We start from the raw sequence: 57671 nt of genomic DNA on the forward strand, positions 1-57671 counted from the left end.
CGACCGACATTCCCAACACGAACAGCTGATATGCTAATTTTTTCATCTTGTTGACCCTTTCAGATATCTTAAGTACATACTGTACAATTATGATATTAGTTTGATTGACTTAGTTGCCACCACCGCCGCAGGCCATGACAGGAAGTACATAGGATACGACCGACATTCCCAACACGAACAGCTGATATGCTAATTTTTTCATCTTGTTGACCCTTTCAGATATCTTAAGTACATACTGTACAATTATGATATTAGTTTGATTGACTTAGTTGCCACCACCGCCACAGGCCATGACAGGAAGAACATAAGATACAACCGACATCCCCAAAACGAACAGTTGATATGCTAATTTTTTCATCTTATTAATCCTATTTCATAAATGTTAGTCTACAATATAATTTTTTATATATCCATATTAATTACCACCACCACCGCATGCCATTACTGGCATAATATGGGTTGCCATAAATATTCCGAATATGAATAGTTGAATTGCCAGTTTTTTCATTTGAACTTTTCCTTTCCTTATAAAAGTCATAGCATTATTTAAATTAACACAAACTAGTTTCCGTGCTTGATTAATCACTACTAAGAGCAAAGGCTGTACCAATGATGAAAATGAAGCCTTTTTAATGATTATATATTTAATATTATTGATAAATATAAGCTATTACCATCCAATATATGGAAAACACAAGGCAAACTCCATTCAAAAACTTGCACAGCATGGGGTGCTGAAAGCGGTCTTGAATAATTCTAGACGCTTATATAATAAGAGCGTCAATAGATTGCCTATATAAGAGGGCAGTGCACAGGATTGTGTGCATAACTGACAATGAGTGGGAAATTTTTTCTCGAAGCGGGACAGGACTGAAGGGAGCGATGGGGAAATCGAACGGTTAGGTTTCTCCCTGGGCACGTAGGTTCATAAGCTTCATCTTTTGCATGAGGGTATTTCGATGGATTTTCAGGAGTCGGGCGGTGTCGGTTTGATTCCATCGACATTTCTGGAGGGCACGCAAGATAAATTCTCGCTCAAAGCTCTGTCGAGCCTCCAGAAGGCCAGCCTCCTCGCAGGTGATGATCTCCTGAGCCGGCCCGGCCACGTTGACTTCTGGTGTCAAGAGGTCAAGCGTGATGTCTTCTTCCGCAAGTAAATCGCCTTCGGTCCCCATGACAACCAGGCGCTCCACAAGATTTTCCAGTTCCCGCACATTGCCGGGCCATGGGTACGATTCAAGAATTTGCAGGGCATCCCGATGGATTCCTTTGATTTTTTTATGGAAGTTTTGGATGTATTTTTTTAGAAAGTGCTTGACCAGGAGGGAGACATCTCCCTTGCGCTCCCGCAGGGGAGGAAGATTGACTGGGATGACATTCAGGCGAAAGTAAAGGTCACTTCTGAATTTCTCCGCTCTCACCATTTCCTCGAGCCGCGTGTTGGTTGCAGCGATGATCCGTACATCGACGCCAATCGTCTGATGACTGCCCACCCTGCAGAACTCCCGCTCCTGCAGAACACGCAGCAACTTGGCCTGCAGGTCCATTCGGAGGCTCGAAATCTCGTCCAAAAACAGGCTGCCTCCATGAGCGAATTCAAACTTCCCGATATTTCGGGTATATGCACCTGTGAACGCCCCCTTCTCGTGACCAAACAGCTCGCTTTCCATCAGATCCGCAGGGATCGCGGCACAGTTGATGGGGACGAAAGGCTTGGATGCCCTGGGACTCCTGGCATGAATGGCGCGCGCGATCAATTCTTTGCCCGTACCGCTCTCGCCGGTGATCAAGACGCTGCTTCCCGTGCGAGCGACCTTCTCTATCGTCTGAAAGACGGTGTGCATCTTCGGCGACTGACTGAGGATCTGCACACTCCCAAAGCTGAAAACTGTCTGGTCGCTCCGAGGACAAATGGACCTTTCCTTCGATCGCTTGGTGAGAACATCTTCAATGGCCCTGAGGATCTGCTCCGGTTCATAGGGCTTCGTCACGTAATCAGAAGCTCCGCTTTTGAGCGATTCCGTAGCCTCAGACGCATGGTCCAACCCGGAAACCATTATGACATCGATGGATTCATCCAGGCTCTTGATGCGCCGCAGCGTTGCAATGCCATCGAGCTTCGGCATGGTGATGTCCAGGAGCACCACGTCAAAAGGCTTCTCCCTGAGTTTGGAAAGAGCGCTGTGGCCGTCCTCGGCACACTCGATCTCATAGAGATCTTCCAGCAGAACTTCGAGAGAATCCCTGGCTCCCTGTTCATCATCCACTACCAAAATACGCGTGCGATCATCCACTCTTTCCAATTTTTCCAAATCGGGTCTCCAAGATCGTTTCAGCAGCCATTTTCGCATCATCCCCAGTCATCTGCCCGGTCGCAACAAAGGATGAAAATGCAAGTAAGGATTCATTCCCGGCAGAACGGCTTCGGGCGCGGACGGCACAAACTGCATTTTCATATAAACATACGGAAAATTTCCAGGTCAAGCAAACCCTGGTAAATTGGGTACTCTCGGGCAAAAGCGGCAGCCGCTTCCTGAGGGTTCGGCAGTCAGCCCGCCTCCCACCGACTCGAGTTTCTTGCGCAGTCTCGCGTGATACAGTATAATTTTTAAAAATGTTGGATGGAATGTAAAGGGAGTACTCTACTCATGCTGGAGTGCTCTTATTTTTCTCGTTACCCAATATAAGGCAATAATGCGCAGCAGGTCACTCCCAATTTTAGATTTCGTGAGAATTGCAGGAAAAGAAAATGTTCTCACCAGCCCCGAGGAACGCTGCTGCTACAGCTATGACGCCAGCAAGCTCAAAGCCCTTCCAGACTGTGTCGTCCTGCCCGGAACCGCTGAAGAAGTCGCTGCACTGGTCAAGCTGGCCAACCGGGACCACTTCTCCGTTTTTCCTCGGGGGGCCGGCAGCGGAATGGTCGGGGCCTCCATACCCGTTGGCGGTGGACTTGTCATTTCCTTGAACCGTTTGAACCGCATTCTGGAAGTGGACTCCGACAACATGACAGCCGTTGTGGAACCGGGAGTGGTCACGGGAGATTTCCAGAAAAGAGTTTTACAGCATGGTCTTTTCTATCCTCCGGACCCCGCAAGTCTCCCTTTCTCAACCCTGGGGGGGAACGTGGCCATGTGCGCCGGCGGACCGCGGGCGGTCAAGTATGGAGTCACACGGGACTACGTTCTGGGGCTGGAGGTTGTTCTGCCCACGGGGAATCTCATACGCACGGGAACGCGAACCATGAAAGGCGTCGTGGGGTATGATCTCACCCGTCTCCTGGTGGGCTCAGAAGGCACTCTGGGGATTTTTACAAAGATCATCCTGCGTCTGCTCCCAGCCCCTGAAGGGGTGCGCACACTCGTGGCTATTTTCCCCCGCATCGATGACGCAGCCCGCGCCGTCTGCACCATCATACGAAATCGCATCATTCCTTCCACCCTTGAGCTCCTCGACCAGGCCACCCTCCAAGCGGTGGAAAATTACCTCCACATGGGGTTGCCCATCAAGTGTGAAGCCCTCCTCCTCATCGAGGTGGATGGGCGTGATAAGCTTTTGGACGATGATGTCGGACGCATTGAAACCATTTGCCGGGAGGCGGAAGCATCCGAAACGGAGATCGCCGCCACGCCTTCGGACCGGGAGCGCCTCTGGCAGGCGCGGCGGGCTATTTCTCCCGCCCTGGGCCAGATTCGGCCCGGAAAGATCAACGAAGACGTAACGGTTCCCCGGACTCAAATCCCCGCTCTCATACGGGCCATTCGTTCTCTGGCGGAAAAATACCGGCTGGTGATCGTCTGTTTCGGCCATGCCGGAGACGGAAACATTCACACAAACATCATGCTGGATCGCAAAGACAGGGACGAGCTGTCCCGAGCCGAGCAGGCCGTCCATGAGCTCTTTCGAACCGTTTTGGATCTGGGGGGAACACTTTCCGGGGAGCACGGCATAGGAATCACCAAATCGCCTTTTTTGCAGTGGGAAGTGGGTGCTGAAGGGTTTGAGGCCATGTGGAAGATCAAACACGCGCTGGATCCTCTCAATATCCTGAATCCCGGCAAAATGTTCGTATCCAATCGCGCTTTCTTCAGGGGTTGAACGCCCCGGTTTTTTTTACAAGGAGTCCCATGGAAACACATTCCAAATTTCGCAGGACCAAGATTGTCTGTACAATCGGTCCCAACACTCAGACTCCCGAGCGCATGCGAAAGCTCATCGAAAGCGGGATGGATGTGGCGCGACTGAATTTTTCCCATGGCGACAGAGAGAGCCACAAGGAAACGATTCGATCGCTCCGACGGGTGTCCAGGGAACTGGGAAAAGAGATCGCCATCCTCCAGGACCTGGGGGGACCTAAAATCCGTCTGGGGAATCTACCGGAAGAAGAGCGGATCCTGGAGACGGGAGAACAGGTGATCATGTCTCCGGGAGAGTCTTCCCGAACGGAGATTATCCCCGTGGGATATCCTTATTTGCTGGAAGACATCGAGGTCGGGGACCAGATTCTCCTTGCCGACGGGACGGTCCAGCTCATTGTCAGGGGAAAAAAGCAGGACCAGGCAATCTGTGAGGTCCTCGTGGGAGGGCCCATACGCTCTCACAAAGGGGTCAACCTGCCCTCCAGCAACCTTCGCATCAGTGCCTTCACTGAGAAAGATCGGGGAGACCTCGCTGTCGGACTGGAGATGGGGGTGGACTTCGTGGCGCTGTCGTTTGTCCGGAGCGAAAAAGACCTGGATGACGTGCTCGAAATTCTGGGCTCACTGGAGAAACGCCCGATGCTCATCGCCAAAATCGAAAAGCCTCAGGCGGTCCAGGACCTTGCAAACATTCTCGCTCGCGTGGACGGCGTCATGGTCGCGCGAGGGGACCTCGGGGTGGAAATGCCCCTCGAAGAAGTGCCCATCATCCAAAAGCAGATCATCCGCACCGCACGCCTAGCCGGCAAGCCCGTCATCACCGCCACCCAGATGCTCACCTCCATGATGAACAATCCTCGCCCCACGCGGGCGGAAGCGACGGACGTGGCCAATGCCATCCTCGACGGGACGGACGCCTTGATGCTGTCGGATGAAACGGCTGTCGGAGCCTTTCCCATGGAAGCCGTATCCACCCTGGACCGCATCGCTCGAACGACAGAGCCCCACTTCGATGAGCGCCCCCTGCTCAACGAGACCATGTCTGAACTTCTTCCCAACACCTCGGCCGCCATCAGCCGGGCTGCCTGCTGGCTCGCTATCGATCTCAAGGCCGCCGCCATCGTTGCATCCTCCTCCTCAGGAAGCACCGCGCGGCTCGTCGCGCGTTATCGCCCCCCGTGCCTCATCATCACCCTGACGGATCGCGTCGAAACCCAGAGGCAACTCTGTCTCTCCTGGGGAGTGATTCCCACACTGGCGGAATCCTTTAACGATACGGACCAGATGTTCGCTGCGGCACGGAACTGGGCTTTGAAGGGGAGAATCGCCGAACCGGGCGATCGGTTGATCATCACAGCCGGTGTGCCGGTAGGCGTTTCAGGAACCACCAATTTGCTGAAGGTGATGGAACTGTCGAGGGAAGAGTCATAGGGGAAAAGTACAGGAAGGTTCAGCGGGTTGAAGCGTTCAAAGGGCGTCAACCCGCCTTTAAGTTTCGTGCAGCCTCGAGAGGAAGAGGCTTATTTGGTCTCGGCAACCTTGCTGAGCACATCAAGGTTCTTTTGAATGGATTTTTGAAGCGCCTTGAGGTTGACCTTGTTGGAACGATGTTTTTTGGCACGAATGCTTTCAGTCTTCTGAGTCTTTGAAGCCATGCTGTTCTCTCCTCCTTATGCTGCAGTCCATAGTTCCTCTTGAGCACATGGCCTATATCAGTTTCATCCCGTCATGTCACGCAAAACTTTTTGAATGCAGGGATTTGCCGACACGGTTCCATCGGTGCCGTTGGATGGTGCCCACCCATTTTCGAAGCTTTGGAAAACGGTCTCCCTCACCCCCTCGCAGGCAATACTCCAGCTGTTCCCAGGCTCGCGGAATGTAGCGCAGGAACTGCCCTTTGCCCTTCACACATCCCAGAAAGGCATAGGCACCCAGGACCTGCAGGTTTCTGCACAGGCGCACGGCCCTGAAGGAATCCATGAAGTGCCCCGCGGACAGGGGAAGAAAGGTCCGGGCGGCTGTCCAATAAACCTCCACCAACTGTTCCTGCAACCGGTAAGGCAGCTCTACATAAGGGTCCAGGAGAAGGGACGCCAGGTCATAGGCCGGGGGGCCAAAACGCACGCCCTGGAAATCCAGAAGCCCCAATTTCCCACTGTTCATCATGATGTTGCGGCTCTGGAAGTCTCGATGCATGACAGAGTCCTGTGTGGAGACTCCCGCCGCTGCGGCAAGGGCCTCGAAATCGTCGCGCAGGGCCTCCGTATCGACATCCAGTCCGAGATACGTGTTCAGAAAGGCTTTCCGAAAATATTCCAGTTCCCTCTCGTAGACGAATGCAGGCGAATAAATGCTCCCGTCAAAACAGAAATCCGTCTGGAAGCCATGGGGGGCCCGTTGATGAAAGGTCACCAGGAGCTTCAACACGTGGCGATAAAGCTTCCAACGGTTCGTTCGTCTTCGGACGGCATGCCACTGCAGATGAAAATCCCCAAAATCTTCCAGCAGAAAAAAACCCTCCCGCCGATCGGCCCAATGAATCCGCGGAACGGGGATGCCCCGGTGCAGGAGGTGGCTACCAATGAGGTAGTACGAATCATTTTCGTCAAGTCCATGGAGTTTTTTCCGGGGGGAGACAAGCCCGATGTAGTGGGACCCTTCCTGGCGGATACGGAAGAAGCTGCGATCCGACCCGTCTCCCTGAAGCATGGTCACGTCCGCCCCCGCATCCAGGAGCTTTGTTTCCGCGGCAACACGCTGCATGAAGGTGGAAAGCGTTGATTCCAAGGGTTGAGAATTGTTCATGCGGAACCTCCGACGAGGGTTTCATGGGCATGGGACCCCCTCACTTTCACCCCATCCGCCACGATACAATGGTGAAGCGCGCTGTCGGCCTCCACTTCAACCCCATCCCACAGGATGACGTCCTCCATTTCCACGTCGGCACCGATTGTACAGCCGCGCCCCACAGCAACGCACCCCTCGAGACGAACATTCGGCGGGAGGTGACTGTCGGGATGGACCCACACGCTCTCTCCCGTGACGAAAGGGTGGAGGAAAGCGTGCGGCAACCGGGACAGTTCGCGATTCAAGTCAGTGTAACTTTGCAGCGTGCCCATTTCCCGCCAGAACAGGTCTGGGTGATAGTCTGCCAGAGGAGGCGTCCCCTCTGCGATGAGCTTCCGGTAAACCGTGAGGATCTCTTCGGGCACACCTTTGTGCAGGTGCTCCAGAATATCCGGCTGGATAAAGTGAATTCCTGTAAAGGCCCGGAGGGCTACCTCCGACCTCCCCCCTGCCAGGGCCAGGGCCTCTCTGCCGAAAGCCAGGACTTCGCCCTCCGCGCCCACCGCCACGTTGTTGAAGGCTGGATGGTCGTGCATGAGCAGCGTCGCGGGAGCTCCAGAGCGCACATGTCGATGAAAGAGCTCTCTCAGTGGGACTTTACAAACCGTATCCCCATTGATAACCGCAAAGGGCTCCCCTCGAAAAAAGTCGAGCACATTCCTGAGCCCGCCTCCCGTCCCCAGCAGGACAGGCTCCGAACGGATTTCCACAGGGATGGGCCAAGCTCTTTCCTCGGCGGTGGCCACAAGTTTTTCCTTCAAATGAAAGGCATTCACCACCGCCGATTCAAAGCCGGCTTCGTACAACTGCCATACCCAGTAATCGAGCATGGTCGTTCCCATTACAGGAACAAGAACCTTCGGGCGCACATACGTCAGGGGCCGCAAACGCGTTCCCAGGCCTGCCGAAAGAATGATCGCTCGCATGGAAACCTTCTCATTGGTATTCAGCATCCATTGAAGGATTGGAGAGATCAATGGACACGATTACAAGTCGATGAAAGCCTTCACTCTGTCGGGAATGGAGATTCCCCCTCGAGGAAGGACTTCAAAACCTGCCGGGCCAAGTGCGATCCTGTCGCGATGAACTTGAAACGCAGCAAACTCCGGGACAGAGGCCACGAGAGCACCCTTCTCAGGAAAGGTGTCTTCCCGCGAGACAGCTACCCCATTTGATTCTGTTTGTAAAGACCCGGTCCGCGTTCAGACAATGCGCAAAGCATAAGGGGTGGGGCCGTGCAGGGAATTGCCTGGGGACCGGCCACCTGTCTGAAATGAAAATACTCATCCCTTTGCCATGTGAAAGGCAAGAATTATTCACTTCCAGGAGGAAATCAATTTGGCGTTTTTGTAGCGCTCATGATAGATAATTAAAAATACCGAAAGGGAGCCTGGGGCCCTGCCAAACTGTTTCCTGAAAGAAATCAAACGGCTGTCATGCCCATGCGGCTCATGCAATGAGAAATCCTGGGAGGGAGATGCAGTGTCCGGCACAGTCATCGGCAAAAGGGGCATAGAGGAAAACCATTCCGTTTTACAGGGTGATCTCGCCAATCTCCGTGTAATCGTGGTGGATGACAACCCCACCAATCGCAACATTTTAAAACTGCAGCTCGAACAGTGGGGCGTCCGGAGTGATTGTGCGGAAAACGGAACGGATGCACTGCAGCTTTTACGCTCGGCATGCACGCGTGGAGAGCCATACGACCTGGCCATTTTGGATCGCATGATGCCCGGCATGGATGGGCTGCAGTTGGCATCGGCTATCAAGGCGGACCCGAGCATTGCCCGGACCCGCCTGGTGATGTTTTCGGGGTATTATGAACAGGACGAAAAGATCAAGTCTTCCGGAATAGCCGCATACCTCGTCAAACCTGTCCTGCAGGCGACCTTGAGACAGTGCATTGCACAAGTCATGGGTGTTGCGCCCTCGGGGAATCTGCCGCAATCCTGAATGCACTGCCAGAGGAGGAATTGAGCCCGCCATTTATCGCGCCATACCCTCCCGGGAAATGGCGCGATAAATGGCGGAAACATGGCGCGATTAAATGCATTATGGCGTGATTATGACTGAATAAAAGAGACAACTTCTGGGAATGCATAAAATAAAATCAACCATTACAGCATATTAGAAATAAAACACCAAATGGCATCGCTATTGCAATTATCAAATCATGAAATTTGACTAAAAACTCTTTCCTCCTCTTAAAGCCGATCGGTATGCCCCACCGATTGGCTTTTTTCTTGGCACAATAGCATCCCCGGAAACTTCCCTTTTCCCACACAATTGTTCATGCGGGGTGCCGTTGCGCACGCATGATCGACCGTGTGTCATCCCGCTTCGTTTTCCATCATTGTCGTTCTGTCCGTTCGACCGCACTCCGGGCAGGGCAGTAAGAAATGGACCGCAGTGTTCTCAAGGGTGCGCTACAGTTTTTTCAGGGCAGCTTCAAAAGGATTGTTGAAACCGCTTTGAGCCTTCCTGGGCGGTTTTTTTGCGGTCTTATCCGTCTTGCGGCCCTGCTCGGCAGGAGCCTTGCTCTTTTCCCCTCCCGACTCGGAACCCTGAGCTCCTGGCCGGCCCTTCATGGAAAGGGCGATACGCTTCCGTTCCAGGTCCACTTCCAGAACTGTCACCATCACCTGCTGATGGACCCGCACGACCCGACCCGGCTCCTTGACAAACTGGTCCGAAAGCTCGCTCACATGGACCATTCCATCCCGATGGACTCCAATGTCCACGAAGGCCCCGAAAGCCGTGACGTTGGTCACGATGCCCGGCAGTCGCATACCGGGAAGCAGGTCTTCGATCTTTTCTATGCCGGCGGCAAAAGAGAAGGGCTCGAAGGTCTGCCGGGGATCGCGCCCCGGCTTTCCCAGTTCCTGCAAAATGTCAGTCAGCGTAGGAAGGCCCACCGTTTCGGAAACATACCGTGAAAGCTCGATCCGGCTCCTGCGGCTCTCTTCCCGCATGAGGTCCGACACGGAGCACTGGAGGTCTCTCGCCATGGCTTCGACGATGGGATAGGATTCCGGGTGCACGGCACTGGCATCCAGGAGATTTTTCCCGTCACGAATCCGGAGGAACCCTGCGGCCTGCTGGAAGGCTTTGGGGCCGAGGCGTGAAACCTTCTTCAGCTCCTCGCGCGTGGAGAATGGACCGTTGTCGTTCCGGTACGCAAGAATATTCCTGGCGAGCTGAGGACCCAGCCCGGAAACGTAGGTCAAAAGCTGAGCGCTGGCGGTATTGACTTCGACCCCCACGGCGTTCACGCAGCTCATGACCACGTCATCCAGGCTTTTTTTGAGCTCCCCCTGGTCCACGTCGTGCTGATACTGGCCGACTCCGATGGATTTGGGATCCAGTTTGACCAGCTCGGCAAGGGGATCCATGAGCCGGCGACCGATGGAAATAGATCCGCGCACCGTCACATCCTGATCCGGAAATTCCTCACGCGCCAGAGTTGAAGCGGAATAGATGGATGCGCCGCTTTCGTCCACCATCACTACCTGAATGTCGGAGGACAGGCCCAGGCTGCGCACGAAGGCCTCCGTTTCTCTTCCTGCGGTACCGTTGCCGATGGCGATGGCTTCGGTTTTGAACTGCCGGGTCAGCGTCTGCAAACGATCCCCCGCCTTGGCCGATGCGGCATCTCCCGTATGTGGGTAGACTGTTTCGTGGTGCAGCAGCTTGCCCTGGGGGTCCAGGCAGACGACCTTGCAACCTGTCCGAAAGCCTGGATCAATGGCCATGACGTTCTTGGAGCCCAAGGGGGCCGACATGAGCAGGTGCCTGAGATTCTCGGCAAAAATGGCAATGGCTTCTTCATCGGCACGATGCTTGGATTCCTGTTTCATCTCGGTCTCCAGCGAAGGAGCCAGGAGCCTCCGGTACCCGTCCTGGAGCGCCAGGCGCACCTGCTGCGAAGCTTTGGAATCCCCTTTGATGCAATGGGACTCGAGGATCGCGAGGGCTTCCTCTTCCGGCGGGAGGATGTGAACCGTCAGAAAGCCCTCGCGCTCCCCGCGGCGCACTGCAAGGATCCGGTGTGAGGGAGCCTGAAGCAAGGGCTCTTCCCATTCATAGTAATCTCTGTACTGAATGCCCTCTGCCTCCTTTCCCGCCACGATCTTCGCCCGCAGCTGCCCCTTGCGGGCAAAGAGACTCCGGAGCATGGACCGCGTCTCTGCATTCTCGTTCACCCATTCAGCAATGATATCCCGTGCCCCCGCAAGAACCTCTTCCTCGCCGGGCAGTCCCTTGTCTGGATCGATATACGCCGCGGCTTCCATGGCGGGGTCCAATTCCGGCGCCTGCTCAAAAAGAGCGACAGCCAGAGGCTCCAGCCCTTTTTCCCTGGCTATGGCGGCGCGTGTCCGCCGCTTGGGGCGGTAGGGGAGGTAGAGATCCTCCAGAACAGCCAGGGAATCGGCGCCAAGTATCTTTTCTTTCAGTTCTTCCGTGATGTTGCCCGTTTCCGTGAGGGATTTGACGATGGCATCGCGGCGTTTGTCGAGGGCTTCGAGCAGAATAAGGCGATCGCGAATCGCGACAATCTGAGTTTCATCGAGGGATCCGGTGGCTTCCTTGCGATAACGCGCAATGAAAGGAACGGTGGCACCGTCCTCGAAAAGCCGAAGCGTCGCCTCCACCTGGGGGGACGCCAGTTGAAGCTCCCCGGCAATCAAAGCAATATGCTGCTCGCTCATGTCTTCCTTTCCCGTTGAGGCCAATGGATTTTCACCAGAGAATGATACGCTGCCCGTAGAGCACGCAAGCAGAACCAAAGCCTGCTCGCTGGCGCGGGCCAGGCCGAAAGAATCATGGTTCATTCAAACAGCACGGATCTACCATTCCCCTGCAATTTTGTAAATGTCCGTCGACATCCCTTGACTTCTGAAGCGAGAGACGAAAAAGTCTCGACCCGTCCTCGGGTTTGTCGTACATAGATTTTTTTGATCCGCAGATTGCGCAGATTTTCGCCGATGGAGACCCTCCCGCCGACAGGTACAGAGCGATGTTTTGTCGATCTCCGGAGCTCTCATCCATCTGCAGACAATGAGATCGCTGAAGAACTTTGGGGCCGTGGGGGCATAGCCGGAAGGCCCCACTTTGAATCTTTTCCCTGCAAAGAGGAGCTTTCATGAGCCATGAGACTGTGTCTGCACCTGGGCAGATGCACTATGAACTGAGGCTGACAACCACGGCCTCCGGGGTGGGATATTTTGCCTGCTGTCCCGTGGAAGAACGATTTTTCAACGATTTCCTTCAATACCTGAGGGCCCATCCCCTGGATGAGTTCATGCACAAGCACTTGATGGAGTCCCTGGCCGTACTGAAGGAGGAAAAACTCCGTGACTTCATTGAAAAGGCGCTGTCAGAGGATCCGGTTTTCCTTACGCTCCTCTATGAAGTCTGCGGCAGCTACGAAAAATTTGCAGCATTGCGGAGCCTTTTTGAGTCGGTGGATTTAAAAGACCTGTCTTCCTTCACGCCCCTCATTCACATCCGGTCCAATCGGCAGATGGATCAGCCGCTGCACTTCGAATGGATTGGCTTGCTCGAAAAAAACGTGAGCGAGCACCGGGCGCTGCCCCATCCCTCCCGTGCCGGCCTCCCCTTTCCCTTTGGCGACGATGATCTGGCTGCAGCACGCAAACCCTCCGTACCTGTTCAGGCCGTCATGGAACGTCCGGCAAGAAGCACGCAGCCCCAAAACGAAAGGGTTTTCTCCCTGGAGGAGACAAGTCTGCGTGCCCTGGAAAGACTTGAAGAGAATGGAGTGACCGCAGGGAGCGAAATGCGCCATGTGGCGTCACTCAGCCCTTACGCCCTTTTTCGGCGGTGGAACCTCAATGTGGTGGTCCGCAACGGGCGGCACGACTACACACTCACCGGGATCCAGACGAGTTACGGCCGTGGACTCTCACTGGCAGCCGCCCGGGCTTCCTACTCCATGGAAATCGTGGAACGGTGCTCGTCCTTCGCCGCTTTCGGTCCCGAAAGGGTTCTGGGATATGCCAGGGAGTATCCGCTGCTCCACGCCTCCCACCGGGAGCTTGCCGGAAAATCCACAGCCGTTCTGGATCCCAATGCTCTGCGGCTGGAGGTTCCCTATGAAAATGAAATGCTCTATTGGCTGGAAGGTGAAAGAGTAACGGGGGACGGGATGCATCCCATCCTGATCCCTGCACAGTGCGTTTTTCTCTTTTGCAACCTCGATGAAATCAACCTCTTCAGCGGACTGGGCTCCACGGGGCTGGCTGCCGGCAATACCATGGAACAGGCCAGGGTCAGCGCGCTCCTGGAGGTGCTGGAGCGCGACGCGGAAGGGGTGACGGTCTACGATCCCTCCCGATGTTTTCGGCTGGAGGCTCACGACCCGGTGTTGAGTCCACTCCTGTCGGATTACCGCGCCAAAGGCATCCACATTCTATTCCAGGAGATGTCTTCTCCTCTGGGGATTCCCTGTTACAAGTGCTTTGTCGTGACTCCAGAAGGAGATATCATCAAAGGGACGGGAGCGCACCTGGACGGGAGACGCGCTGTCATTTCCGCGCTGACTGAAACCCCTTACCCCTACCCTTACAGTCCTCCTTCGGCTCCCGCCCCTGAAGGCCTTCCCGTCGTCCGCATGGAAGAGCTTCCCAACCACTCACGCGGCAACTATCGAGAAGATCTGGATCTCCTGGAAAGGGTGCTGACGACCAATGGCTATCACCCCATTTATGTGGATCTGACGCGCAGGGATTTGGAATTCCCCGTCGTGAGGGCCATCGTGCCCGGCATGGAATTCATGACGGATTTTGATCGTTTTTCCCGTGTCAGCCCGCGTCTGTTCTGTAATTATTTGAATCTGTTCCAACATGGGGATTGATGATGAAATGTGCCCCCTCCGGAGAGACTTTTTAGAGAAACAGCATGTCCTTTCCCGTCCGCCTTCCGGAATGCAAAGGGAGGCTCCCACGGCGTATTCCCTGGCAATATGGGGATATGCTCCCGGGAGAGGCGAAACCGCGAGAGGAGTTTTTGAAGACATCATGTTTTTTCTTCTTGCCTTTTTTGATTTAGAGTTTATTGTACCTTCGTAAAGTGAAGGGGGTCGATATTTAGGGTTATACGAGGAATCGGTCTTTCGCCTTATAGAACGGTTTCAGGGTAGCTCGAAGTAACGCACCAAAAGTAGTGGAATTAAAGAACACAGTTGAGAAAGGATTTAAAATGGCGGAAGGTCGAGTAAAGTGGTTCAATGATCAAAAAGGTTATGGTTTTATTGAAGCTGATTCCGGAAAGGACGTTTTTGTACATCACACTTCCATTCAGGGTCAGGGTTTCAAGTCTTTGAGCGAAGGCCAGAGAGTGGCTTTTGATGAAGAGCAGGGAGCTAAAGGACCTCAAGCAGTCAACGTGAGAAAACTTTAGTCGACATATCCTTTTAGAAGATTCATGTAGTAGAAAAGCCGGGGATTTCCCCGGCTTTTTTTATTTCCAAGCCCACTTTCCGGTCATCTTTTTATCCATTTACACCTCTCCATCAGTGGTCCTCGTGATCCTCTGAGGAGCCCGTCTTCCCCTCCTCTCTTGACTTTCACCTTTTATTCACCTAACATGCAGGCACAATCCACATCAACCCCAACACCCGGTCAAGGGAGGAAGTACGGCATGGCACTCACACCGGCACAGGAGCGGGTTTACCGGTTTGTTCAGGAGTACCTGAAGGATCGCGGATACTCTCCTTCCTATGAGGAAATCAGGGAGCATCTGGGGTTTCGATCCCTGAACGCTGTTTACAAACACCTCAAGCAGCTTCAGCAGCGTGGATACCTCCAGAGCCCCCCCAAAAACCGCAAACGGGCTCTGGAACTGCTGCCCCTTCACACCACAGGGGTTTCCATCCCTTTCCTGGGGGTAGTGGCGGCGGGAACCCCTATCGAAGCCGTTGAAATTCCGGAATCCATCGAGGTCCCGGAAAGCTTCCTGGGCAACGGCAACAACTTCGCCTTGAAAGTGCGGGGAGACTCCATGATCGATGAAGGCATCCGCGAAGGGGATATTCTCATCATCACCAGGCAGTCCCATGCCGAAAGCGGGCAAACGGTCGTGGCCCTCGTGCACGGAGAAGCCACCGTCAAGAAGTTTTACCCTCACAACGGAGAGGTGGAGCTTCGTCCTGCAAACAGCCACATGGCTCCCCTTCGCCTTCCGGCGGACGACGTGGAAATCGTGGGAACCGTCGTGGGCCTGCTGCGCCACTACCGGCAGCGCCCCTTCCGGTAAATGCGGGGTCGAAAATGGAAACAGGGGATGCAGTACGGCAAATCGTGCATTTCGGCATTCCGGATTATTACGCCGCACTGGAAGAATTGCGGCATCCGGAACTGAAAAAAAAACCGCTCATTCTGGCGGAACCGGGAGCTCGTTCCATCGTGCAGGGGGTCAACTTCACAGCACGCCGGGAGGGCCTGTGCGAGGGAATGTCCGTCAGCCAGGCGCGGCGCTTTTGCCGGCGGGTGCAGACCCTGCCCCTCGACCTTCCCTTCTACCGGGAGCAGCACGGGCACATCGTTCAGGACTTCGGCCGTTTTTCTCCTCTCGTGGAGGGAACGGCTTCGGGACACTATTTTGTGGATCTGACGGGTACCCGCAGGCTCTGGGGGCCCGTTCCCGATGCGGCCTGCCGCATGGAAGAGCGCCTGGCCGCACAAAAAGGACTGCACGCGAGCGTAGGGCTGGCGTCGAACAAGCTGATCAGCCAGGTGGCAGCCCGCTGCATTCCTCCGGGAGACCTGGGCTGTATCTTCCCCGGAGGAGAGGCCTCTTTTCTGGCTTCCCTGCCGCTCCTTTTTCTTCCTGGGGTAGGGCCGAAAACAATCGAGAAGTTGAACGATTTCAATATTTCCAGGATCGGCCAGCTGGCCTCGTTTTCAGGAGAAGTCCTGGTCCCCGTTTTGGGCGGGGCAGCCCATCACCTCCTGAAGATGGCCCAAGGGATCGATGCAAGTCCCGTCCTTCCGTCTCGGGAGCTTCCCCGGCTGCGCATTGCCCGTCATCTGGAGCGGGATGAAATCGATCGAGACAGGCTGGAAGCCGTTTTATTCCAACAGGTGGAAGAAGCGGGCTGGGAGCTCCGGTCCCGCAACCGTTATGCGCAGCGGTTCACCCTGGAAATTTCCTATGCCGATGGAGGCACCGCCGTGAGCCGCCATGGCCTCGACCCCATCACGGGGCAGGTGGATCAGCGCCTGTTCCGGACAATCCTGCCGGTTTTCAGAAAAGTGTTCCAGCGCCGTGTGGCCGTGCGCCGCATGGTCCTGGAGCTCTCGGGCTTTTCCATGCCCTTCCGCCAGCTGTCTCTTTTTCCCTGGGAGGAAAGCTCTTTCCAGGAAGATCAAAACCTGCAAAGAGCCCTGGACGGCATCCGGCGTCGTTTCGGCGGCACATCCATCCACTGGGGAAAGGTTCTCCTCAACCCTCCCGAGAAAATGATCGCGTGAAAGGATGAGAGAGAGCTCCGGGGATATCGGAAGGGAAGCCCATGGAAGAATCCTTTGTACATCTGCACGTCCATTCACACTATTCCATGATGTGGGGCGTGAGCTCCGTGAAGGTCCTCTGTGAAACTGCGGCCGAGGCGGGGTTCCGTACTTTGGCCCTCACGGACACCAACGGGTTTTACGGGTTGATCCATTTCCTGGAAGCAGCCCGCCAAGCCGGGATCCATCCCATCGTGGGAGCGGCACTCGAGACGCAAAATCCAACGGAAGCAGCCGTCATACTGGCCAGAACCCTTCGCGGTTATGAATGCCTCAGCCGAATGATCACCGACCGCAATCGGGGGGATTTTTCCCTGCTGCGCGACTTCCCAGAGGTCCCCGAAGATCTGACCGTGCTGAGCTCCCACGCTGAAACCCTCCAGGCTCTCCGTTCCCGTGTGCCGTGCCGGGTGGAAATCATCCCCAGCCCTGCCGACCGGAAGGCCTTGCACATGGCTCACGAGCTGGGGCTTCCGCCCGTCGCCACCAATGCCGTTTATTTTGCGCATCCCGAAGACCATGCCCTCCACCGCCTGGTGCGGGCCATCGATTGCAATGAAACCTTGAGCACCCTCCCTCCGCAAGAAGTCGTCCCGTCCGATCGCTGGCTAAAGCCCGCTCCTCTCATGGCTGGGCAATTTCCCCACGGTTCCGAAGCCGTGAACAACACCGTGAAGCTTGCCCGGCAGTGTCACGCGACATGGGACCATTTCCGCACGGTCTTCCCTCACTATGAAGATCGCCGGGAAGATCATTTCACCCTTTTACAGCAAAAGTGCCGCGAGGGGATTGCCTGGCGATATGACCAGACCAGCGCAGCCGTGGAAAAGCGACTGGAGGAAGAGCTGGAGCTGATTCGCGTCAAAGGGTTTGTGGACTACTTCCTGGTGGTGAACGATCTGGTGCACCGTCGCCCCATCCACTGCGGACGGGGAAGCGCCGCCGCCAGCCTCGTAAGCTATCTTCTGGGAATCACGCACGTGGATCCCATTCGACACAACCTCCTTTTCGGCCGGTTCCTGAATCCCCACCGCCAGGACCCTCCGGACATCGATGTGGATTTCCCCTGGGATGAGCGGGACGGGCTCCTGGAGGAGGTGCGCAACAGCTACGGCCATGACCGCCAGGCCATGGTGTCCAATCATGTGGGGTTCGGAGGGCGGGCGGCCATACGGGAAGTGGCCAAGGTTTACGGGATACCGGCGGCCGATATCAAGGAAGTGACCCGGCGGATGAGCTTCGGAGCACATCCCGGACGCATCCGGCACCGCGTGGAAACTCATCCCAGGTTCCAGGGATTTCCCCTGGATCCCCCCTGGCCCGATATCATGCGATGGGCTGAGCGCCTGGAAGCCCTTCCCCGACATCTCTCGGTACATTGCGGGGGGATCATCCTGACACCGGACCATGTCTCCCGCTACGTCCCCGTGCAGCGGAGCGCCAAGGGGGCCTGGATCATCCAGTGGGAAAAGGAACAGGCCGAACAGGCAGGCCTGGTCAAAATCGACCTGCTGGGCAACCGCTCCCTGGCCGTCATCCGGGACACCCTGGCGGCTGTCGGTCAAAATACGGGAATGCGCATCGACTATGCGTCGTTGAATCCCCTGGACGATCCGGCCACGGTGGATCTTCTCCGGAGAGGCGACAGCATGGGGGTCTTTTATGTGGAATCCCCGGCCATGCGTCAGCTGCAGAAGAAAACACAGCGGGGGGATTTCGAGCACCTGGTGATCCACTCCTCCATCATCCGGCCGGCAGCCAATCGTTACATCCAGGAATATGTTCGGCGACTCCACGGCGCTCCTTACGAGCCCCTTCATCCCAGCCTCGGGAAGCTCCTGGCGGAAACCTACGGCATCCTGGTGTACCAGGAGGATGTCGTCCGAGTCTCGATGGTTCTGGCGGGCTTCGATTGGGCCGAAGCGGATGGACTGCGAAAAGTCATCAGCAAAAAAAGCAGCGAGAAGCTATCTCAATACCGCCGGAGCTTCTATGACGGATGCGCCGGGCGCGGTGTTTCCCGTGAGGTAACGGACCGGGTGTGGGAAATGTTCCTCTCATTTGCCGGCTACTCCTTCTGCAAGCCTCACTCTGCCTCTTACGCCCTGGTGAGCTTCAAATCGGCCTACCTGAAGGCGCACCACCCCGCGGAATTCATGGCCGCCGTCCTCAGCAATGGAGGCGGGTACTACACGGCCCGCGCCTACATTTCCGAAGCACAGCGCATGGGGCTGCGGGTCCTCGGCCCCGACGTCAATGAGAGCGACTGGAATTATACGGGAAAAGATCAAACGGTTCGCCTGGGGCTGCAGCAGATCCAGAATATTCGCAAAGAGACCCTGGAGAACCTTTTGAAAGAGCGGAAAACGCGGGGGGCTTTCACTTCCCTGGAAGACTTCCTGGAGCGCGTGGACCTGTCTCCCGGGGACGGCGCAGTCCTCGTGAAGAGCGGCGCCCTGGATTCCCTGGCGGACGGACTGAACCGGCCGCAGATCCTCTGGAGCGTTGCAGCGGCCCTCAACCATCCCTCCACAAAAAGGGAGAAAAGAATTCCAACGCAAAAAAGCCTTTTTCATCGCTCTCGACGGGGAATTTCTCCTCCTCTCCTGCCGCCGTTGACACCGCGCCAGCACTGGCGCCAGGAAGCCGAAGCCCTGGGATTTTCCCTCTCCGCACATCCCCTCAAGCTCTGGGAGCCGTTCCTGCCTCCTCTCCCCTCTTCCATCATTGCGGCTTCCCGCCTCTCCCAGTGCGTGGGCCGAAAGGTCTGGGTGCTGGGGTGGCCCGTCACCCGCAAGGAAGTCCTGACCAGGGAAGGGGAATCCATGGAATTCATCTCGTTTGAAGATACGACCGCCATCTACGAGACCGTTTTCTTTCCCAGGGCGTTCCAACGCTTCTGCCAGGACGTGGATATGAACCGTGCTTATCTTCTTTACGGCCGGGTGGAAAGCGAATTCGGAGCCGAAAGCCTCAATGTGCTGCAGATGAAGAAGATTTCAAACCAAAACGGCCAAAGCGGGGTTGATGAGGGCATTCAAAACCTTGCACCGCCCACGCCTGCCGGTTTTGTCAAAATCAGAGGACGCTGAAAAACGCTGCCGTACCCGGAATGACGCTCATAACGAGAATGAAAGAAGCAAAAGAGGATCCTCGCATTGAGAATTCCCACGGAAAAAACGAGCCTAGCGCAGACTGAATACAAATTTGCCTGTTGGGCATGGGCATGCGCCTTCGTCCTGATCCTGCTCATGGGTTCAGGAGCGGAAGCAAAGGCCCAAGCGAATAGCAGGCAGCTGCAGCATCTTCTCGAGGTGGAGCTCCAGCCTCAAAATCAAAGGATCCGCGTTCAAGACACGGTGACCTTCCGTACCCATGCAGGAGAAGAAAGCATCGCGTTCTTCCTGGCGCCCCGTGCTGAAAGTGTGTCGGTTCAATCCAACGGAGCACCCATCCGGCATGTATTCCAGGAGGGGGAATTGCGCATATCTCTTGACCCTCTTCCCGAAGAACAGATCCATTCCCTCAAAATTTCCTTTGAAGCTGCCTTCGCCGACCCGATTCCCAATGCTCCCGCCAATTTCGACAACCCGGGGTTTGGCGTCACGGGGACGGTCACGACCCAAGGAACCTTCCTGCTGGCCGGCTGTGGATGGTACCCACAAATCCCGGGGGAAAATGCCCGTTTCCATGTCAAGGTCACCGCACCCAAAGGTATTCGTGCCGTGACGGCCGGAAATCTCGTGGGCCACGACGATGTGGGAGGCAATACCCTGTCCCGGTGGGAGGTCCTCCAGCCCATCGAGGGACTGGCCCTGTCAGCGGGGCCTTACGTCATCCGTTCACGAACGGTTGGGAAAACAACGATTTCAACCTATTTTTTCCCGGAATCGGACGATCTTTCGGATACCTATTTGAACGCGGCCTCGCGGCATATAGAGTTTTACGAGAAATTGCACGGCCCCTACCCTTTTCCCAAGTTTGCCGTCGTGGAAAATTTCTTCCCCACAGGATACGGTTTTCCCTCGTACACTCTGCTGGGAAGCACGGTTCTGCGCCTCCCCTTCATCCCGGAAACGAGCCTCAAGCATGAAGTCGCTCATTCCTGGTGGGGAAACGGCGTTTTCGTCGATTATGATTCCGGAAACTGGTGCGAAGGACTGACAACCTATGTTTCGGATTACCTCTCCAAAGAAATGTCTTCCCCTGCCGAAGGGAAAGAATATCGGAAGCAAATCCTCCAGGACTATGCCACACTGGTGAGCTCGGGAGAGGACCTGCCCCTCAACCGGTTCATGAGCCGGGAAAGCCCGGCGTCGCGGGCTGTGGGATATGGCAAGGCAGCCTTTGTGTTCCACATGGTACGACAGAAGATCGGCGATGAACCCTTTTGGAACAGCCTGCGCCGTATTTTTAAGGAACGCCTTTTTCTGAAGACATCCTGGCGGGATTTCCGGGATGTTTTCACCCAGGAGGGAAACTGGGACGCCAGGGAAGCCCGGCAGTTTTTCGATCAGTGGCTGGCCAGAAAGGGAGCGCCCCTTCTCCAGTTGGAGAATGTCCAGGTGGAAAAGGGCAATCCCCACTGGAACGTCCGAGGGTTCCTGGCACAGAAGCCACCCCTCTACCGTCTGTACGTCCCTGTGCAGCTGCACACCGAAGGGACGAACCAGGAGAAGCTATTGCCGGTGGAAGCTCCCGCTTCACCGTTCCTGTTCCAGACCGCGCAGGAGCCACGGAGCGTGACGGTCGACCCCGATCTCCAGGTGTTTCGGCTCCTCTATCCCGAAGAAATCCCCGCCACCGTCAACAGCCTCAAAGGATCGAGGCGTCTCACAGCCGTCATGAGCGATGACACACCGGACGGTTTGAAAGGGACATTTCAAGATCTGCTGGCTGGCCTGAACCAGGCCGAAGCACCGCTGCTCCATGAAAAAGACGTGGATTTACCGAAAGCCCATGCGCAGGATCTGTTGTTCCTGGGATATCCCAGGTCCGAAACGCTGCGGGCATTGCTGGCTCGCCATCCTGCCGGTTTGGTGCTTGAACCGTCCTCTTTTTCCCTCCAGGAATCTTTCTCCAGCAGGGAGGCGGATTCACTTTTTCTGGTCTACAAGGATGCCGAAAGGGAAGGAAGACTCACGGCCCTCTTTTACTCCCCTTCAAGAACTGAAACAGAATCCTTGAAGAAGGCTGCTTTAAAGATCACGCATTATGGAAAATACAGCTACCTCAGCTTCTCCAATGGGATGAACCAACAGAAGGGAACATGGTCGGCATCCCGTTCACCCCTCAGGTTTGAGCTCAAGGAGTCGCAATGAGTCCCACGCGCTGTGGAAAAATGTTGCTTCTGATGACCCTTTTGGCGGTCTTGTCGGGAACAGGCTGCGGTGCTGAGCCTCTCAGGCTTTGGGAAGTTCAAGGACGGAGGGAAGTGTCTCTCGCGTCGGCAGCCAAAAGCTTTGGCGAGGCCTCCATGGTGTTTGTGGGGGAGCTCCACGACCGTCCGTCCCACCATGACGGACAGCTCCAGATCATCCAGGCGCTCCATGATGCCGGAAAGCCCCTCGCCGTGGGGCTGGAAATGTTTACCGCCCGGGATCAGGCCATTTTAGACCGCTGGATCCAGGGAGCCATGGAAGAAGCCGAATTCGTAAATCATTTTCAAGCCAACTGGGGTGAGAGCTGGCGCCTCTACAGGGACATCTTCCTGTACTGCCGTGACCGGAAAATTCCCCTGGTGGGTTTGAATGTACCCAGGGAAATCACTGCCCAGGTGGCGAGAAAAGGGTTCGCTTCTCTCACCCGCGAGCAGATCGGGATGCTCCCCCCCATCACCTGCAACGTGAATTCAGCTTACATGGAGCTCATGCGGCAGGCCCACGGCCATGCCATGAGCGAATCGGACTTCACTCAATTCTGTGAAGCCCAGCTGGTGTGGGATACCTCCATGGCGCTCCATGCGATGCGGTACCTGGAGGTGCACAAGGATCAGACGCTCGTCGTCCTGACGGGAGCCGTCCATGCCTGGAAGCAGGGCGTCCCCCGGCAGGTGAGGGAGCTCAGCCCCCATCGGCAATTCATAGTCATTCTGCCTGAAGTTCCTGGGACCTATGACAAAGAAACCGTCTCACTGGAGGATTGTGACTTTCTGCTCCTGGGAGTATAGAGCACCTCATGGGTAGTGCACGGCGAGCCAGATGGTTTCCCGGTCGGGGTCCGTCCATTCGACCCTGTGCTTTACATGGGCGGGGATCGTGATCCAATCTCCTGCTTGCATGGAGAGCAGAACGTCATCTTCTTCAAAACGCAGCCGGGCGCTTCCCTGCACCACCATGACCCATTCGCTGGTATCCTGATCGTACCAGGTTCCTTCGGGCGTCGTATGCCCCTTGGAGATAATGCGCTCGATCCTTGTTCCCCCGGTGCAAACCAGCTCTTCCAGCAGTTCCCGGGGCAGGGATGCCGGGATCTTTGAGGCTATGTTGTCTCGATGCATGGACGAATCCGTTGACCGGCACGACGGCACAATCCAGGTGCAGGTCCAGGTGTGAGCGGACTCCTTTGAGACCTCTGTTCGGGTAAAGGGGCAAGAACATACCCCTAACCCGAACGTGTGGAAAGAAGCCTCGTCAAGTTCTATTCCAGAACGAGGTCAACCGAAGCGATCGACTTACTTTTGCTTCAGGGTGAATTTCCAGGAGCAATACCATTCGTCGGGATGCGCGTCGGGAGGACATGCGACGCATTCCGTCTCGATGCGGGGATCGATGAAGGTGGCGAAGAAGGGATATTCCACCATCCCCCCCGATTTGCAGGGGTAATCCTGGAGGCCCTTTCTTTTGCGCGCCACCTGGACCCGGCATTCCTCCATGCGGAAGATGAAGCTCGTCTCATCCACATCTTCGATGCATTGTTTGTTGATGCGGGCGTACATGCGGAAAGCGAGGGCGGTTTTCAGTCCTTCGAGTCCTCCCAGCTCCGGGATGTGGAGGAGCTCTTTGATCCTGAGGGCTTCATAGGGTGAAAATCTGGACCAGCAGGTGTCGTTGCAGCGTTTGGCGGTGTCCATCCCGAAGCGCTTTTCCACGGCCTGAAACCATACGCCGTCATTGGCCAGCCAATTGACGCAGATGCCGTCCAGGAGTTTAAGAAGGTCCTCTTTTCCCATTTGGTTGAGTGCCTTTGGGACTCCATTTTCCAATTCGATACCGAGCAGCTTGCCCAGTCGGGTAATCATAATGTTCCAGGATTGATCCCCTGCGGATGTTTCGATGTCCACCGCCCGCTTCATTCCCAGTTGATATTCCACTTCCCTGAACCAGCAGCCATAATGCACCATGGTGCGGCGGAATCCCTCCATGACCCACTGAACCAACTCAGCTTGAGACAGATCATCAAACGTTTTCGGCAGGAACTGATCGGACATGTCTTCTCCTCGTGTTTGAATCGGGATGTTTAAGTTGAGAACGAACGCGCGAATCTCTCAATACCCGCGGATGAATGTGGAGACCTTGAAGCGAATAAGCAAGTCTCACCCCTGAAACGGCCCAACCATAATAGAGTGTCCTGGGAAAAATCAAGGAAAATGGCGGTTCGTCGGAGGAAGGCCGGCACGTGATATACCTCCGGCATCGAGCTCATGTGGATGGCTTCGGCACATGCCAAAAGGATGAGAGAGTGAGAAGAGTCCGGCAGATGGAAAGACCCCGCCGGTATGGACGTTAATCCTTCCATACCGGAGAGGCTCTTCGGGACATGCAATGGATAGAGTGTTACGTCAGACTGCCCTGCGGATTAGATGTCATAGTAGAGTTTGAATTCGTGGGGATGGGGACGCATGCGCATCGGGTCCACTTCATTTTCACGCTTGTATTCTATCCATTTCTTGATGACATCCTCGGTGAACACATCGCCCTTGAGCAGGTACTCGTGATCCTTTTCGAGCGCTTCCAAAGCGGCGTCCAGTGAACCGGGCGTCGACGGCACATTGGCGAGCTCTTCCGGGGTCATGGAATAGATGTCCCGATCCAAAGGCTGGCCGGGATCGATCCTGTTCTGGATCCCGTCCAGGGCGGCCATCAACAGGGCGCTGAAAGCCAGGTACCCGTTGCAGGAAGGATCGGGGAACCGGACCTCGATGCGCTTCAGCTTGGGAGAGGCCGAATACATGGGGATGCGCAGAGAAGCGCTGCGGTTCCGGCTGGAGTAGGCCAGGTTCACGGGAGCCTCATAGCCGGGAACAAGACGCTTGTAACTGTTGGTGGTCGGGTTGGTGATGGCGCAGATGGAAGCCGCATGTTTGAGGATACCCCCTGCAGCATAGAGAGCCATATCGCTCAGGCCCGCATATTTGTCCCCGGCGAACAGCGGCGTGCCTCCCTTCCAAATGCTGATGTGGATGTGCATTCCGGAGCCGTTATCGCCAAAGAGGGGCTTCGGCATGAAAGTCACCGTCTTGTTGTTGCGACGCGCGACATTCTTCACCACATATTTGTACCATTGCAGATTGTCAGCCATTTTCACCAGCGTGGCTGCCTTCATGTCGATTTCGGCCTGCCCCGCCGTGGCAACTTCGTGATGCTGACATTCCACGGTCAGTCCGACTTTTTGCATCATCATGACCATTTCGGTACGGAGGTCCTGCTGGGTATCCACGGGAGGCACCGGGAAGTAGCCTTCCTTGTGGCGCGGTTTGTAGCCCAGGTTGGGATTTTCCATGCGACCGGTGTTCCAGGTGCCCTCCACGGAGTCGATGTAGTAATAGCTGTACTGGCACGCCCCATCGTAGCGGATATCGTCGAAGATGAAGAATTCCGCTTCGGGACCAAACCAGGCCATGTCGCCGATGCCCGTGAACTTCAGGTATTCTTCCGCCTTTTGAGCGATATGCCTCGGGTCGCGGGTGTACCGCTCCTTCGTGACGGGATCCGAAACGTCACAAATCAGGGAGAGCGTCGGAACGGCCATGAAGGGATCCATCATGGCTGTCGTGGGATCGGGGATCACCAGCATATCGCTGGCATTGATGGGCTGCCACCCACGGATGCTGGATCCGTCGAAGCCGTACCCGTTCTCGAAATCGGATTCGCCGAGCTCCTCAATGGGGTTGGTGAAATGCTGCCAGGTTCCAAGAAAATCCATGAACTTGAAATCGACCATCTTGGCGCCTTGTTCCTTCGCAAAAGCCAGTACTTCTTTCGGGGTCATAATATTGCCTCCTGGTGGGTTCGTTTGGTTGAATGGCTCTCAAAAAGTCGAAATCAACCTAAGCAATTCCCTTGCCAAAGTTTATTCATCCCCATTTAGAGCGGATGCAGAGGGATTTTTCATGCTGCAGCCGAGTGTTCGGCGCTGAATCTCTGGCAAAAGCGCCCCGCAGCAGCTCCCCGGAAGGACAAAAATGTACCTTAACAGCGACCAGAAGACGCACAAATGGTTTTCATGCACAAAACGAAAGATAAAAAATATTGAATTGACAATGAGTTATATGGAGTGAGGGAACGAAAAGCCATGTATACGTATTTGTAACATTTCAATACCGCCCCGGCGGTCCAATGGTGAAAACCGTCCCATGGGGAGCTTTGGACGAAGGTTCCGATGCCATGCAAGAAACAGCCGTAAAGAGGCTGGGAAGGGTCATGGCCTTGGGCCTCAGCAGGCAACGGCCAAGCACGCCAGGAGGCGCTCTCGTATCTTTTCATGCAGATCGTAATCGTTCAGTTTGTTCCCGCTGAGATCCGTCACATAGAAGACGTCCGTCACCTGGGCTCCGGGAGTGGATATCTTCGCCAGCTGGATGGAAACTTCGAGTTGGTAGAGCGTATGGGTGATGGCGTGCAGGACGCCGGGGCGATCCCACGTATACACCTCGATGATGGTGTAGAAGTCCGAGGCCTCCTCGTCGATGAGCACCCGGTCGCTCTTGCGAGGGAGGCACTTGTTCTGCAGGAGGGAGGGCTTGCGTTTGCCGGCCAGCAGTTCATCCAGGTAAGAGGGATTTTGCAGAACCTTCCCGAGATCCCCCTTCACACGATCCCACAGGACATCGGCATGGAGTGGATCCGGCAAACGTTCCACAATCAGGATATCCAGAGCGATGCCCGACTCCCGAGTGAAAATGTCGGCCGACAGGATATTCAGGCCGCGAGCCCATAGGACCCCGGTGATCATGGAAAACAGGCCGGGACGGTCCCGAGTCGCTACAGTGAATTCCCACATGGTGCCTTCCGCCTGCCGCGCGGCGGTGGCCAGGGGCCCACGATCCAGTTCCCGCTCCATGTGGTAGTGCTTCAAAATGGCATCGGCGGGCTGTGAAAGGATATAACGGAAAGAAAGCTTCTCCAGCCATCCGGCGACTCGTTCCCTGCCGGGGTTCGAGCCCAAAAGTTCAAGGACCTTTCTCTGGACGGCAACGGATTTTTCTTGAAGATCCTCACCTCGCCAGTCGCCTCGAAGCAGCAGACGATCCACTTTGGCCCACAGCTCCCGCAGGAGGGAAGCCTTCCAGGTATTCCAGGCACCGGGCCCCGTGGAGCGCGAATCCGCAATGGTGAGGAGATAAAGCAGATGCAACCGCTCCCTGTCCTTGACTTCGATGGCGCAGCTCAGGATGGGCTTTTCATCCATGAGGTCACGCTTCAGGGCGGTCTCTGCCAGAATCAAGTGGTTTTTGATGAGAAAAACCAGCAGATCGCTTTCCTCTCCCGACAGATGCATGCGGACGGCGATATCCCGAGCCATGACGGCTCCGCGCTCCGCATGATTTTTGCCCATCCCTTTGCCGATATCATGAAGCAGAGCTGCGAGGTAGAGGATGCGACGATGGCGGATCTGCCCGTAAACCTCCTTGAGCCTCAGCCCAGCCAACGACTCGTCCTCATCATGCTCCATTCGGTGCAGTTGGCGGACCGTGCGCAGGAGATGCTCGTCCACCGTGTAAAGGTGATAGACGTCATGCTGCACACGATAACGCACTGGCGCAAATTCGGGCAGGAAGACATCCAGGAACCCCGTTTCGAGCATGACTTTCAAGACCGGGAAGGCATGCCGAGGGTCCAGGAGAATATCAAAAAACTGCTTGACCGTTTCCGGGGCACATCTGGCAGCGTCGTTGAATACTCCAAGATTCTCTCGTATCACCTGGCCGGCCTGGTGGTGAAAATGGGCATCCGACTGCACCACCTGCCAGAAAAACTGCATGAGAAGCCGGGGATTTTCCTTAATCCATTCGGGTTCCATGAAATGAAGCTGACGCCCTTCCAGCAAAAAAGGCCCCGGCAATACGCGCTTGCGCAGCTTGAGACTTGAGAATCGGCGATGAGCCTCCTCCAGGCGCTCCAAGAAAAACGAGGTGGTCCGCCGAATGCGGGCGGTGTGTCTGTAATAGAGCCGCATGAAGGCTTCCACCGCAGACCATTGATTCCCATCCATGAATCCCATCCGGACGGCAATCTGTTCCTGCTCGGGGAAAAGAAGCTGGTCCTGCCTCCTTCCTGTCAATTGGTGGAGCTGCAGCCTCACACGCCAAAGGAAATCGCAGGCCTGCTCCATCCAGAGTTTTTCCTGCGCTGTGAGCCATTCCCGCTGAATCATTGCGTCGAAAGAGGGGTCCTGCAGGTATACCACGCCTGCCCAGCGCAGGAGGTGAATATCCCGCAACCCACCCACTCCCTCCTTCACATGGGGTTCCAAAAGGTAGGAGCTTTCGCCATAGTGGGCCAGCCGTCCTTCACGAAAGCGCAGCAACTCCTGGAAAAATCGTCGGCGGCTTTGGGTGCCGAAACTCTTGAGATAGGATTCGCGCCAGCTTGCGAACAACTGAGGGTCGCCGGCAATGAGGCGCGCCTCCAGATGATTGGTGAGAATGGTAAAATCCTCATTCACCAGGCGCTTGACGGCCGATACGGAGGCGGTCACATGCCCCACCTCGAAACCGCTGTCCCAAAGTCCATAGACCAGCTCGCGAACGACATCCTGGAGGACTTGGGGAAGCCGCTTCCGGTAGAGGAAAAGCAAGTCGAGATCCGACGCGAAGCTGAGCTCTCCCCTGCCGAATCCTCCCACGGCCACCAAAGCCCATCTTTCGTCGGAAAGAGACTCACCCTCGAAGGCCCGGGTCAGGAGGTCGGTAAAATGCTGGGCATAGGTTCGGGCTGCCAGGAGACCGGGCACATCGTTCCGACACGTCTGGACGAAAGCGCCACGGAGCTCTTTCAAGCGCTGGGGCAAGAGTTGAAACCGTTGCTGGACCATGGAATCCTTTCGGAAAGCCGATAAAAATCGTTACAGGGCCTCTTCACCCACTTCGCCCGTGCGGATGCGAATGCACTCATCCAGAGGAATGATGAAAATCTTCCCGTCCCCTATCTTTCCCGTGTTGGCGGCGGAACGCACCGCTTCGACGACTTCGGCCACCTGATTGTCCGCCACGGCGATCTCAATTTTGATCTTCGGCAGGAAATCGACGACGTATTCAGCGCCGCGATAGATTTCAGTGTGGCCCTTCTGGCGTCCAAATCCCCGCACTTCCAGAACAGTCATCCCTTTAACTCCCAGGGCGGTGAGCTTTTCTTTCACATCGTCCAACTTGAAAGGCTTGATGATGGCTTCAATTTTTTTCATGGAATTTTCCTTTGCGATTGCTAAGATCCTGAAGGAAACTCAGTCTGCGGCGGGTATCTTCCCTTCGCGGTAACCGTGGGCAATGGGATTGCGCCGCCCGCTCCCAAAAGCTTTGGTGGTGACTCGAATGATGGGCGGAGCCTGCCAGCGTTTGTATTCGTTGCTGTCCACGCGGCTGATCACCCAGCGCACCAGATCCTCGTCCCAACCTCTGGCGACGATTTCTCCGGCAGGCAGGCGCTCTTCGATATAAGCGGCCAGGATGTTGTCCAGCACGTCGTAAGGCGGCAGACTGTCCTGGTCCTTCTGATTGGGGCGAAGCTCCGCCGATGGCGCCCGCCACAGGGTCCTTTCCGGAATCCAGTCATGAAGTGCATTCAATTTATAAGCCAGTTGATACACCAGGGTCTTGGGAATATCCCCCAAGAGTGCCAGCCCGCCGTTCATGTCTCCATAGAGGGTACAATATCCCACAGCCATTTCAGACTTGTTGCCTGTGCTGAGGAGCAAGCGGTTGAACTTGTTTGAAATAGCCATCAAGACCATCCCCCGTATGCGTGCCTGAAGATTCTCTTCCGTCACATCCGGAGCATATCCTTCAAAAACCGGCGCGAGGGACTTGAGCGCCGTCTCGAAAAGGCTTGCGATGGATACTTCGTGGAAGACGATGCCCAGGCGGTCCGCAAGCTCTCGAGCATCCTCGAGACTTTCGGGAGCGTTGTAGGGTCCGGGCATGCCCACGCCCATGACATTCTCCGCCCCCAAAGCCAGGACAGCCAGGCACGCAGTCAACGCCGAATCCACCCCTCCACTCAAACCCACTACCGCCTTCTTGAAACCGCACTTGGCTGCGTAATCGCGAAGCCCCAGTTCCAGGGCACCGAGCACCTCGCTCTCCCTGTCCAGGCTGGATTCATGCAAGTCGCCCCGGTGCGCTGCCGTATCGTAGACCAGGAGATCCTCTTTGAAATCATAACCGCACGTCACCAGCTTCCCTTCAGCATCCCACACCATGCTGTGGCCGTGGAAGACGAGCTGGTCGTTGCCCCCCACCTGGTTGACGTACACCACCTGCATGCCGGACCGGGTGGCGCGCGTCTTGAGCAGTTCGGCAACCCACGCCACCTTTCCCAGGTGATAAGGCGACGCCGAAATATTGATGAGGATTCCCACCGAGGCATCCTGCAGCTCACAAAGAGGGTCGCAATGGTACAATGGCCGTGGAAGATAATCTTTTAGATTCCACACGTCCTCGCAAATGGTTATCCCGAGACGCTCGCCCTTGTAGTCCACCCAGACCGACCGCTTTCCGGGCTCAAAATAGCGCTCCTCGTCGAAAACGTCATAGGAAGGCAGCAGCTGTTTATGGACGCGGGCCAGCAGCGCTCCGTCCGAAAAGAAAAAAGCGGAATTGTGATAGGGCTTTCCCGTGCCGTCTTCGTTGTCGGAAACTACCCCGCAAATGACTCCGATTCCCTGACTGGCTGCCTGAATTTTCGACCAATAGGGCTTGCTGGCCGCCACAAAGCTCGACTTGTCGAGCAGGTCCCGAGGAGGATATCCAGTGAGGGCGAGCTCAGGGAACACCACCAAATCACATTCCCGACTGCGTGCCTGTTCAATAAACTGGCAGATCTTCCTGGTATTTCCTGAGAAATCTCCAATGAATGGATTCATCTGAGCTAATGCGATGCGCATTGTTGGGCTTCCTCATCGTTCCGTTGTGGGAAGGCGGCATATTCACCGTAGGAGAGATGGGCCGGCAATGCAAAGACCGGCCGCATGCAGAAGCGAAAAGTCCTCCGGCCTCCTCATGAGGACTGGCTGGCTTGCAATCGCGCCTGGGAGACAGGAATCTTGGTTCGAAACCTTTTGGGATCGACGCCGTACTTTTCCACCTTGTACTGAATGATCCGCTTGGTGGTGCCCAAAAGGCGCGCGGCTTGAGACTGGTTGCCGTGAACGTCCTTGAGGGCGTCCGTGATGAGGTCCCGTTCAAAAGCACTGACCAGGGCTTCCAGCTTGCCGCGGCTGACATTCTGGGCTCCGGTGGGCTTCATCTGGAGCGTGGGCGGCAAATGCCAGGAATCGATGGCCTCCCCCGCCGTCAGGAGCACGGCCCGTTCAATGCAATTTTCCAATTCACGGACGTTTCCCGGCCAGTGATAGGACATGAGCATGTCGATGGCCCCCGTGGAGATGCGTTTCACGTCCTTTTCGAATTCCTGTGCATACTTCTGGACGAAATAATCCGCCAGGAGCAGAATATCGGGTCCCCTGTCCCGCAAAGGCGGCAGAAAAATAGGAAAGACATTGAGCCGGTAGAAAAGATCGGATCGAAAGTTCCCCAGGGCCACTTCCTGTTCCAGGTCCTTGTTGGTAGCCGTAACGACGCGCACATCCACGTGTACCGTGCGTGAAGACCCCAAGGGCTGAAATTCCCGCTCCTGCAGCACGCGCAGCAGCTTCGCCTGAGCGATGGGGGACAGCTCGCCGACTTCATCCAGGAAGATGGTGCCGGCCTGAGCCTCTTCAAAACGTCCCCGCCTCCGAGTCACCGCACCCGTGAAGGCACCCTTCTCATGGCCGAAGAGCTCGCTCTCCAGCAGGGAATCGGGCATGGCGGCACAGTTGACCTGGATCATAGGGCCCTTGCGGCGCCGACTGTTTTCATGGATCGCCTTGGCCACCAGTTCTTTACCGGTGCCTGTCTCCCCATTGATCAGCACCGTCGTATTCGTATCCGCCACCTGATCGATGAGACGCAGCACCTCCTGAATGACCTTGGACCTGCCGATGATATGAGTGGTCGGCCGTTTGGCCTCTGCCAGCATGCGTCGCAGGCGATGGTTTTCCTCTTCCACGACCCGAAAATGCACCACCTTGCCGAGAAGCTCCGCGACGGCACTGAGTATCTGCACTTCCTTTTCCAGGCTTTCCACCTGCTGGGCCAGCTTGTCGGCAGAAAGGACCCCCACCACCTTACCCTGGTAAAAAATGGGAACACACAGAAAGGAAAGCTCCGCCCGGTTCAAGGATTTGCGCGCCCCCGTTCGATCGAGAAAAAGCGTCTCCTTGCCGAGATTGGCTATGGCCATAGGACGCCCTGTCTGAGCCACCTTGCCGGTGATCCCTTCACCGGGTTGATAAGAAATCTCCCCCGTCCCCACATCCACGCCCCGGGCAACGTCCAGCCAGGCTTCTCCTGTCTGCAGATCCAGGATGGAAACCATCCCACGTTCCATGCCGAGCCAGGTGCTGAGAATTCCCAAAGTCTGCTGGAGCTGCTCCTTGAGGTCTCCAGAGGCGGCAAGCACCCTGGCGATTTCATGCAAAGCCCGCAATTCCAGATAGCTGTAATTTTCCGTCATGACTGAATATATGCCCCGTCCTCTCCGTGGTTTTAGTGATCCCCTACATACAGCATAATAACAAAAATGTCACTAATTACTTCCCGGTTTCACAAACGCACCCCTCATGCCGAGCTCATCTCCAGTGGATGTACCGGAATCGACATATGTAACACGGGCCCCAAGGGGTGGTGGCGCAACCCCGAGAAGATGCACATGGAAGTCCCGTGAGGCATGAGAAGGGGGCTCGGCCGGGAAAAAGCGGGCGGGAGGCTGCAGACCTGCACGAGCTCCAAATGGTGGGAAAGGGGAAGGGAAATTCTTGGGAGAAGAATGCCGGCCCCAGCCGGTCAGTCCCTCCCCCTCTTCCTCGCAGGGAGAAAAATGGAATGTTTCAACCGGTCGGGGGACTCATAAATGCGGAGGGGCAGACCTCAGCGGTGCTCCTCCCGAAGCAGATCGAAAATGGTTTTCACAGGGCTGAAGGTCGATCGCGGCACCTCAACGATGACGCTGATCCAATCGGCCATGGAGCCGTTCCAGAGTCCCGGCAGCTCCAGGGCCTTCAACTCTCTGCCATCTTTGGATTTACTGGAAATGAAAACGGCTTCGGGGTCCACATAGCGCCTCAGGTCGAAGGGACGGCCTTCATAGTCCCGCACGCCACACACCAGATCCACGGGATTGAAATGGGTGGAAGACACCCAGATGGCTTTCTGATCCGGTCGTTTCAGGTCGACCTGGGCTTTTTCCACAATCTGCAATGATGTGGTGCCATTGCGGTGCCTCACCCAGAAGGGTGCGCCGCCTGGCTCTCCCACATTGCGGACAACACCGCAGACACGTATGGGACGATTGAGACGCTCCACGAGAAACACATGCCGTTCTTCCAGAGGCATCTCATCGTACGAAGCGGGAAATCGCATGGAGAGCTCTTCCGTCGCAAAGGCGTCGGCAGCCGAAACGACACTCTCTGAAACTTCATTCTTGAGCCGGCGGAGGAGGGAATGAACCCTTTCCTGAAGCTCGACGAGGCGGCCTCCAAGGATCCGCTTCCACAGAAATGTGTCTTCTTTCAGGGGATCCGGAGCCACGTTGTCGATATTCTTGATGTACACGAGGTCTGCCTGGAGGTCATTGAGATTCTCGAGAAGCGCCCCATGGCCCGCGGGCCTGAAGACCAGGCGTCCATGCCGGTCTCGGAACGGCCGGTTTTGCACATCGACGGCGAGAGTGTCCGTGGATGGCTTTTGAAAAGAAAAGTCCACCTCGTACTGCATCTCGAAGCGGTCTTCATAACACCCCCGGACGATCTTGAGCACATCCACAAACCGCCCCTCGTGCTCGGGAGATACCGTGAAATGAAGGCGGCATATTCCAGTGCCGTTGCCCAGGTAGTTCGCCGCTTCCACCAGGTGCTCTTCGAAGGCCGTACGCGAGCCATGTTCGTACCGGTGAAACTTCAGCAACCCCTTGGGCAGGCCCCCGTAGTTCAGCCCATACTCGGTGAGGAGATAATCCAGGATCGTATGAAAACGGTGCTCCTCAACCAGTCGGTCCAGGTCGAACCCATCACGCGCAAGGGCATCCTCCAGATCGTCCAAAAAAGGGAAATGCGGCAACCCTTCCATGAACCGGACAAAATCATAAGCCACGGCAACCCCCTGGTCAGCCCGGCGGAGGAGCTCATCGTATTCCAGAAAATGTGGCAAATGATAAATTTGCAGGAGAGACTGGAACATGCGTGTGGCAGCGCCCGATGCAGGAACAAACTTGAGAAAACGTCCTTCTCGCGCAGCGCGGTAATGGATCTCGAGATACTTCTCCCTTTCCGAGAGAGGGATAATCTGAATGCCGTCTCCAGGAATGCAGGGTTTTTCCAGATTCACGAAGTACGAAGATCTCTGAAAAGTTTCAATTTGATGTCGGACCTGCTCTTCAGTAATCCCCAAAGACTCCATCTGCAGGTAATCCGCTTCAATAAAAGAAAAACCTTCCATAAAATGGCTCCGTTGGATTCCTCTATCCTGTACATGCACTACTCATGATGCAACGAGGCGGTAGGTGGGAAAAACGGGAAGGAAGGGTAGATACCCCTTCCCTCCGTGTTTTACGAAATTCGTAGAATTTGACGCGACCTTGCGCGCGGTGGAGATCGATCCCCCATGGGACATGGGATCGGGCTATTTCAAAAATATTTCAACTTTCGCCTGGGACTTGAGCTGATCCACATACGCGGTCAGTTCCTTGTTCACCTTGTCCTGCTTCAAATGCTGTTCAATTTTTGCCTTGATGTCATCGTAGGGCGTGACTCCGGCTTCTTTTTTGTCCGTCACCTTGATGAGATGAAAGCCGAACTGTGTTTCCACCACATCGCTGTATTCGCCCGGCTTCAATTTGAATGCGGCATCTTCAAAGGGTCCTACCATCTGTCCCCGCTGGAAAAAATCCAGGTCACCGCCATTGGCACTGCTGGGGCATTCCGAAACTTCCTTGGCGACAGCGGCAAAATCTTCACCTTTCTTGATCCGTTCCTGGATGGCCACGATTTTTTCTTTGGCCTTGGCCTTGTCTTCGGGGCTGGCCTTGGGGTCTACCTTGATGAGGATGTGACTGGCTCGAACCATTTCGGGAGCTTTGAACAAATCGGGGTTGCCGTCATAGAACGCCTTGGTTTCTTCAGGTGTTATCGTCACCTTGTTGGCAACCTGCTCATCAATCATTTTCTTGATGGCCATGTCCTGAGAAAACTGTTGCTTCAGCTTGTCTTCCGTAAGATTCATCTTCTTCAGTGTGCTGGTAAATTCAGCCTCACTGGGAAATCTCTTTTTCAGGGCGTCAACCTGCGCCGCCACTTCCTCATCGGATACTTTGATTCCGAGCTTTTGACTCTGCTGTTTGAGCAGTTCACGGCTGATGAGACTGTCCAAAACTTTTTTTCTCATTTCGGCAAGCTTTGCCGCATCGGGAGCCTGTCCCGTCATGCTCATCTGCTTCTCATAGCGGTTCATTTCCGTGTCGAGGTCGGCCATATAGATGGGAGTCCCGTTGACGGAGGCAACAACCTCTTTCTTGCCTTCCTTTGCCTCTGCAGTAGCTTCCTTCTTACTCTCTTTATCTCCTGCCGACTTTTCCTTGGAAACCGATTCCTTCTGGGAGCTCTTCTCTTTTGCCAGGACAAGCGGTGTTGAAACCGCCCAGACGAAAGAGAGCGTTGCTAAAAAAATCCATGTCGCGGTTCTCTGCCTCATACGTATAAAGCTCCTTCATCATAAATCTTCAAAAAAATAACCCATAAGAGTCGCTGGAAGCCTCCATGGGTTTTCCCTGTGTCCCTTTCCGGTCAATCAGAGCGACATGGCCCAATTGGGACAACAACCGCCGGTAAAACCTCTAAAACCGCATAACGTGGGAGTATAAACATTTAGACTTGGAAGAGTCAAATAAACTCTTCCAGGTTCCTGAGCCTGGTACAGGGTATGCTCATCGTTTGCAAAAACCTGTCCCGGGTGAGACCGAACCCTCAAGTCAAAATAGATGTTGACAGACTTGCCCTCCCTCATCCATGCAAGCGATGTCAGTCGGGCTGGAAGCACAAGCTATGATGCAAGGGCTCCGTTCATTGCCCTGCTCAAGGCACCGATGGCTTTCTAAAAGCGGAGAGAACGATCCGATAACCTTACTTTTAGGTTGCATTGAGAAGGGAAAATAGCTAAAAGAACTGGTTAAAGAATTTTAGCTCGTTGGGCCTTTCTTTTTGGAGTTTGTACATGAAATCGGTCTTGCGTTTTGTTCAAACGGTTTCAAAGTCCCTCTTAAATGGTTGTCCCGACAAGCAGCAGGTCAATGAGTAGACAGAAGGAGAAAGAACATGACGGAAGGCCGAGTGAAGTGGTTCAACGAGAAGAAAGGCTATGGTTTTATCGAAACGGACGGTCAGGGCGATGTGTTTGTTCACTACAGCGCTATCGACGGCTCCGGATTCCGGACCCTGACAGAGGGTGAGCCTGTTCGTTTTGAAGTGGAGCAAGGCTCCAAGGGGCCTCAGGCAGTCAATGTGAAAAGGGTCGAATAGATTCTTTGCATTATTAGCGCCACACTGAATACTTTCAGGCCGGGAGGACACCTTCCGGCCTTTTGTTTGCCGATTCCCCCGGCAGAGTCGTGAAGAATCCCTTCCAGCTCCACGCAGTGCGCCTCCTAAACGCGTTCAAACGGCAGGGCGTAGTGTGCTCTCAGCTTTTTCATGATAGCCTCGGCGATATCGTGCTCCTTCTTCCCGTGAAATTTGATGTAATGGTAGATGGGAACGACCTCATAGCCCCGGATGAGCTTGTGCTCCCCCCCAAACCCGGGATCCATGACGGCCAGTCCCTTCTCGATAGCGTACGCTATGGGATGGTAATAGCACGTTGCGAAATGGAGGAAGGGAATTTCCTGGAAGCAGCCCCAGTAGCGTCCGTACAAATGCCCTCCCTTTTCGTAGAAAAGCGCCATGGCGAGCTTCTCTCCCTGGCGGGTGGCCACTGAGAAGCTGCACCGATGCCGGAAATTCTTCTCCAGAAGCTGAAAAAAAGATGCATTGAGAAAAGGACGGATCTCGGGTCCCATGTGCTTGATCCAGGTCCTCACATACAATTGATGCATTTCCTCAAAAAAGCCCGCGGGCGCCTCCTCCCCTGAGACCATTCCAACCGTGATCCCCTGCTGCCGGATCGTTCGTAATTCACGTTTGATCTTGGTTCTGCGGCTGGATTTGAAAGTCGCCAGGTAATCGTCGAAGCTTCTGAAGCCTCGATTGAACCAGAGATAATATTTGCTCCCGATGGCCATGTAACCCATGTCGAGGAGAAGGGATCGCAGGGTGGGCGAGGTTTCGGAGAGAAAATAAAGCCGACTGGTGGCAAGCCCTCGGGATTGGCAGACAAAATCGATGTACTGCAACATCATGCGATACGCTTCGTAAAGCTCCACCTCGTTGCAGTACAGGAACTGATAACCCGGGACGGGAGTGAGGGGAAGTGCCCCCAAAAGTCCCTCCCGATAGGCTATGCCTGTCATTTCCGACAAAAATTCCAACAATCCCCCATCGCCGAATTCCACCCATGCCCGGTCCCGCCTGTACAGGGGAGCGATGACGAGCGGCTCGCCCTCCGAATAGGCTACCAGGTGAAACGGGCGATATCCACTGGCGGCCGAAACCGCACCGGACTGTTCCAAGGCGGCAAGATACTCCCAATCCATGAGGGGACTTGCGCCGGCTGCCAGTCGATTCCAAACGTTCCTGTCGACATCCTCCACCCGCGAAAAAGCTTCGAAATGAATTGCCATAATTACCCTTTCTCAAGAGCGAAGGGCAGCACGCAGCTTCTGACCCATGAGGAGGAATTCCCTTTCTTCCTTGGCCCTGGGCCGTGGGAGATCGACCCTTATTTCCTTGACAATCCGTCCCGGGTTGATTCCCATGATGAGAATCCTGTCCGCCAGCAGGAGCGCCTCATTGGCATCGTGGGTAACAAAGAGAATCGTATGGTGCAGCTCCTCCCAAAGCTCCAGGAGCAAGCTCTGCATGTCCTCACGGGTTTGCGCATCCAAAGCGCCAAAGGGTTCGTCCATCAGCAAAATCTTGGGATTCAGGATGAGCACTCGTGCCAGGGCTACACGCTGCTTCATACCCCCCGAGATCTCCCGGGGAAGGTAGTCCTTGAACCGGCTCAGCCCCATCAGAGCGAGGTACCGTTCCACTGCTTCTTTGGCAGAGGCTTTCTCCACCCGTCGAATTTTCAAACCAAAGGCGATATTTTCTTCCACCGTCAGCCACGGAAAGAGGGCATACTCCTGAAAGACCACGCAGCGATCCGGTCCAGGTCCACTGACGGGTGAGCCCTCCAAGAGGACCCTTCCGGAAGAAGGGCTGGTAAGGCCCGCCAGTATCTTCAAAAGAGTCGTCTTTCCGCATCCACTGCGGCCCGTTACGCAGGTCAATTCCCCTTGTCTTACCGTGAAACGGATCCCTTCCAGGACCTGATGGACAGAGCCATTCAGTTGGTAAGACCTGCAAATGTCCACGGCCTCCAGAAGCGGCTTGCCCCCCAATTCCACACCTTGCACCACCTGAGAAGTGCTCGATGGGGCGGTCAGAGCATCCTCCTTGCACTTTTAAAACAGAATTTCATAAAACTTTTCAACACGGTATCGCTCAATCGTCCCATGATGGCAATGAGGATGATGCCCACCAGGATGATTTCGATCCGGCCCGTCATGCGTGCATCCATGATGAGCGCCCCGAGACCGTTGGGCACCCCCGAAAGCTCCCCGAGTACGAGATAGGCCCATGAAATACCCAGCCCCAACCGCAGCCCCGTCAAGAGGTGGGGCATGGCTGAAGGGAGAAGAATCGTGAAGAGGCTGCGAAATCTGCCACACCCCATCATCGCTCCGGCCTGAAGCAGCAAAGGGTCCACCTGCTGCACTCCAGCAGCGGCATTGAGAAAAATGGGGAAGAAGGCCGCAAGGCCCACCAGGAAAACAGTCGTTTTCAGTCCTATGCCGAACCACACCACCGCCAGAGGCATCCAGCTGATCCCCGGTACGGCACGCAGGGCGTTGATGGAGAGACCCAAAAACCTCTGCACGACAGGCAAACGGCCGGAGGCAATTCCCAGAGGAAGCCCTGCAACCACCGCCACGGCAAACCCCAAGCCGACTCTCACGAGACTGGCTGCAGCATCGTCCCAGAAACGCCCCGAGTAGGGAGCGTCTCCTGGAATGCCGAAAATATAGAGGTAACAAGCGTTTCCGACTTCCACCGGAGAGGGGAGGAGATAGCCGGGCACCATTCCGCTGTGGCACACCAGGAACCAGGCGCACAGGCACGCGGCGGGCAGTATCCAGCTCAACACACGGTCACCTCACGATCCGGCTCCCCGCCGATCAACGGCTTCCGGATTCCTGGAGGCGCAGTTCCCCCTGCACCCTCCGCACAAAGGAGAGATCAAGAAGTCGATCGTAATCGGGCAAACGCTCGATGAGTCCGAGGGCCAGCATCCTCTCCCCCAGAGCGCGCGCTTTCGCGACGAAGGCTTCGTCCATCTCCCAGGCGAGCTCCATATTGGGGAGGGCCCTTTCCAAAACACCGACCGACACACCAAAGTCCGACGCTTTTTTGAGCCATTCCCCCGGCTGCTCCCTCAGATATCGAGTCGCTCGCGCATGGGACAGCACCAGCTGAAAAACCTTTTCGGGCTCCTTTTGGATGGTTTGCCTCCGGACCAGCACTCCGCCGTTGATGGTCCCGATACTTTCGTCGAAATAGGGATAGGCGAGAATCCTCCCGTACCCCTTTTCAACGGCGATCGAAGGAAACGGTTCCCCCGAAAGGAACGCATCAATATTACCTGCGGCCAGGGCCGTCCCCATGTCGAAGAAATCCACTCTCACGAGAACGACGTCCTCCCGGGGCGAGAGCCCATGGCGGGCCAGCACCTCCCGCAGCAAAATTTCATGCATTGTCCCGGGCACGTAGCCGATCTTTTTTCCTCTCAGATCTGCCACAGACTCGACCCCACCATCCCGGCGAACCACGAGGGCAGAACATTTATTGCAGAGTGACGCCACCAGGACCACCGGTTCTCCTTGCACCGCCGATTGGATGGCATGGGCGACAGTGGTCTCGCACATATCGAGATCACCCGCCAGAAGTGCAGATTTCTGGTCGGCGGGGTTCGTGAATGCAAAAACGGAGATCTTGGTGCCGGAGGGATAGAAGCGCTCATAAAAGAAGGGTTGAATGGTTTGTGGGGTTTTCCATGTGCCGACCTTGATCTCCTGTGCTTGAAGGAACGGAGCATTCAGGGCCACTACCAAAAGGAAGACCGGAAGGAATATGTTCATGACACGCAGCAATGACCGCACATTCATTCCTCCCCATTCAAAAACAGTTGGACGGGCGATCCGGATCCCATCCCATCTGCCTCAACATGACGCTGCATTCGTCGGCTCCCCTGCCGATCCCATGGCTGCTGTCCGCTCTTTCATCCCGCGGACTCGATCCAACCTCAGGGAATAGAAGATTCGCGCCTGCAAGGAGTGCCGTCGTCTGGGGCTCGTGCGTGCAATGGGCCCTGGGGATGTCACCCATGACAAGGCGGCTCACGGCCACGACCTTGGCCAGTTCCAGATCGTTCACCATGCCGTATTTTTCCATGGGAGAACCGGGGAAATTGATCCTGCGCATGGCGCCGCTGTAGGTCGCTCCGTACCTTCGGGCCAGGAACATCAGATCGACAATCTCCTCCACATCATGCTCGGGCCCAATGGGCTCGACGCAATTCATCCACAGCAATCCCACATCTTTCAGGACCTTTATGGTTTCAATCCTCTGCTCCGGTTTGAAAGGGGTGTCCCGCCCCTCGCCCAACCGCACGGCATGATAAAATCCGACAAACCCAGCCTCGAGGAGCTGCTCTCCTTCCTGGTGGCTGATGTCACGGGCATTCGCCACGAGTGGGGTCCTGATGGATCTGCGCAGCATCCGGCCGAGCTCCAGCAGTCTTTGGAAGGAGTAAGTTCCCGTCGTCATGAGGTTGAGGGCATCGGCAGACTGCCCTTCGGCCATTTTGGCCCACTCCAGAATCTGCTCCTCGCTGAATTCCCGCTTCTCCTTGAATATGCCGGCCTGTCGGGTCAAGGAGCAAAAGCTGCAATCCATGGGACAGGCGTCCACATTGACCCCGATGTGAAAATGGACTTCGCCTTTGTCTCCAAACCGTTCTCTGGACAAACGATTCGCGGTTTCCAGAAGAGCATAAAATTCCCTGGACAATCGGTCGACGCGCATGAGCTTCAATGCTTCGTCCCTCTCGATTCCACCGCCGTCGGCAGCCTTTGCCAGGATATTTGCAATGGGTTTTGCAACTTGCCAGCTCACAATGCCAAAAATCCTCCCATGGCGAAGATAATTTCAGGATCAGTCACCGAATTCCCAACGCATCGGGGCTGTACGAACCGATGGGCCTTCGCCCTCCGGTCCTCCATGACCATGGCATAGGAGCATCAATCGCGCGCAAAAGCAAGTACCTTCTTCCCAACCCTTTTCTCGTGAAGACTCGAAAGCCCGAAGCCTCCGGATTTCTGTTGCGCGATATTTAAAACGCTGTATGTTGATCATTATGATTGTTTACAGGCAGGTGATGCAAATTTCCCGTGCAAACTGTCTCAGGTGTGAAAGCAGAGGAGAGTGTTCATGATCCCCCAGGGAATTCTCAACAAAATGGATGGAAGCCGCCAACGGTACGTGGATGAATTGTTGAGTTTTCTGCGCATACCCAGCGTGAGCACCTATTCCCAAAACGGCTCAGATGTCCGGCGGGCAGCGGAATGGGTTTTGAATCAATTGAAACGGCTTGGATTCCAGGCAAAGCTCTATCCCACTGAAGGGCATCCCATCGTCTTTGGAGAGCGCTGCGACATGCCCGACCGGCCCACTCTTCTCATATACGGCCACTATGATGTACAGCCGCCGGAGCCACTCGAGGAATGGCGCACTCCTCCCTTTCAGCCCATCATTCAGGACGGGTATGTTTATGGTCGGGGCGCAACGGACGACAAGGGACAATTCTTCACTTATCTCAAGGCCATTGAGGCCATTCTGGCCGTAGAATCGAAACTCCCCATCAACGTGAAAATTCTGGTGGAAGGGGAGGAGGAAATATCGAGTCCCCACCTGGCGCCCTTCCTGTCCTCGCACCAGACGGATTTGAAGGCGGATGCCGTGGCCATTTCCGACGGTTCGCAATTCATGCAGGGCATTCCCGCCATCACCTACAGCCTGAGGGGGCTCTCGTACCTGCAGATGGAAGTCAACGGCCCGCAGTTTGACCTGCATTCCGGTGTTTTCGGGGGTGTCGTGACCAATCCCGTCCAGGCCTTGGCAACCATCCTCGGGAAGCTCCTGCATCCAGACGGAAGAATTGCGATACCAGGGTTTTACGATGACATCGTTCCACTGGAAGCGTGGGAAAGAGACGAGATGGCCGGTTTGCGCTTTGACGAGGAAGGCCTCAAAAGCTATCTGGGAGTCCAGGACCTGGCAGGTGAAACGGGGTACACGCCCCTTGAACGCAAAACAGCGCGACCGACTCTGGATGTCAATGGAATCTGGGGAGGGTTCTCAGGGGAAGGCGCTAAAACCATTATCCCTGCCAAGGCGGGAGCAAAAGTGAGCATGCGGCTGGTCCCGAATCAAAATTTCCGTAAGATCAACGGACTTTTCAGGGAGTATGTGGAATCCATCACGCCTGCAGGCGTCACCTTGAAGATCAAGGAATTGCATGGTGCGGACCCGGTTCTCGTCTCACGAGATGAAGTCCACGTCCAGGCCGCCGCCAAAGCCATCGAAAAAGGCTTCGGCCGGGCCCCGGTTTTCATCCGCGAAGGGGGGTCCATTCCCATCGTCAACCTCCTGAAGGAAGTATTGGGAATAGAAAGCATTCTCCTGCTGGGATGGGGCAGCCCCGACGACGGGGCTCATTCCCCCAATGAACGCTTTCTCCTGGATGATTTCCACCGCGGCATCCGTTCGGTGGCCGCCCTGCTCTATGAGCTGTCTCCGTCCTGAAAAACCGACTGAACAATGGTCCTCCACGTGAAACGCAGGGGCCATTGTTCAGCAACCGACGCGCTCTGTTTATTTCTGGACTTTTTTCTTCAGGAAGTATCCATCCTTATCGATGACATCCCGCAGAAGCCTCAGATCTTCTTCCGTGGGCTCGGCCATCTCCTTCAAGACAGGCGGGATGATCAATTCGAAGCTCACCTTATCCTGGATGTCCTTGGCTGTGAGACCGGGCTTCACTTCCAAAAGCATCATGCGGCGGGTCTTTTCGTCAAAACCGAACAGCGCCTGGTTCGTGATGACCCGATAGGGGCCGGATCCCATGACGCCTGCCTTTTCCCTGTAGTCGGGAGAGCCATCGCCATAGCCGATGCTCGTGAGGAAATCCACCTGATTGACGAAGCGTCTTTTCTCCAGAGCCATGATGGCAATGGTCCTTTCACAGTTGGCGGCCATTGCCCCCGCACCGCCGCTGCCCGGAAAGCGGATGGAAGGCTTGTTGTAATCCGGGCCCTCCATGGTGGAGCAGATGTTTCCGTGCATATCGATCTGGGCACCACCGATGAAGGCGTAATCCGAATATCCCCGTTGGGTCATTTCAAAAGCGGCGCACAAACCCTTCAGGAAAAGGGCCTTGCGCGCCGCGCGCGTGTCCCCCACCGACAGGGGCATCCCCATGTCCAGGAGGGGAGCCAGTGAACCGGCTTCATAAATCATGAAAAGATTGGGAGCGTGTGTGAGCTGGGCGTGCATTGCGGCCAAAATCGGCAAGCCTGTACCTACGAAAACGATCTTTTCGTCTTCAAGAATGCGTGAGCCAGTGTAGGCGATCATTTCCATATCACTATATTCTGGCATTCTATTACCCCCTTAAGCTGAGTCATTGAATCGAACAACGTCAGGATGGATCGCGTCAGATGATGATGGGCTGGCCTTCATCCATCTTCCGCAGATGCTTCAGTGTTTTGTACCCTATCTTGTCGAGGTAGTCGTCGAAGGTTTCACACCCAAAAACGTATTCCTGGTAGTACTTCTCAAGGGGCTCCTTGTTTCCCGTCTTCCTGAATTCATCGCCCAGGCTGCGGAAATACTTGATGTGCTCCATGTCGAACCAGTAGTGCCCATAGCATGCCCCCGGGTAACTGGCAAAGGGCTGCTCCACCACTGCGTCCACGGCCGGATAGGGAATTTCCGTCAGGTTGGGGTATTTCCTGATGGAATCGGTGGGAATGATTTGTTCTGTCGTCAAGAGGGTATGATTCGAAGCCATGGCGATTTCAGGACAGGTACAAAGGGCCCCGAACAACCGGGCATTCCCGTACATGTCGCTGGCTGTGGCATTCACAATGCCCAGATCCGGATGGCAGGCGGGCACGACGTAAATGTTTTTCTTGGTGAAGGGGCACTCGATCATTTTCCCCCGGTTCACCAGTTCCATGTCCGACCCACCGTGGTCGCGGATGGGAATGAAGGGAATTCCCATGGCTGCGGCCTTGAATCGTACGGACATCCCATAATTGGTGTAGTCGTCGACCTCGATGATGCCATTGGTGGTGAGGTAACGGAAAAGGGGTGCGATTCCGATGATTTCATACCCCCACCAGGCCATTTCAACGCGTTTTATGGAAACCCGGTCGGGGTCGACGATCATGGCACCGGCCAGCAGCTCCGTACAGATGGAGTTGGACTGCATGGAAATGGTGAGGTCGGTGACTCCCTTGCGAATGATCTCGTGTACGGCGGCCACGGGAACCCGGGTGTTCACGAAGCCCCCGATCCCCAGGTTCATTCCATTTTTGACGTACTTGGCCACGGCCTCTTTCAGTGTCGTTCTCTTGTCACGAAGCCCATGGGACTTGTTGACAACGATCTTCCTGGATTCATCGGGGGTGGGTCCCCAATATTCGAAGGGTTTCTCTTTATATTTGAGCTTGGAAACTTCCTTGATCTTAGAGCTGACTGTGTTTAGCAATTTTGTCCTCCTTTTGAAACAACCTCTCAAACAGAAGCGTTTTCATAAATGGAGCATTTGCACCTGTCCCTCTCGAGAATGGGAAGTTGCGACCATGGATTGCCTCGGAAATTCGTCGATAAACCTATCCCCTCCTTTCCAACAGCTCTAGAGAGATAGAAATCCGGCTGGATCACTGACACATTGCGAAATTTGAAATTGTCTTCTGAAACAGTAAAAGGGATGTGAGGTTGTATACGAAAAAGCTGATGTCTCTGTGGCCGCCGTCAGGCCATATCGGGAGCACTTTCGCCAACTGTAAGAGCAGTGAAATGGAGCGGGGAGCAACTTGTTCCTGTATTGTCGATGAATACAGCCACCCTGAAGCTGCAAACCCTTGGAAAAATCAAGATCATTAACGGCAAATTTTTACTACCATGACGCAGATTCCAATGTCAACGGCATTTTTGAAAATGAAAACTAAGTCTTCTCTTGTCAAATTCATTCAGGAATAGTATCAAACGTTTTCAACTCGATCTCCAAGCCCGGGACCAGCAACCGGTATTTCTCTGGGCTGGCGCCTCCTGGCTTCACCAGGGGGTGACGTGGAAAATCAGCGATGGAAGCGATGTGGTTACAGTGACATGTGAGATTCGGGAAATGGGTACGGAATGCATGTTCAACTCAAATGTTCTTCAACGAGGGGATTGAATGATGAGCGACAGATCAAAACGAATCACACTGAAGGAAGCAGCCGAAATTGTTAAGGACGGCACCATTTTGACCTTCTCCGGTTTTACTATCTGGCGGAGGCCCATGGCCCTGGTTTATGAATTGATCCGTCAGAAGCGCAAGGACCTGCACCTCATCGAAGTCAACAGTGGGCCCCACTCGGAATTCCTCATCGGAGCCGGTTGTGTCAAAATCTGGGAGTCCTGCTGGATCGGCCACGAGCTTTACGGGAAATACGGTGCCAATCTCGCGCGTAAGGTCAAAGAAAAAGAAATCATCTACGAAGATTACAGTCATGCGGAAATGGGGTTTCGCTTCCTGGCTGCAGCGTCCGGCATGCCTTTCATTGCCTGCCAGACCTCTCTTGGGACGGACATCCACAATCCCGAATACGATATGATGGGGCGGGCGGGCCTTCGGAATGGCTCGAATCCCAAAATTCCCAAAAAGAAGTACGAATGGACTGAAGATATGTTTTTTGGTGAAGGCCGTCAAACACTCGTTCCTGCCGCAAAAGCCGATGTAGCGGTCCTCGCGGTGCAGCAGGTGGGTGAAGAGGGTACCGTGAGAATTGGTGGGCAGTATTTTACCGATCCGGAAGTGTGCCGGGCGGCGGACATCACCATCGTCGTGGCGGAAGAAATCGTTCCTGAAGAGAAGCTCCGCCATCAGGCGCAGCTGAACAATATCCCCGGCTTCCAGGTCGATTACATCGTCGAGTGTCCTTATGGGGCGCACCCCACCGGCATGTTCGGTTACTATGATGTAGACGGGGACTATCTGCGCAATTTCTATGCAACCACCCGGACCCAGGAAGGTTTTGACGCCTTTGCCAAGGAATGGATCCATGGCCTGGATCACGATGCGTACCTCACCAAGTTGGGAATTCCACGATTGCTCACTCTGCAGGCAAGCAGAGCACTGAACTTCAGCACCAGGATCAAAAGGGGGGCCAAATAATGTCTGAAAAAGATTTCGCCAAAGCCGGAGATTTTACCTTAGCTGATTTGATGACCGTAGCCGCCGCCCGTGAAGTAAATGACCACGAAGTGGTCTTTGCAGGCACGGGTATGCCCATGGTGGCCATCATGCTGGCTCAAAAGACACATGCCCCCAATCTGAAACTGATTTTCGAGGCGGGAACCTTCGACGGCCGTCCCGATGTATTGCCCACCTCCGTTGGAGATCCCCGATGCGAAGACGGCGCATCGAGAGCTTCCGGCCTGGTGGAAGCGTTTTCCATCGCCCAGAGAGGCTATGTCGACCTGGGATTCCTCGGGGGAGCTGAAGTCGACGAATACGGCAACGTCAATACGACGGTCATCGGTGACTACCTCAACCCGGATCTCCGCCTAACGGGAAGCGGCGGCAACCCGGACATCAACTCCTTTGCCAAGCGCACCGTCTTCATCATGGTGCACGAGCCCCGCCGTTTCACCAAAAACGTCAGCTATATCACCAGCCCGGGCTGGCGCGTCAAGAAATGGCCCTCGGGCGAGTTCATCAGCCGAAAGGAGCTGTATGGCGGCGCTTATCGCGGCGGCCCTTCGGCGGTCATCAGCACCGCCGGCGTATTCAGGTTCAACGAAGACACGGGGCGCATGTATCTCGACACCTACCATCCCGGCAAGACTCCCGAGGAAATCAAGGGAATGTGCCAGTTCGACCTGGACATTTCGCGGGTCAGCGGGGAGACTCCTCTTCCCACGTATGACCAGCTCAGGATCATCCACGAGGTGCTGGACCCTGAAGAAATCTTTCTGCCGAAGGTGAAGAAAGCCTAGGTCGAATCGACGAAAGTTTTCACTCTACACTCTGCAGGGGGGTGGACGGAGAGGGTTTGATCCGTCCACCCTCATGCACCGGTCAGGACCTTTTGTTGCGTCCCGCTCCGGGCCTGCCCTCATCTTCCAACTTCGCAAATGCCCCTTGAGTCGGCCTCTGATTGACAAGCATTCTTCTCCGCCCTGCCTCAACGACTGTCAGCTCCATTTCACGAAATGAGCCGGCACCTGTTCAAAAATGTGCGTACGCGCTTGGTCTGCAGGCTGGTAATAGGAAACGGTGCACGTTAAAAGGAGAGAGAGGGCGGATGACCGAGCCGCTTGGGAGGGGTGCTGCAGTCTCCGGATCCTCTCTCTGTAGAAGAAGTTAAGGTATGGGTTAGCTGTCGCTGCCTAACCCTCTGGAATGCATTTAAGCACAGCCGGTTGGTCCATGTCTATCAGGAGATTCCTGATTTTAAATCTTTTCTGACATAATGGTCCTGAAGTCATCCAACCCTTGAAGGGAGCGACATTTCCCGCGAGATCCTCTGGACACAGGCAGTTTTTCCTTGATCTTTTTTGATTAAAATGCTACTCAGTCTTTCGCTGGTGAGCACGGAGATCTGAAATTTATGTGGTGGGTGTAGCTCAATTGGTTAGAGCACTGGGTTGTGGCCCCAGAGGCTGTCGGTTCAAGTCCGATCACTCACCCCACCCGTATGAGACAACTTGAGCACTTTTTAAGGACCGCTTCGGCGGTCTTTTTCTTTTTCCGGGGCCGGGGTCTCTTCTCCTCACAACTCCACCCATTTATCATGTATTTTCAGGATCAAAGCACCTGAGCAGATATTTCCCAAGATTCACAACCCGTCACTCCGGCATGCTGTAAGCCGGAATGACGGGTTGGATAACAGCCAGGAATATTAATTTATTTTGCTCATGTGCTTGATGCGCTTTTGACTGGCTCGATCCTTTTCAACCGGTCTGGAGGTTATCGAACAGGTCCATGAAATCCTTTTGTTTGAAAAGCGACTGGGAGGCTACGGGAGATCAGCCCCAGGCCATTGAAAAGCTCGTGGCTGGCATCCGGGGTGGATCTCGGGAGCAGACCCTGCTGGGGGTGACCGGTTCCGGAAAGACCTACACCATGGCGCATGTCATCGCCCAGGTGCAGAAGCCGACACTGGTCATGGCCCCCAACAAAACTCTGGCCGCGCAGCTCTACGGAGAGTTCAAAGCTTTTTTTCCGGACAACGCGGTGGAATACTTTGTTTCATATTACGACTACTACCAGCCCGAAGCCTATCTGCCTCAAACGGATACCTACATTGCCAAGGATGCCTCCATCAACGAAACCATCGACAAAATGCGCCACTCCGCCACACGATCCCTCCTGGAACGACGGGATGTCGTCATCGTCGCCAGTGTGTCGTGCATCTATGGCCTGGGATCTCCCGAGACCTACCGGGAAATGCTGCTGCAGCTCCAGACGGGAATGGAAATTCCCCGGGAGCACGTCCTGCGAAAGCTCGTTGAAATTCAGTACGAGCGCAATGATGTGGATTTCCATCGGGGCACGTTTCGAGTCCGGGGGGATGTTCTGGAAATCTTTCCGGCCCACGAAGAAGAGCGAGCCCTGAGGATAGAATTTTTCGGTGACGAGATCGACTGCATCAAGGAAGTAGACCCTCTGACGGGGAGAAGACTTCAAATATTGGACAGGGTGACGGTCTACCCGGGGACCCATTATGTCACCGATCGGAAAAACCTGGAACAGTCCATTGAGGCCATCCGGAGAGAGCTCTCCCAGTCCCTCGAGGAGTTCTACCGGCAGGGGAAGCTCCTGGAGGCACAGCGCCTTGAAGAGCGCACCCGCATGGACATGGAGATGCTCCTGGAACTGGGATATTGCACCGGAATTGAAAACTATTCCAGGTTCCTGGACGGGAGGCAACCCGGTGAGCCACCCCCTACCCTTTTTTCCTATTTCCCTGATGATTGGCTGCTCTTCATCGACGAAAGCCACATCACGGTCCCGCAGGTCCGCGGCATGTACCGCGGCGACCGGGCGCGCAAGGAAACTCTGGTGAAGTTCGGATTCAGGCTGCCTTCCGCTTTGGACAATCGTCCCCTGGCCTTCGAGGAATTCGAAAAGAAAATCCATCAGGTGATTTATGTTTCCGCCACGCCGGGGCCCTATGAGCTTTCGCGCACTGTCGGACACGTGGTGGAGCAGATCATCCGTCCCACCGGCCTCATGGACCCCAAAATCGAAGTACGCCCCGCCGACTTCCAGGTGGACAACCTCATCGGGGAAATCCGCAGGCACGTGGAATCCGGACACCGCGTTCTCGTGACGACCCTCACTAAGCGGATGGCGGAGGATCTCACCGAATACCTGGTGGACCTGAACCTGCGAGTCCGTTACATGCATTCGGACATCAACACCATCGAACGCATCGAAACCGTGCGTGATCTCCGATTGGGGGAATACGACGTCCTGGTGGGAATCAATTTACTGAGAGAGGGGCTGGACATTCCGGAGGTTTCCCTCGTGGCGGTCCTGGATGCCGACAACGAAGGATTCCTCCGTTCCGAACACTCCCTCATCCAGACAGCGGGGCGGGCCGCAAGAAACGTAGATGGAATGGTGATCCTGTATGGGAACCGCATCACGGAGTCCATGCGCCGCGCCATCGAAGAGACGGAGCGCCGACGCCAGATCCAGCTGGCCTATAACCAGGAGCATCACATCGAGCCTCAAACCATCCGGAAAGACATCCAGGACATCATGGCCGAATTCCGGGCACCCGACCCGGTTCCTTCCGACGAGTGGATTCTGGAAGAGTCTCAAGAACTTCTGAAGGCAGCAGGCTCGGAAGATTCCATAGACAAGCGGATCGAGGGACTGGAAAAATCCATGAAAGAGGCTGCAGCACTGTTGGAATTCGAAAAGGCTGCAGCCATCAGGGATGAAATCAAACGACTACGCCAAGTGCAATTGCTGACTCAGGGGTAGCTGCGTTGCCGCACTGCCCTGCCCTGTTCAACTGATCAAGGCTCCGAATTGCACTTCGTATCTCCGGCAGAAGCTGGCCCACCTGAGAAAATGCTCCTGGGTGCCATACTGTTCGACGGCATAGGCGGCGGAGACGGCTCCCATCTGGCAGGAGATTTCCCAGGGGAGCTCGAGGCAGAGGCCTTTCATGAGTCCCGCTCTGAAGGCGTCTCCTGCACCGGTGGGATCCAGGACTTCATGGACGGGGATCGCGGGAATGAAGGTTTTCTCCCCCTGCTGATCCAGGATGCAGCCTTCAGGGCCACGGGTGGTGATGACAATCTGAACATGTTTGTAGAGAGTTTTGAGGTTCCAGCCCGTCATCTGCAGAAAAAGCGAAAGCTCGTAATCATTGGAGATGAAGCAGAGCGCTCCATTCACGGCATCTCTCAGCTCACTGCCCTGCCATATATTGAGGCTCTGTCCCGGATCGAAGAAAAACGGCTTGCCGGTGCTTCGAGCAAGTTCTGCAAAAGACATCATGTCCGTTTTGTTACCCGGACCGATGAAGACGATGGCCTCTTTTTCTATTTCCGCCAAGGGAGGCAGATCGGCTTCAAAGCCCATGGCTCCCGGGTTGAAAGCGGTGATCTGATTGTCATCCAGGTCTGTGGTGATGTAGGCCCCCGCAGTGAAGACACCCGGTACTTTTTTGATCCAGTCCAACGGCAACTGATTTTTCCGCAGCCACTGTTCATAGCGGTCAAAATCTTCCCCTGCCGTGGCAACAATGTAGGGTTTTTCTTCCAGCAGCGAAAGGGTATAGGCAATATTGCCGGCCGTGCCTCCAAATTTTTCCACCAGTCCGCTGATATTGAAACACACGTTGAGAACGTGAATTTTGTCGGGGAGAATATGGTCTGCAAAATGTCCGGGGAAATCCATAATTCGGTCGTAAGCTAAGGAACCTGAGATGTAAATCCGCATATTTTCTTCTCCCTGAATGATTGAGGATCTCTGTACTATTGAGTTGAAATCTTCTATACTCGAAAGCATCAACGAGGGTAAAGTTAAAAAAGGATTTGACAGATGAAGCTGAGAAGTGTCCGAGGGAAGCTTTACGGCATGGCGATGGTTGTCCTTTTTTCACTGCTGCTGACAGTCGCCGCAGTGTGGGCAGGGTCCATGCGGATCAACATGAAGGATGGCACATTCGTTGATGTTCCCTACTACTGGGAAGAAAATGACGAGCTTCGATTTGAAATCGCAGGGGGGGGAAGCCGGAGTGCCAAAGTCTCAGGTGACTTCGGTGCAGGAAATCGTTGCCTCCAAGGAGTTCGACCCCGAGGCGCTTTTGGAAACCCCCAAAACAGAATCCCAGATCAACCAGGACAAGGCCCTCCAGGAAATCATCAACGCCAAAAACCCAACCGAAAGCAAAGGAGAAAAGCTTCCTCCCGAGGAGAGCCTTCGACTTCTGAAAATGGCCGGGGGGGACGCCAGGGAGAACGCTCGTTCCAAGGAGCGCATCCATGGTCCGGTCTACACGATAGAAGGTGACTTTGCCGAGCTGGTAAAAAAAGATGGGAACAATCTCACTCTCGTCATCCGGTACATCGTCAGCAGCCGAACAAGCCTCCAGGGGCATGCCATCAACCTGATTCTCTATGACTCCGAAGGCAGCGTTCTTCAGACGAGACCCTGTGAAATCAAGGAGCTGGACATAGATTCAAAAACCAAAAAGGCCTTGGGACTCCAGGGAAGCCTTTATTCCGTCATGGCCAGCATCAAGCCTGAAACGAAAATCAAGCGGTACGAGATTTCTTCCCTTCAGAGGTAGGATGCGCTTTGCGCCTCTGACGCCATGGAATATTCGACGGCGATTAAGGGCCGAGGCTCCCACCAGGACTCGGCCCTTAATCATGTGGAAGGAGAAGTGTCAGGCTCGCCGTCGCCGGAATGGCAATGGCGCAGGAAAACCACCGTGGCACCCCACCCTCCGCGCCAAGCCTCAGCCTGGCGGAATCCCAGGACCAAAGGATGCTTCCCTAAAATGGATTGTACCCTCTGACGGAGCACCCCGCTCCCCTTTCCGTGGATGATGAGCACCTCCTCAAAGCCCTTGTTGCAGGCGCCTTCCAGGTAGTCGTCCAACAGGTCCCTGACCTCCGCCGGTCGAAATGTATGCAAGTCCAGGGTGCTCTCTATGGGGATCACGATGGGTTCCCGGGGTCCTTCTGGCCCCTCGTCATGCATGCGCCCCTCCCAGAGCCTTCCAGATGACCTCGGCGCACACCGCCGCTCCAGCATCATCGACCCTGACATGGCGGACAGGCAGGGCTTCCAGATTTTTCAGGGCGGTTTCCCACGCCCCTGAATAGAGATCTGCCGAAGGCAAATAGACGGTGGAAAGGTGTCGGTTCATTTCCTGAACCAGGATTTCATATTCGGGGAAAAAGCCCCGATCCGTGTAGATCATGGGTGCTCCGGCGACAAGACAGTCGGAAACGATACCGTAGCCGGGTTTGGTGATGACCCCATCCATGGCCGCAACGACATCCGTATAAGGAAGTGAAAACGCGTCAAGGCACCGACCATTGGAAAACTCGAAGCTGAGAGGCTTCTTGTAAAAAAACAGGGTATCGGACATGGCTTCGAGGCGCCTCTGCGCCGCGTCATTGAGTCTCAAATCGGCAAAGGCAATGAGGTACGCCTTCTGGTCGGCCTCACACCCCAGGGTGCGCCGGGTCTCCTGGCGGGAGCGTCGGACTTTGCGGGCCACCAGGGGCACATCCTGCCGCCGGGGGCAGGCGGAGCAGTCTCCATGCATGGGCAATTGCAGAAAATGACCGCATTTTTCGTAGCTCTCACGAATCCATTCCACCAGGGCATCCCACCGCGCATCCCACCGGGCGTAAGCCTGGTAGATCCAGTCCCACGTAAAATTGCTCATCCCGAGGGCAGGGATCCCATACAACGCTGCAGCCTCAAAGGGCAAAAAGGGAATGTCACAGACAATTGCATGAACCCCCTTTTCGCGGAAAAAGCGGATTTCTTCCTCCACGACACTGTGGCGACGCCCATAAAGATCTGCGAGGGAAGTACGAGTGGCTTCCAGATCAAACTGGAGGCTGTCCTTTTGAACCAGGCCGACATCCACACGTTTTCTCCGCTGGGAAAGCGGCCTGCCAACATTCTCATCCAGCAAAAATTGGGGAAGGTCGGACACCACCAGGATATCCAGATTCTCATGGGAAGCCATGAGTTGGCGGATCACTTCCAGGGAGCGCACTGCATGCCCGAAGCCATGGGGGGTTATGTAATAGGCCAGTGTATAACGCATCGGTAGTCCCATCATTCTCAAAAGGAGAAAGCATCGTTTGTCGGCACAAGCGTCCGCAGGGACGCTCCCGCTTCACGCCGTTGTCGTTTTCCCATAACTCTTGAAGTGATGCATGGTCAAGAAGAGAGAAATATTGTACATTTTTTCAAACGATCGTCCGATTTAAAGAAACTTTTGTGGTTTTGCCCTGCTGAACGCACCGCGCATTTTTCGAACTGCAAAGGAAAGCTTAATGCCCCAGAACCGCGTGATCTTTTTTGACCTGGGACACACTCTCGTAACAGGCAGCGACCAGTCTGCGAGACGCATCCTGGGAGCGCGGCTCCGTTTGACGGAGAAGGAAACCAAGCAGGTTGGAAAGCTCATCATGACGCATGGAGCCGAGGATCCGGTCCACCTCCTTCCCCCCCTTCAGGCACTGCTCCCGCATCACCACGTTGCCCAATTGTCCGCCGTTCTCGAGTCCGTCTGGCACGAGCAGCAGGAGAGCGTCCGGGAAATTCCGGAAGCCGTCAATGTATTGAAACGACTGCGTGCCGCAGGTTATCGCCTGGGAGCTCTTTCCAACACCTGGCATCCCTTCTACAAGGGAATCTGCGAAAAATGCCCCGAACTGAACGGACTTTTTCATTATCATATCTTGAGCTATCGAAAGGGAATGAAGAAGCCGTCTCCCCGCATCTTCCAGGAAGCCTTGATGATGGCGGGCGAAGAACCGCCTTCCTGCTGGATGGTGGGAGATACCTACGAACTGGACATGGAGCCCGCCTTCAAGGTGGGGATGCAAACCCTTTGGGTACTCCATCGTCCCGAACGAGAGCGTCCCCTGCTGGCGGAGATACTCCAGGGCCGGAAGCCCGGTCCCCATTGGGCTGTGGAAGCCCTCGACGGAGTTTTGGATTTTTTTCTGGAGAAAGGACAGTAGATTCATGTCGAAGCTCCTGCTCATAATCCTTCTGGGAACAGCCATCCTGGTGCTTCAACTCACCTGCGTGACTTACATCCTCTTTTGGTATGAAGCGGCCAACTCGTCTTACCGAAAAGAACTGGACCAGCTTTCACAGGGAAAAACGAAAACCTGGATTCTAAGGGGTATTCTCACGAGCTTTTTCAGCCTGCTCCTTGTCGTTCTCTCTTATCCCCTTGGATTCTGGATGAGGCAACGCCATCCCGAGCCGCATGTCACCTGCCGGTTTCCGCCCGTCATTCTGATCCACGGGCTTTACCACAACGCCGGAGCCTGGGTGCTTTGCCGTTACTGGCTCAAGCGCGCGGGCTTCAGAAACATCTACACCTTCGAATACAACAGCTGGAAATCCTCTTTTGGAGACTGCCTGGAGGGATTGGTGCGCCGGGCCCAGGAAGTGAAGGCTCTCTTCCCCCAGCAGAAAGTCGTCCTGATCGGCCACAGCCTGGGTGGGGTTCTGAGCCGCGCATGCGGCGATTCAGAGGCATGCGGCAAGGATATCCAGGCGGTCGTCACTCTGGGATCGCCCCACAAGGGAAGCAAGCTGGCCGTGCTGGGACTGGGCCGCCTGGCAGAAAGTCTTGTGTATGGAGGGGCTTTTATGGAGGAGATGGAACGAACAGCGGCCCCTCGCCGGAACATTCCGCGCCTCGCCCTCTATTCACCTGTCGACAACATGGTGCTGCCCAACCACGCTCTCGAGACCTCATGCGAGGGATGGGTGCATCGGCGTATCGCCCCCATCAGTCATGTGGCCATTCTTTATCATCGACCTACAGCGAAGCTCATACTGGACCACCTCGAAAAGATCGTACAGGAGACCGTTGAGACATGAGATACCAACACTTCAAGGATGTATCCTCCCAATTGACTTCAGAAGGGTCCTATGCTAAGAGACGGCGGGATCTTAAGTTGGGGAGAAACCGAAGTGACGCACCCGAGCTCATGTGAGATGACTGTGTTGGACCAGGAATTTGTCGTTGCGAACAAGTTGGGTATCCATGCCCGGGTGGCTGCACAGATTGTTAAGGTAGCCAGTCAATTTAAATCCGAGATTCAGATTTCCAAAAGTGGACATACCGTGAGCGGTAAAAGCATCCTGGACATCATGACGTTGGTCTGCCCCCAGGGGAGCACGGTGCGCATTTCCGCATGCGGTCCCGACGCTTCCGATGCCCTCTATGCCATAGCCGGCCTTTTCCAGACGAAGTTTGGCGAATCCTGACTGCAGGATGTTACCAGCCGGACCGTTCTTTTTGTACAAAACTCCATCCCGAGCATGTGTTTTTATTAAGGATGTGACTCCCTAAGACACCCTCGACTCTCAAAATATGAAGGCCTTTCTTTGGAGCTTTCTTTATTAATCTTCCTTCGGTTACGGGTTCAACACTAAATGGATCAAAGGTCCACCATCGTTCAAGGCATTGGTGTCTCTCCAGGCATTGCCATCGGTAAAGCCCATTTATTCGAACGCGGGCTCATTCCCATCCCCTATCATAAGCTGCTGGGAGAAGAGGCCGTAGACGAAGATTGCAGGCGTTTCAATGCTGCCGTGGACAAGACCGACGCGGATCTTGAAGCCATCAAGCAAAATATTCATCCCGACCTTAAAGAACACGCCCATGTTCTCGAAGTCCATCAGATGATTCTGCGTGACCGCTCCCTGTACGATGAGACCTTGCGCCTGATCCGGGAAGAAAAATACAATGCTTTGTGGGCCCTCATGCGCGCCCTTGTAAAAGCCCACGAACTTTTCAGATCCCTGGATGACGAATACATCCGAAGCCGGGTGGCTGATGTGGATGCCGTGGCGGAGCGTGTCCTCAGGAACCTGGCCGGCCAGGAAGAGGAGAACTTCAACAGCATCAGAGAGCGCGTCGTCGTCGTGGCCCACGATCTCTCCCCCGCCGACACGGCACAATTGCAACTGGAGCGCACCCTGGGCCTCGTCACGGACATGGGGGGAAGAACGTCTCACACTTCCATCCTTGCCCGCTCATTGGGCATTCCCGCTGTGGTGGGAACGGAATCCATCACCAACTGTCTGCAGACGGGAGACCTGCTGATTGTCGATGGCACCTCGGGCAAGGTCATCGTCAATCCCTCCGAGAAGCAGATCGGCTTCTACTATGAACGCCAGGAAGAACTGGAAGAGTACATCAAGGGAATCAGTCGAAAGGCCCATCTCCCGGCCCAGACTGTGGACGAATACCGGGTGGGGGTGGAAGCGAATATCGAATTGATCGAAGAGGTTGTCGGTGTAAAGGACAATGGCGCTGAAGGGATTGGACTGTACCGCACAGAATTCTTCTTCATGAACCGAGTCGATGTTCCTGATGAAGAAACACTGTTTTCCGAATACCGGGAGCTCTCGGAGCTGATGGCGCCACAATGCGTGACCATGAGAACACTGGATCTGGGCTCGGAAAAACTGGCCACATGGTATCCCAAACTGCACGAAAACAATCCCGCCCTGGGCCTCCGCTCCATCCGGCTGTGCCTGCACTACCGCGAGCTTTTTAAGACTCAGCTGCGGGCCATACTGCGCGCCACCGCCTTCGCTCGAAACATCCGCCTCATGTTCCCCCTGGTTTCCGGTGTCGGTGAGCTCCGTGAAGCCAAGCAGGTATTGCGGGAAGTTCAGGAGGAGCTGACCGCTCAGAGAATTCCTTTCGATGAGCAAATGCCCCTCGGTGTCATGATCGAGGTTCCTTCCGCCGTGGCCGTAGCCGACCTGCTGGCGAAGGAAGTGGACTTCTTCAGCATCGGGACCAATGACTTGATCCAGTACAGCCTGGCCATCGAC

44 protein-coding genes and 1 tRNA gene (1 of these 45 only partly in view) are annotated in these 57671 nt (G+C 55.2%); 21 read left to right on the forward strand and 24 right to left on the reverse strand.

What is annotated here, in order from left to right; translation table 11 throughout:
• Window positions 1-899 precede the first annotated feature (899 nt).
• Window positions 900-2312: a sigma-54 dependent transcriptional regulator gene (locus MWC30_RS02495; RefSeq protein WP_244082575.1), complete on the reverse strand. Its 1413-nt coding sequence runs from the start codon at window positions 2310-2312 to the stop codon at window positions 900-902.
• A 382-nt stretch (window positions 2313-2694) separates the two neighbouring features.
• On the opposite strand from MWC30_RS02495, the gene MWC30_RS02500 reads away from it, so the two are divergent.
• Both MWC30_RS02500 and pyk read left to right on the forward strand, forming a co-directional pair.
• Window positions 2695-4098, forward strand: a complete 1404-nt coding sequence (locus MWC30_RS02500; protein WP_368860785.1) for an FAD-binding oxidoreductase — start codon at window positions 2695-2697, stop codon at window positions 4096-4098.
• Between the two features lie 29 nt (window positions 4099-4127).
• Window positions 4128-5570 (forward strand): pyruvate kinase, encoded by a 1443-nt coding sequence (gene pyk, locus MWC30_RS02505; RefSeq protein WP_244082577.1) that lies wholly within the window; start codon window positions 4128-4130, stop codon window positions 5568-5570.
• Window positions 5571-5659: 89 nt separating this feature from the next.
• Here the strand turns inward: pyk and MWC30_RS22495 are convergent, their stop codons facing one another.
• The 3 genes from MWC30_RS22495 to MWC30_RS02515 form a co-directional block, all read right to left on the reverse strand.
• Window positions 5660-5794, reverse strand: a complete 135-nt coding sequence (locus tag MWC30_RS22495) for a hypothetical protein (protein ID WP_256461205.1) — start codon at window positions 5792-5794, stop codon at window positions 5660-5662.
• Window positions 5795-5870: 76 nt separating this feature from the next.
• Window positions 5871-6944, reverse strand: a complete 1074-nt coding sequence (locus MWC30_RS02510; RefSeq protein ID WP_244082578.1) for an aminoglycoside phosphotransferase family protein — start codon at window positions 6942-6944, stop codon at window positions 5871-5873.
• Window positions 6941-7912 (reverse strand): sugar phosphate nucleotidyltransferase, encoded by a 972-nt coding sequence (locus MWC30_RS02515; protein WP_244082579.1) that lies wholly within the window; start codon window positions 7910-7912, stop codon window positions 6941-6943. The genes MWC30_RS02510 and MWC30_RS02515 overlap by 4 nt, the downstream gene beginning before the upstream one ends.
• Window positions 7913-8468: 556 nt before the next feature.
• Between MWC30_RS02515 and MWC30_RS02520 the strand changes: the two genes are divergently transcribed.
• The gene (locus MWC30_RS02520) at window positions 8469-8939 is read left to right on the forward strand and encodes a response regulator (protein WP_244082580.1); all 471 of its coding nucleotides are present in this window, start codon (window positions 8469-8471) and stop codon (window positions 8937-8939) included.
• Between the two features lie 473 nt (window positions 8940-9412).
• Here the strand turns inward: MWC30_RS02520 and MWC30_RS02525 are convergent, their stop codons facing one another.
• Entirely contained in the window at window positions 9413-11695 is a 2283-nt protein-coding gene (locus MWC30_RS02525; protein ID WP_244082581.1) for a Tex family protein, read from the reverse strand.
• A gap of 434 nt (window positions 11696-12129) precedes the next feature.
• Here MWC30_RS02525 and MWC30_RS02530 point away from each other — a divergent pair, with 434 nt between their 5' ends.
• The 7 genes from MWC30_RS02530 to MWC30_RS02560 all read left to right on the forward strand — a co-directional run bounded on the left by MWC30_RS02530 (window position 12130) and on the right by MWC30_RS02560 (window position 22688).
• On the forward strand, window positions 12130-13863 hold the full coding sequence (locus MWC30_RS02530) for a YcaO-like family protein (protein WP_244082582.1): 1734 nt from the start codon (window positions 12130-12132) through the stop codon (window positions 13861-13863).
• A gap of 344 nt (window positions 13864-14207) precedes the next feature.
• A complete protein-coding gene (locus MWC30_RS02535) occupies window positions 14208-14408 on the forward strand; it encodes a cold-shock protein (protein WP_244082583.1) in 201 nt (66 codons plus the stop codon).
• A gap of 240 nt (window positions 14409-14648) precedes the next feature.
• Window positions 14649-15263, forward strand: coding sequence for a transcriptional repressor LexA (gene lexA / locus MWC30_RS02540; protein WP_244082584.1), 615 nt, complete (start codon window positions 14649-14651; stop codon window positions 15261-15263).
• Between the two features lie 14 nt (window positions 15264-15277).
• Complete coding sequence (locus tag MWC30_RS02545; protein WP_244082585.1) at window positions 15278-16480, forward strand: hypothetical protein; 1203 nt, start codon at window positions 15278-15280, stop codon at window positions 16478-16480.
• 41 nt (window positions 16481-16521) lie between these two features.
• On the forward strand, window positions 16522-19611 hold the full coding sequence (locus MWC30_RS02550) for a DNA polymerase III subunit alpha (RefSeq protein ID WP_244082586.1): 3090 nt from the start codon (window positions 16522-16524) through the stop codon (window positions 19609-19611).
• Between the two features lie 66 nt (window positions 19612-19677).
• The gene (locus tag MWC30_RS02555; protein WP_244082587.1) at window positions 19678-21840 is read left to right on the forward strand and encodes a M1 family metallopeptidase; all 2163 of its coding nucleotides are present in this window, start codon (window positions 19678-19680) and stop codon (window positions 21838-21840) included.
• On the forward strand, window positions 21837-22688 hold the full coding sequence (locus tag MWC30_RS02560) for a ChaN family lipoprotein (protein WP_244082588.1): 852 nt from the start codon (window positions 21837-21839) through the stop codon (window positions 22686-22688). The genes MWC30_RS02555 and MWC30_RS02560 overlap by 4 nt, the downstream gene beginning before the upstream one ends.
• A 6-nt stretch (window positions 22689-22694) precedes the next feature.
• On the opposite strand, the gene MWC30_RS02565 is transcribed toward MWC30_RS02560, so the two are convergent.
• From MWC30_RS02565 to MWC30_RS02610, 9 genes are all read right to left on the reverse strand, one after another.
• Entirely contained in the window at window positions 22695-23018 is a 324-nt protein-coding gene (locus tag MWC30_RS02565) for a cupin domain-containing protein (protein WP_244082589.1), read from the reverse strand.
• Window positions 23019-23192: 174 nt separating this feature from the next.
• Entirely contained in the window at window positions 23193-23948 is a 756-nt protein-coding gene (locus MWC30_RS02570) for a DUF6125 family protein (protein WP_244082590.1), read from the reverse strand.
• A gap of 368 nt (window positions 23949-24316) precedes the next feature.
• Complete coding sequence (gene glnA, locus MWC30_RS02575; protein WP_244082591.1) at window positions 24317-25729, reverse strand: type I glutamate--ammonia ligase; 1413 nt, start codon at window positions 25727-25729, stop codon at window positions 24317-24319.
• 444 nt (window positions 25730-26173) lie between these two features.
• A complete protein-coding gene (gene glnD, locus MWC30_RS02580; protein WP_244082592.1) occupies window positions 26174-28774 on the reverse strand; it encodes a [protein-PII] uridylyltransferase in 2601 nt (866 codons plus the stop codon).
• Window positions 28775-28804: 30 nt separating this feature from the next.
• Window positions 28805-29143: a P-II family nitrogen regulator gene (locus MWC30_RS02585; protein ID WP_244082593.1), complete on the reverse strand. Its 339-nt coding sequence runs from the start codon at window positions 29141-29143 to the stop codon at window positions 28805-28807.
• A 39-nt stretch (window positions 29144-29182) separates the two neighbouring features.
• Window positions 29183-30841, reverse strand: a complete 1659-nt coding sequence (locus tag MWC30_RS02590; RefSeq protein WP_244082594.1) for an NAD+ synthase — start codon at window positions 30839-30841, stop codon at window positions 29183-29185.
• 113 nt (window positions 30842-30954) lie between these two features.
• Complete coding sequence (locus MWC30_RS22640) at window positions 30955-32514, reverse strand: sigma 54-interacting transcriptional regulator (protein WP_269467774.1); 1560 nt, start codon at window positions 32512-32514, stop codon at window positions 30955-30957.
• Window positions 32515-32927: 413 nt separating this feature from the next.
• On the reverse strand, window positions 32928-34493 hold the full coding sequence (locus MWC30_RS02605; RefSeq protein ID WP_244082595.1) for a DUF4301 family protein: 1566 nt from the start codon (window positions 34491-34493) through the stop codon (window positions 32928-32930).
• A 183-nt stretch (window positions 34494-34676) separates the two neighbouring features.
• A complete protein-coding gene (locus tag MWC30_RS02610; RefSeq protein WP_244082596.1) occupies window positions 34677-35744 on the reverse strand; it encodes a peptidylprolyl isomerase in 1068 nt (355 codons plus the stop codon).
• A 620-nt stretch (window positions 35745-36364) separates the two neighbouring features.
• Between MWC30_RS02610 and MWC30_RS02615 the strand changes: the two genes are divergently transcribed.
• The gene (locus MWC30_RS02615) at window positions 36365-36568 is read left to right on the forward strand and encodes a cold-shock protein (protein WP_244082597.1); all 204 of its coding nucleotides are present in this window, start codon (window positions 36365-36367) and stop codon (window positions 36566-36568) included.
• A 125-nt stretch (window positions 36569-36693) separates the two neighbouring features.
• Here MWC30_RS02615 and MWC30_RS02620 read toward each other — a convergent pair whose 3' ends face one another.
• Genes MWC30_RS02620 through MWC30_RS02640 form a run of 5 tightly spaced genes read right to left on the reverse strand, consistent with a single transcriptional unit; the run spans window position 36694 to window position 41422 of the window.
• Window positions 36694-37824 (reverse strand): GNAT family N-acetyltransferase, encoded by a 1131-nt coding sequence (locus MWC30_RS02620; protein ID WP_244082598.1) that lies wholly within the window; start codon window positions 37822-37824, stop codon window positions 36694-36696.
• Window positions 37825-37836: 12 nt separating this feature from the next.
• Entirely contained in the window at window positions 37837-38589 is a 753-nt protein-coding gene (locus tag MWC30_RS02625) for an ABC transporter ATP-binding protein (protein ID WP_244082599.1), read from the reverse strand.
• Window positions 38590-38630: 41 nt separating this feature from the next.
• The gene (locus tag MWC30_RS02630) at window positions 38631-39395 is read right to left on the reverse strand and encodes an ABC transporter permease (protein ID WP_368860786.1); all 765 of its coding nucleotides are present in this window, start codon (window positions 39393-39395) and stop codon (window positions 38631-38633) included.
• A 31-nt stretch (window positions 39396-39426) separates the two neighbouring features.
• On the reverse strand, window positions 39427-40386 hold the full coding sequence (locus MWC30_RS02635) for an ABC transporter substrate-binding protein (protein WP_368860788.1): 960 nt from the start codon (window positions 40384-40386) through the stop codon (window positions 39427-39429).
• 37 nt (window positions 40387-40423) lie between these two features.
• On the reverse strand, window positions 40424-41422 hold the full coding sequence (locus tag MWC30_RS02640; protein ID WP_244082602.1) for a hypothetical protein: 999 nt from the start codon (window positions 41420-41422) through the stop codon (window positions 40424-40426).
• Between the two features lie 315 nt (window positions 41423-41737).
• Between MWC30_RS02640 and MWC30_RS02645 the strand changes: the two genes are divergently transcribed.
• Entirely contained in the window at window positions 41738-43111 is a 1374-nt protein-coding gene (locus tag MWC30_RS02645; RefSeq protein WP_244082603.1) for a dipeptidase, read from the forward strand.
• 69 nt (window positions 43112-43180) lie between these two features.
• On the opposite strand, the gene MWC30_RS02650 is transcribed toward MWC30_RS02645, so the two are convergent.
• The gene (locus MWC30_RS02650) at window positions 43181-43966 is read right to left on the reverse strand and encodes a CoA-transferase subunit beta (RefSeq protein ID WP_244082604.1); all 786 of its coding nucleotides are present in this window, start codon (window positions 43964-43966) and stop codon (window positions 43181-43183) included.
• A 55-nt stretch (window positions 43967-44021) separates the two neighbouring features.
• Entirely contained in the window at window positions 44022-45080 is a 1059-nt protein-coding gene (locus tag MWC30_RS02655; RefSeq protein WP_244082605.1) for a CoA transferase subunit A, read from the reverse strand.
• Window positions 45081-45773: 693 nt separating this feature from the next.
• On the opposite strand from MWC30_RS02655, the gene MWC30_RS02660 reads away from it, so the two are divergent.
• The 4 genes from MWC30_RS02660 to uvrB all read left to right on the forward strand — a co-directional run bounded on the left by MWC30_RS02660 (window position 45774) and on the right by uvrB (window position 50576).
• Window positions 45774-46751, forward strand: coding sequence for a CoA transferase subunit A (locus MWC30_RS02660; protein ID WP_368860789.1), 978 nt, complete (start codon window positions 45774-45776; stop codon window positions 46749-46751).
• Window positions 46751-47575 (forward strand): CoA-transferase subunit beta, encoded by an 825-nt coding sequence (locus MWC30_RS02665; RefSeq protein WP_244082607.1) that lies wholly within the window; start codon window positions 46751-46753, stop codon window positions 47573-47575. The genes MWC30_RS02660 and MWC30_RS02665 overlap by 1 nt, the downstream gene beginning before the upstream one ends.
• 619 nt (window positions 47576-48194) lie before the next feature.
• Window positions 48195-48271, forward strand: a tRNA-His gene (locus MWC30_RS02670).
• Window positions 48272-48563: 292 nt separating this feature from the next.
• Window positions 48564-50576, forward strand: coding sequence for an excinuclease ABC subunit UvrB (uvrB, locus tag MWC30_RS02675; RefSeq protein WP_244082608.1), 2013 nt, complete (start codon window positions 48564-48566; stop codon window positions 50574-50576).
• Window positions 50577-50603: 27 nt separating this feature from the next.
• On the opposite strand, the gene MWC30_RS02680 is transcribed toward uvrB, so the two are convergent.
• The gene (locus tag MWC30_RS02680) at window positions 50604-51542 is read right to left on the reverse strand and encodes a carbohydrate kinase family protein (protein WP_244082609.1); all 939 of its coding nucleotides are present in this window, start codon (window positions 51540-51542) and stop codon (window positions 50604-50606) included.
• Window positions 51543-51774: 232 nt separating this feature from the next.
• Here MWC30_RS02680 and MWC30_RS02685 point away from each other — a divergent pair, with 232 nt between their 5' ends.
• Window positions 51775-52395: a hypothetical protein gene (locus tag MWC30_RS02685; protein ID WP_244082610.1), complete on the forward strand. Its 621-nt coding sequence runs from the start codon at window positions 51775-51777 to the stop codon at window positions 52393-52395.
• Window positions 52396-52475: 80 nt separating this feature from the next.
• Here MWC30_RS02685 and MWC30_RS02690 read toward each other — a convergent pair whose 3' ends face one another.
• Window positions 52476-52772, reverse strand: a complete 297-nt coding sequence (locus MWC30_RS02690) for a Smr/MutS family protein (protein ID WP_244082611.1) — start codon at window positions 52770-52772, stop codon at window positions 52476-52478.
• A 31-nt stretch (window positions 52773-52803) separates the two neighbouring features.
• A complete protein-coding gene (locus MWC30_RS02695; protein WP_244082612.1) occupies window positions 52804-53898 on the reverse strand; it encodes a hypothetical protein in 1095 nt (364 codons plus the stop codon).
• A 232-nt stretch (window positions 53899-54130) separates the two neighbouring features.
• Here MWC30_RS02695 and MWC30_RS02700 point away from each other — a divergent pair, with 232 nt between their 5' ends.
• The 4 genes from MWC30_RS02700 to ptsP form a co-directional block, all read left to right on the forward strand.
• On the forward strand, window positions 54131-54823 hold the full coding sequence (locus MWC30_RS02700; protein WP_244082613.1) for an HAD family hydrolase: 693 nt from the start codon (window positions 54131-54133) through the stop codon (window positions 54821-54823).
• A gap of 4 nt (window positions 54824-54827) precedes the next feature.
• Window positions 54828-55700 carry a triacylglycerol lipase gene (locus tag MWC30_RS02705; protein ID WP_244082614.1) on the forward strand — a complete coding sequence of 291 codons (873 nt, stop codon included), beginning with the start codon at window positions 54828-54830 and terminating at the stop codon, window positions 55698-55700.
• A gap of 117 nt (window positions 55701-55817) precedes the next feature.
• Window positions 55818-56090, forward strand: a complete 273-nt coding sequence (locus MWC30_RS02710) for an HPr family phosphocarrier protein (RefSeq protein ID WP_244082785.1) — start codon at window positions 55818-55820, stop codon at window positions 56088-56090.
• A 168-nt stretch (window positions 56091-56258) separates the two neighbouring features.
• Window positions 56259-57671, forward strand: partial view of a phosphoenolpyruvate--protein phosphotransferase gene (gene ptsP / locus MWC30_RS02715; protein WP_244082615.1) — the 5' portion only. The gene runs 441 nt beyond the window's last position; only the first 1413 of its 1854 coding nucleotides appear in the window; it begins with the start codon at window positions 56259-56261; its stop codon lies off the right edge, out of view.

This window comes from Desulforhabdus sp. TSK (genome assembly GCF_022836495.1).
GTDB lineage: Bacteria > Desulfobacterota > Syntrophobacteria > Syntrophobacterales > Syntrophobacteraceae > Desulforhabdus.

Bases quoted from the DNA above. Each gene is read 5' to 3' on its own strand.
- MWC30_RS02695 (WP_244082612.1), bottom strand. From the start codon at position 53,898: ATGCGTTATACACTGGCCTATTACATAACCCCCCATGGCTTCGGGCAT.
- glnD (WP_244082592.1), bottom strand. From the start codon at position 28,774: ATGGTCCAGCAACGGTTTCAACTCTTGCCCCAGCGCTTGAAAGAGCTC.
- MWC30_RS02650 (WP_244082604.1), bottom strand. From the start codon at position 43,966: ATGCCAGAATATAGTGATATGGAAATGATCGCCTACACTGGCTCACGC.
- MWC30_RS02525 (WP_244082581.1), bottom strand. From the start codon at position 11,695: ATGAGCGAGCAGCATATTGCTTTGATTGCCGGGGAGCTTCAACTGGCG.
- MWC30_RS02700 (WP_244082613.1), top strand. From the start codon at position 54,131: ATGCCCCAGAACCGCGTGATCTTTTTTGACCTGGGACACACTCTCGTA.
- MWC30_RS02550 (WP_244082586.1), top strand. From the start codon at position 16,522: ATGGAAGAATCCTTTGTACATCTGCACGTCCATTCACACTATTCCATG.
- glnA (WP_244082591.1), bottom strand. From the start codon at position 25,729: ATGACCCCGAAAGAAGTACTGGCTTTTGCGAAGGAACAAGGCGCCAAG.
- pyk (WP_244082577.1), top strand. From the start codon at position 4,128: ATGGAAACACATTCCAAATTTCGCAGGACCAAGATTGTCTGTACAATC.
- MWC30_RS02570 (WP_244082590.1), bottom strand. From the start codon at position 23,948: ATGTCCGATCAGTTCCTGCCGAAAACGTTTGATGATCTGTCTCAAGCT.
- MWC30_RS02560 (WP_244082588.1), top strand. From the start codon at position 21,837: ATGAGTCCCACGCGCTGTGGAAAAATGTTGCTTCTGATGACCCTTTTG.
- MWC30_RS02680 (WP_244082609.1), bottom strand. From the start codon at position 51,542: ATGCGGATTTACATCTCAGGTTCCTTAGCTTACGACCGAATTATGGAT.
- MWC30_RS02605 (WP_244082595.1), bottom strand. From the start codon at position 34,493: ATGGAAGGTTTTTCTTTTATTGAAGCGGATTACCTGCAGATGGAGTCT.
- MWC30_RS02705 (WP_244082614.1), top strand. From the start codon at position 54,828: ATGTCGAAGCTCCTGCTCATAATCCTTCTGGGAACAGCCATCCTGGTG.
- uvrB (WP_244082608.1), top strand. From the start codon at position 48,564: ATGAAATCCTTTTGTTTGAAAAGCGACTGGGAGGCTACGGGAGATCAG.
- MWC30_RS22640 (WP_269467774.1), bottom strand. From the start codon at position 32,514: ATGACGGAAAATTACAGCTATCTGGAATTGCGGGCTTTGCATGAAATC.
- MWC30_RS02545 (WP_244082585.1), top strand. From the start codon at position 15,278: ATGGAAACAGGGGATGCAGTACGGCAAATCGTGCATTTCGGCATTCCG.
- MWC30_RS02590 (WP_244082594.1), bottom strand. From the start codon at position 30,841: ATGCGCATCGCATTAGCTCAGATGAATCCATTCATTGGAGATTTCTCA.
- MWC30_RS22495 (WP_256461205.1), bottom strand. From the start codon at position 5,794: ATGGCTTCAAAGACTCAGAAGACTGAAAGCATTCGTGCCAAAAAACAT.
- MWC30_RS02660 (WP_368860789.1), top strand. From the start codon at position 45,774: ATGAGCGACAGATCAAAACGAATCACACTGAAGGAAGCAGCCGAAATT.
- MWC30_RS02515 (WP_244082579.1), bottom strand. From the start codon at position 7,912: ATGCGAGCGATCATTCTTTCGGCAGGCCTGGGAACGCGTTTGCGGCCC.
- MWC30_RS02530 (WP_244082582.1), top strand. From the start codon at position 12,130: ATGAGCCATGAGACTGTGTCTGCACCTGGGCAGATGCACTATGAACTG.
- MWC30_RS02535 (WP_244082583.1), top strand. From the start codon at position 14,208: ATGGCGGAAGGTCGAGTAAAGTGGTTCAATGATCAAAAAGGTTATGGT.
- MWC30_RS02635 (WP_368860788.1), bottom strand. From the start codon at position 40,386: ATGAACATATTCCTTCCGGTCTTCCTTTTGGTAGTGGCCCTGAATGCT.
- lexA (WP_244082584.1), top strand. From the start codon at position 14,649: ATGGCACTCACACCGGCACAGGAGCGGGTTTACCGGTTTGTTCAGGAG.
- MWC30_RS02645 (WP_244082603.1), top strand. From the start codon at position 41,738: ATGATCCCCCAGGGAATTCTCAACAAAATGGATGGAAGCCGCCAACGG.
- MWC30_RS02665 (WP_244082607.1), top strand. From the start codon at position 46,751: ATGTCTGAAAAAGATTTCGCCAAAGCCGGAGATTTTACCTTAGCTGAT.
- MWC30_RS02710 (WP_244082785.1), top strand. From the start codon at position 55,818: ATGACTGTGTTGGACCAGGAATTTGTCGTTGCGAACAAGTTGGGTATC.
- MWC30_RS02500 (WP_368860785.1), top strand. From the start codon at position 2,695: ATGCGCAGCAGGTCACTCCCAATTTTAGATTTCGTGAGAATTGCAGGA.
- MWC30_RS02620 (WP_244082598.1), bottom strand. From the start codon at position 37,824: ATGGCAATTCATTTCGAAGCTTTTTCGCGGGTGGAGGATGTCGACAGG.
- MWC30_RS02585 (WP_244082593.1), bottom strand. From the start codon at position 29,143: ATGAAAAAAATTGAAGCCATCATCAAGCCTTTCAAGTTGGACGATGTG.
- MWC30_RS02565 (WP_244082589.1), bottom strand. From the start codon at position 23,018: ATGCATCGAGACAACATAGCCTCAAAGATCCCGGCATCCCTGCCCCGG.
- MWC30_RS02610 (WP_244082596.1), bottom strand. From the start codon at position 35,744: ATGAGGCAGAGAACCGCGACATGGATTTTTTTAGCAACGCTCTCTTTC.
- MWC30_RS02685 (WP_244082610.1), top strand. From the start codon at position 51,775: ATGTTCCCTACTACTGGGAAGAAAATGACGAGCTTCGATTTGAAATCG.
- MWC30_RS02510 (WP_244082578.1), bottom strand. From the start codon at position 6,944: ATGAACAATTCTCAACCCTTGGAATCAACGCTTTCCACCTTCATGCAG.
- MWC30_RS02615 (WP_244082597.1), top strand. From the start codon at position 36,365: ATGACGGAAGGCCGAGTGAAGTGGTTCAACGAGAAGAAAGGCTATGGT.